The sequence below is a fragment of the Pseudoalteromonas sp. S3785 genome (genome assembly GCF_005887365.1).
GTDB lineage: Bacteria > Pseudomonadota > Gammaproteobacteria > Enterobacterales > Alteromonadaceae > Pseudoalteromonas.
This window is the reverse complement of the sequence record NZ_PNCT01000013.1, coordinates 1-57,671: the sequence shown is the minus strand read 5'-3', so window position 1 is coordinate 57,671 and position 57,671 is coordinate 1. Positions and strand designations below refer to the sequence as shown.

Below are 57,671 nucleotides of genomic sequence, written 5' to 3'. Positions count from 1 at the left end.
AATACAGAATCGATTTCTAAATCGTTTTGATTGGCAAGCCAAATACCAAATACGGTAACCGCCAACAACCCTGACTCGTGGCTTAAATGATTAGAGACCGAAAAACTAATAAGTACTAATGCAAGTATGCCAAACTTATGGAGTTCAAAAGGGAGCCATTCACGGCGCATAAGTTGTGTGGTGATCCACCCAGCAACAATACCTATAGACAGCCCAACGCCGACTGTTTTAACAAGTGCAACAATAGTATGGCTAAGTACTTCTCCTTGGCCTACTAGCATAACTGCTTCAAATACAAGTACAGCAAAAAGGGCACCGATTGGGTCAATCACAATGCCTTCCCATCGTAATATCCGATCAATATCTTGAGTTGGGCGCATCGAATTAAGTAAAGGGGCAATTACTGTGGGGCCTGTCACAACAAGTACGGCCCCTAATACAGCAGCAACTCGCCAGTTGAGTTCGAGTAGCCAATAGGCACTTAAGCTTATCACCACACAAGTGGTGATCATGCCAATAGAGCACAGGTTACGAACGACCTTACTTATGCCTTTTAATTCTCTGAAGTGCAAAGTGAGAGCGCCTTCAAATAAAATCACAGCAACACTCAATGACACCACAGGAAATAACAATTCGCCAAGTAAAGCATCTGGGTCTAATACACCACTAAACGGTCCTAGCAATAAACCGGTAAGCAATAAGAACAAGATAGCGGGTACTTTAAATGCCCACGCTACCCATTGGGCAAGCACTGAACAAAGTGCGATACCGGCTATATAAATTGCTGACATAAATTAAGAATTCCTTATTTATCACAATATGAAAAGTATAACTTTTGTTAAATATTAATACAGGGGTATACACGTGAAATGTTTAATTTGCTAATAAAATATTAGCGCTTAATACAAAAATTGTAGGTTAAACTTATTGATTTATTTATAAAAAATGAATAAAAGCGTGAAAATAAATATAAGCGATTGATTTTAAATGACTAATTTATATTGTGCTAGAGCTGGGTACACATTAGAGTGATTTTTAGCCTTGATTTTGTCTATCGAAATATCGTATTATATTTAGAGTTCAAACAATTAGTCATCTAATTATAATTTTCAAGACCGCGTTAAATATTAATACTAACGTCATATTTGGTCTGTGATAATAGTAATGTATGCTGTTATTAGCGTTAAATTAGTAGCTATTGTATTTTTGAATATCTTGGTATGGTTTTTTCAAGCATGTTTATTTAAGTAATTAAGTAAATAAATGTTTGAGTTGAACTATTACTTTCAATGTTTAGCTCCCATCGTGGCGGCTAAATCTCGGTCCTTGAGTCATCACCCTATCTGTTGGTGTATCTGACTTTAGAGGCTCTATGTATGTTGTTAACAAAAAAGCCACACACAGCTTTTTACAGCGATACATAAACAACACTTTTTATCTTTATATTTAATAGGCCTCCATTCATTTTGGTTGGTGCTGTTTCATGTCTTTACAAACCTAAAAGCAATTTTAGGTCGTGTGTTTGCGTGCGTTTAAAAAGTGTATGAAAACCTATTCGAAATTGCGTGCTATTTACGCAATTACCTAATTTTAGTTCACACAGTGTGAATGTAGATAAAATGGAAAGTTGAGATTTTATGCAAAAGTTAAATTGGCGTCGTATTGTTTTAAAAGTTGGTAGTGCATTAATCGCGCCTGATCAAGATGGGTGCCGCTCACGCTATTTATTAACCATTGCGCAATTTATTGTTCGCTGCCGCGCTCGAGGTATTGAGGTGATTTTAGTATCTTCAGGTTCTGTCGCTGCAGGCTCACACTTATTCCCATCTGACATTCCACGTTCAGTTGTCATGAAAAAAGCGATGGCAGCGGCAGGGCAAACCGAAATGATGGCTATGTGGGATCGCTTTTTTGACTTTCCGTCAGCGCAATTATTATTAACGCACGGTGACTTACGTGACCGTGAACGCTATGAAAGTATTCGTGAAACTATTTTTACCTTGCTAGAGCATGGTGTTCTACCCATTATTAATGAAAATGATGCTGTAACAACCGATGACTTAAAAGTGGGCGACAACGATAACTTATCAGCCATGGTCGCAGCGGCTGCAGATGCCGACGCATTAATGATTTTTTCAGATGTTGACGGGCTATATGACAAAAACCCAAATTTACATGAAGACGCAGTTTTACTGCCTGAAATAAAATCAATTGATGAGTCTATTTACGCTATGGCAGGATGTGCTACTAGCGCAGTGGGCACCGGTGGCATGAAGACCAAAATCGAAGCTGCAGAGAAAGCGACTTCTCACGGTATTGCTACATACATTATCAATGGTTTTAAAGAAGAGACCTTTAATAGGTTGTTGGATGGAGATAACCCCGGTAGTGTCTTTCTTCCTTATGAAAAACCAATGCAAGAAGCTGTGCACTGGATGACGCATACAGCGAATGAGCAAGGTGAAGTAGTTGTAGATGGCTCGTTTGATGAGTCTCTTGAAGGTGAAAACGGTTGCATACGTGGCGACGAAATAATGGAAGTGCATGGTGAGTTTGCCATTGGCGACACCATTTTAGTAAGAAGTGAAGATGGCACACGTTTAGCAAAAGCCACCGCAAATTATAGTAGTTGCTTGTTAAGCTTTATTGCAGATAACGAGCAAAGTGAATTTAGTGAAAAAATGCAGGATTCTATTGGTCCTGTTATTTCAGAAAAAGATATCGCATTATTGGAGAAGTCATGAGTTTGATTACGGATATTTCACGCCAGGCAGCAAAAGCTGCAAACATACTTGCTTTACTCGACACCGAGACCAAAAACCAAGTGTTAACCGAAATGGCGGCAGCACTGCGCGCAGAAAAAGCATTTATAATTAAAGAAAACGAAAGTGATTTGAGCGCAGCGCGCGATAACAACTTAGCCGCTTCAATGATTGACCGCCTAACGCTTAACGAAGAGCGTATTGAAGCCATGGCTGAAGGTATTGAAGTTATCGTAAGTTTAGATGATCCCGTCGGTCAGTTACGCGATATAACAGAGCGCCCAAATGGAATTAAAATTCGTAAAATGCGTGTGCCATTAGGTGTTGTATGCATGATTTACGAAGCGCGCCCTAACGTAACTGCGGATGCAGGGGCATTGTGTTTTAAATCGGGTAACGGTGTTATTTTACGCGGTGGTAAAGAAGCCCTTAAAAGCTCACAAGCCATTGCGAGCGTAATGCATGGAGTACTTGAAAAACATAACTTACCTAAAGCGCTGATCTCAGTTATTCCTGACCCAGACCGTGCTTTGCTTATGGAGCTAATGCAGCAACGTGACACCATAGACTTAATCATTCCACGTGGTGGCGAAGGGTTAATTAATTTTGTAACTGAAAACAGTACTATTCCAGTTATTCAGCACTTTAAAGGTGTGTGTCATTTATACGTAGATAAAGACGCCGACCTAGAGGTGGCGCTTAACTTACTATTAAACGGTAAAACACAGCGTACAGGCGTATGTAATGCGCTTGAAGGGCTTGTGGTTCATCAAGACGTCGCAGACGAATTTTTAAATTTATGTGCCGTTGTATTGCGCCAAGAAGGCGTGAAAATTAATGCAGATGAGCAAGCGGCAAAATATTTCGATAATGCAACAGTTCTCGCCGACAACGAATTTGGTGAAGAATACTTAGATTTAGAAATTGCTATTCGTGTAGTGCCAAGTTTTAGTGCTGCTGTGGATCATATTGCACAGTTTGGTTCAAACCACACTGAGGTTATTTGTACTAAAAACGACACCGCGGCTGAGCTTTTCCAGCGCAGTGTTGATGCATCGGTAGTGATGGTAAATGCTTCATCGCGTTTTTCAGATGGTTCGCAATTGGGTTTAGGTGCCGAAATTGGTATAGCTACAACTAAGCTACATGCTTATGGCCCTATGGGTCTTGAGTCACTTACCACTGAAAAGTATTTAGTTAATGGTGAAGGCCAAGTGCGTGATTAACCACAATTAAAGAAAAAAACGCCGATTGTTAAATCGGCGTTTTTTTATGCATTTTGTACAGTGTGACTTAGTTTCTCTAACCAATCTTTTAATGGTTCAGGTCGATGCAGATGGTACCCTTGTAAGATAACTTCCGGATACTCTTGTAATAAGTCAAAGTGCGATTGATTCTCGACCCCCTCCGCAACGACTTCTAACTGAAATAACCTGCCAAGGCTTACAATCATATCAATAATTAATTTATCGTTGTTATCAGTGGGGGCTTCGAGTACAAATGAGCGATCTATTTTAAGTTCATGAATGGGTAGCTGCTTTAAATACGTTAAACTTGAGTAGCCAGTACCAAAGTCATCTATCGATACGCGTACGCCCAGCCTTTTAAGGCAGTGTACAGCTTCAATGGCGGCTTCCATGTGATTTAGTAGCGTCCCTTCTATAATTTCTATAGTGAGTTGCTGAGGATTAATATCAACACGTTTAATTTGCTCGCTTATAAAGTTTAAAAAACGCGCTTCATGAAAGTGCCGGCCGCTTATATTAACCGAAATATTTAAACTTGGATGGTTATATTTAAGCTTGGTAAGTAAGTTAAGCGCATGGGTAGTAACCCAGCAATCCAGCTCAAAAATAACATCTGATTCTTCGGCTATTGATATAAATTCACAGGGGCTTATAAACCCTTTTTGAGGGTGTTCCCAGCGCAACAGAACTTCAGCGCCTTTTAATGTTTGCTTGCTATCAAATTGTGACTGTAAAAATATAGATAGCTCATTTTGAGGGATGGCTTTTCTTAAATCTTGCTCAATCTCAAAGCGTCGTTTAGCTTGCTCACCAAATGTGGTATCAAAAAATGTAACTCTGTTTCCGCCTTTTTCTTTGGCTTTATAACAGGCAGCTTCACAATTTCTGATAGTTTCAATCGCACTTTCCCAAACATCGTCACGTGGGAAAATATAAGTGCCTATACTAATTGTTAAGCTCACTTCTTGCCCATCAACGTCAAAAGGGCGGTTAACTGCGTGTAAAAGCTCTTGTGCTTTGCTCTCTGCTATTGATTGCGCACGTGTGCGTCCAACACCTTTATCTACACTACATAAGGCTGCAAATTCATCACTGCCTAAGCGTGCAATAATATCTTTTTTATCTAAACTGGCATGAATACGCTGAGCAAGCTCCTTTAAAATATTATCTCCTGCTAAAAGCCCTAAACCATCATTAATGGAGTGAAAGCTGTCGATATCGATAATATAAATATAGGCACACGTTTTATCGTTACTGCAATCTTGTAACTGTTGCTCTAATTGTTTCAAAAAGCCATTACGATTAGGTAGCTTAGTAAGCTCATCGTGCCACGTTAAATAATCTATTCGTTCCTGTGTTACTTTCACGCTGGAGATATCACTAAATACACCGATGTAATGTATATTGGTGTCTTGTTCGCTTTTAACCATACTAAGTGTTAAAAGCTCAGGGTAGAGCTCCCCATTTTTTCGTCGTGTTACAAGCTCGCCGCTCCAGTAACCTGCTTCGTTTGCGTGTTTCCAAACTTCATCAAAGCTAATACTTGGGTGGTTATTTTGCTTAATATCTTTTAAGTCCATTTCCAGTGATTCAGCTTCGCAATAGCCTGTAATTCTACAAAAAGATGGATTAACAGCAATAATCTTCCCTTCGCTATTAGTGATAACAACACCATCGGCCGTACTAGTAAGGGCTTGATAAAATAATTTTTGTTTAGATGATAGTTGCTTAAGCTCTTCTTCACGCTGACTTAACTCTTTTGCAAGGGCCTCTATTTCTAATAATTTATCGTGCAAATCAAAGTTTTTTTCTATAAGTCTGTCTAACATGCCTTGCGCAGTAATGTGTGTGCGTATACGTGCTCTAACCAAAGCTAACTTATAAGGCTTATGGATATAGTCAATAGCTCCCATGGCAAAGCCTTTCTCTTCAGATTCTTCTTCTGTAAGAGCGGTAACAAAAATGATAGGGATGCCTTTGGTATTTTGCTTTGCCTTAAGTATTTTACATACTTCATAACCGTCCATGCCCGGCATCATAATATCGAGTAAAATTAAATCAGGGCGGGTTGACTCTATAAATACAAGCGCTTGCTCACCGCTTGTTGAAATGCGTACATCATAGTCTGCAAGTAGGCCTTCCACTAGTACATGTAGGTTGCTAGGTTCATCATCAACTATGAGAATCAAAGGTTTTCGCTGTTGATTTACTACCGGTTTATTATTGCTAGCAAGAAAGGTTGAATGCACACTAAATCCTTATTCTTTAATTACTCATTAAAGTTAGTTTATAGTTGCCATAATTGTCTAGTTTTTATAGTTATTTCTGTATTTATCAATCAGTTTAATTACTAAAGCGTAGTTAAAGTTATCAATTGCCTCTTTTAGCTTAAATAATGGATGAGAATGCTCGAATTTTTGAAGCTCAACTGCTCTAATTAATTTACTAGGAATAGGACGAGCAGATAACGCTAAAGAATATACCTCATCAATTAATGTATCTGGGCTTTGCTCTAAATTAATTGCGTCGGACTGCTGGTTATACGTATTGGTTACTTGCAACTGTTTAATGGCATAAAGTGCTAAGGTCAGTTGTTCATTAAAAGCGCTAAAATCAGGGTGAGTGTTATTTATCAGCTCTAATTCAATTTTTTTGGCGCTTTGCTCAAGTCGCTCTAAACCTAGTGTACCAGCGAGGCCTTTTAAATTATGCATTTCTCTAACTAATGCTTCATGCTCATTATTTTTTAAATGCTTTAAGGTTGTTTCCATAAAGTGGCTATAGTCACTATCAAATTTAGAAAAGATTGAATTGATGAGTTCATTATTATCTTCGAGGTTATCCTTTGCTACAGCGAGATTTAATGTACTCAGCGTTTGGGCCTTTTTTAAATGCTTTTCTACGGTATTGCAAAGCAGGCCAAATAACAGCGGCTTCACTAAAAAGTCGTCCATGCCTGCTCTTATAGCGGCTTTTTTATCATTAGGTAATACAGCTGCCGTAACTGCAACGATTGGAAGCGTATAGCCTCTTTGGCGTAGTATACGTGTGGCTTCTAAGCCATCCATAACAGGCATTTGAATGTCCATAAATATAATATCAATTGCACTTTCTTCTACTTTTATTAGGGCCTCTTCACCGTTATTTGCAGAGATAACGGTCATATTCATTTTAGTTAACAGTGCTTCAAGAATCTCTTGGTTTACAGGGTTATCATCTACAGTAAGTGCAGTATAACCAGTATATTGTGGGTAAGACTCCCCTTCTTTAAGCTGTGTCGTTTCGGGCAATAATAAACGCAGTAACTGTGACTCAGTATCGGTATTGCCTATTGTTAAAATATCAATATGGTCGCTATCGGGGATTGATTGTGGGTGTTCTTGATCGCTAATAAGTAGAATAAGCAGTAACTTATGTTTATTTTTTTGTTTTTGTAAGTACAGTTGCTGCAAAATAAAATTATCTTTTAGCTCTTTATGCGGCAACGACATAATAACAATATTAAAAGGGTTACTGGGTTGAGACATTTTTGCAATTGCACGCAACGGCTCTTGGGTAATTTCTGCCGTAATATCGGCGTTGCTTAACAACGCGGTGAGTGATTTTATTTGCTCATTATCGGGGCTAATAAGTAGCGCATGTTTTTTAAGTGCTTCTTTATTTGTCATTTTAAATGGGAGTGTAAAGTAAAACTCACTGCCTAGCTGTGGTGTACTGCGTACTTGTATTTCGCCTCCTAGCAACTTAGTAAGCTGCTTACAAATGGTTAAGCCTAGCCCTGTTCCCCCATATTTGCGTGTTGTACTCGAGTCGCCTTGGTAGAACGAGTCAAAAATGGATGCTGTTTGCTCTGGGGTCATGCCTATGCCAGTGTCTTTAATACCAAAGCGCAATTGAATTTGCTGTTCATTTTGTGTGGTGGCTTCAATCGTTACTGTTACTTCACCGCGCTCTGTAAATTTAATTGCATTACCTACACAGTTATTAATAATTTGACTTAAATGCAGCGGATCACCCATCAGCTCTAGCCCTGCATCAACATGCAATACAAAATTAAGGCGCAACCCTTTTTGTTTAGCGTTCACCGAGAATAAATTTTTTACATTAGACACCACGGTATGCAAAGTGAAAGGGATTGATTCAAGTTTGACTTTGTCAGACTCAAGTTTAGAAAAATCGAGCACGTTATTAAGAATTTGTAGTAGGTTTTGGGCACTTGAAAAGGCTTTATCGGCGTAGTGTTTTTGCTTGGGTGGCAGGGCGCTGCTTTGTAAAAGCTGTAGCATGCCTAAAATACCATTCATGGGCGTACGTAGCTCATGGCTCATATTAGCAACAAAGTCGCCTTTCGCTTGGTTGGCATTTTTTGCTTGAGTGATGGCCAGTGTAAGCTCTTTATTCATAGATTCCATTTTTGAATTAAGCGCTTGCGTTTCTGCTAGTAGCTCTTTTGTTTGCTTATTTTTTAAATACAGCGCATTGGCCGCGGTAATAACAGAGTTAATTTCATTTTGATGGTGTGTATTACTATTAAGTGTAACTTGTTTTTCATTACTCATATCTTTTAGCAGCTTGGTTAACTGTGCGATAGGCTTAATGACGGAGTTAAAAATAAAAAAGGTGATTATCGTAATTATGACAGAGATTAAAGCCGCAAATAGGTTTCCCATCTCTGTACTTTTGATTACGTGCTCTCTTAGCTTCTGCTCTGTTTGGGTGAGCTTTTGTTTCTCAATAGCTCTGATTTTTTCGGCTAGGTAAAGGAGCTCGTTTTCTATTCCAGTTAAAACTACATTTATAGAAAACGTATAACTGCGCGTTAATATAACTAATTGGCTATATGCTTGCTCAAGCTCGTCAGTATTATTAAATTGGATAGTATTAGCGGTTTCAATGCGCGCAAGCAGGGTGTTTAAGTGTGCTAGGTTATCTTGCACATTTTGTGCTTCATCATAATTTGGCTTGTGTAAATAGTTGTTTGCTGCCTGTTCTATATTGCTAATAGTTAAAAGGATATTCACTATTATTGTCTGTTTGTTACCAAACGTGCTTTTCTCCAGCTTATTAAGTTGCGCCTTTAGCGTGTCAATAGGCTGCTTGAACTGCGAAAGGTACAACTGCTCTCGCTTAGTTCTGTTAGCGACCACCCGGTTAAACGTATCTTGGTAATTATTTAAGTACTCGTTAAGGCGCTTTATATTGTTTTGATAGTTTTCATCATATTCTTCTATATGTTTACTAAGCCTGCCTAAATCCATTTTTGCAGCATTATAGTGCATATTAAACTTATCAATAGTATTGCTATTAGCATGATCTAAATAAGCTATGGCTTGACTTTGCAAAGAAATCACATCGTTTTCTAAGCGGGTGACAGCTTCACTTTGTAATAATGCTTTGTGCTGCGCGTTTTGTAGCTCAAAAAGCGACTTTTGCGAATAATTGAATAAGTAACTTTGCAAAATTAATAAGGTAATTAAAACGCATAAGGCAATTATTATTTTAGATTTTATTGAGCGGGTTATCATTATCTGCTTATTAACTCATACCATTTTTGTAAGCTGTAATCGTAAGTAGGCATAACGCTATTCCAAACAGCTACATTGCTTAAACGTTTTAAATAGCTACCGCCATTTCGCTGCTCACCGGCCTTTACTGCGACCTGTTTCTGGGTGTTTAGCAAGTTAACCGAAGTGGGCTTTCCTAAGTACCAGTAATCCCATTCGCTTGGTGAAAGCATTGCTTTTGAGCGCTGCGGGTTACTAATGTAATATCCTTGGCGAGCAATAAATGCGCCCGCCCACCCCGAAAGCCACCAGTTCATGTAATCGTATGCGGCATCTTTTTGGTTATTATTAACCTGTGATGATAAACACATGACCCCATGCCAGCCTCGGTAGCCCTCTTTTGGAGCGGCAAATCGTACGTTAATATTTTGACTATTTAGTGAGGCAACAGCAGGAGAAAACATACTTTCAATATGCACGCGTTGGCTTTTCATAAATTCAATAGACTCTGGCACCGAGTTCCAATAACCCGCAAAATGCCCCTGTCGTTTATAGTCAATTAAAATACTAAATAAACGGTCAAGCTCAGAGCGAGTAATCGCACCAATATCTTTAAATGTTATCAATCCTTTGCTTTGTGCTGCCAAAGCCAGGTCAAACAAGCCTATTGTGGGTGCATTTACAATGCCGACTTTGCCTCGGTGCGCATCATCCAGCAGCCAGCCCCAGCTTTCAGTTTCATAACCAATACCAGGCTTAATCATGGCAGTGTTATAGCCAAAAGAGTCAACATTATGTACATAAGGTAAAAAGCTAATATGATCGCTTTCGTTTGCGCTTAGTGTGCCATCCTCTTGTACATTGAGTAGTTTATAAGGGGCGTCGCCTGCGCCCAATTTGGCCTCGGGAGTGAGTTTACCCGTTTTAGTCAGAGAATTTATTTCATTAAAGTAGGTTAGTCGTTTTTTTTCTATGGCTTGAATCGTCCCTGCTCGCCAAAGTACATTAATACTGTTTGACCACTGTTCGTATAAATCAAAGGAGCTAGGGTCCATGGAGGCTTTTTGTAATACGGCAGCGCTACCTGCAGGGGAAAACTCTATATTTATACCCAAATCAAGCATTGCTTGTTTACGAATCGCCTCTTGCAGCGTGACATGCGTTCCTAACACTCTTAAGGTTATTTTTTTTCTGGCAAACACATAAGGTACATGGGTAACCACGCCCGCAGTTAAACCAATGACAGCAAGCTTTTTTAACGTGGTGCGTTTAGGTATATCCATTGTTTAAGCCAAAAGTATGAACGCTACAGATGAGATAATTTATAGACAACAAAGACTAAACAAACAAGGAATGAGCAAATATAAAAATGAGAGTGCAAAAGATAGAAGAATAATAAGATGATAAAAATAGGAAATAATAGAATGGTAGGAAAGTGGTGGAGCTAAGCAGGATCGAACTGCTGACCTCCTGCGTGCAAGGCAGGCGCTCTCCCAGCTGAGCTATAGCCCCACATTCCTAAATTACATAGTTGTAATTACTTGGTTGCTGAGTTCCAAGCGGGGTGAACTTTAAATATTTTTATAAAATTGGTCAAGTATTTTTTAGCAATATTTAACTGTTATCGTTTATTTTTGATAGACTCGAGAAAAATACCTCGCGAAACGACAAAAACAATGAAAAAAAGTATCTGTATACTTGCTTTGCTGCTTGCTGGCTGTGCAAGTAATGAAGCGCCTCCTTATGAAATAAATAACAAACAGTTTTATGAAAACGTGGATGAGCAGGGTAATAGAGTATTTGCTTATGTTGTTTCGGTTAAGGCCAAGCACCGTAGTAACATAAACTTAAATAACGGCGGGCGAGGCGAAAAAAGACCGAGCCGCTCTGATGTAAAACGTTACATAGAACAAGAACACTTCGAAGACTCTAGTGTATTAAAACTTAAGCTGGAGGATGAAGCTGTCAGGTTTTTAAATGAAACCCTAAGTGAAAATAACTACTGTGAAAATAAACACGAAATTACACAAGTATTGTGGCGAGATTTAAGTGTGCAGCTAAGAGGGCGTTGTTTGTAGTATGTTGGCCGATAAAGCAAAGCTTGCGCAGCTGTTAGCGCAATTAGGTATAAATTACGATGTGATAGAACACCCTGCGTTACATACCAGTTTAGATGCTGATGCATTTATGGTAGAACGCCCAGGTACGCGACTTAAAAATTTGTTTTTGCGTGATAATGAAGGAAAAAATCACTTTTTAGTGATCACCGCACACGACAAACAACTCGATTTAAAAACCTTATCTAGGCAACAAGGGCTTTCTCGGTTGGGGTTTGCTTCAAGTGAGCGCCTAGCGCGGTATTTAAAAGTACAACCAGGCTGTGTGTCTATGCTTGCCCTGGCAAACGACAAACAAAGCAAGGTCACTTTGTGGCTTGATCAAGATATTTGGTTTAATGAGCTGTTTCATTGTCACCCGTTTGAAAACACCCAAACTTGGCTGCTTACAAAAAATGATTTAAACACATTTTTTGAGCATACAGGGCATCAGCCTCGGGTAATGTTTTTACCTTCTCGATAGCCTAACGTGACTAAGACTAAACCAATAAAACACACACTCAGTAAGCAAAGCATAAATGCAGTTTGCCCTGAGTGCTGATAAACAATACCTGGTAATAACGAACCCAGCGCTCCGCCGCTGTAATAAAACGATACATACCCGCCATTTGTTACACTTGCAGGTGCCTTGCTAATCTTATTAACAAGCGGGGCTGCACTTGAGTGAATAACAAACATAGCAGCACAAAATATCGTAAACGCGATTAAAAACACACTCAGTTGCTGGCTTATAAGTAACACTATGCTTAAGTTATACACGATAAAAAACGCAGCCAGTAAATGCCAAGGCGAGGGCGCTTTTTTAGCAAGCCAAGGTGTGGCAATAGAGGCTAAAGCACCAATTAAGTAGCCGCTGTACACTAAACCTATATCGCGGGTATTTGTAATTAAAAAGGTGTGTTGCAAAATAAACGGAAGGTAATTTAATAAGGCCGCAAAACAAAAAAACATACAAAAAACGGCACCATACAATTTTAATACTGCTGCATCTTTTAGCTGTTTAATATACGTTAGCGGCGTATGTGCTGGCTTAACAGGTATCACAAAGCCCGTAGGCTTTATATTTATAGCTAGGCCAATAAGTACAAACGAAATAACATAATAAAAACTTTGCCAATGCCACACATCACTAAATAACGCAGCCAATACTCGGCCAAAGTAACCTCCAGCTATGGTACTGCCTATGTATAAGGTCATATTTTTTTGTAAGGCATTTGCGCTGTAACGTATACCAATAAAGCTTGTCATCGCGGTAAGTGCGGCAGGTAAAGTTAAGCCTTGTATAAAACGCACCAGAAGTAATAGCTCAAAACTTGGCGCAGCTGTAAACAGTATGCAGCTCCCCCCTAAAATAAACATAGCAATACGTAAAATAACAAGTGGGTTTTGCTTGGCTAAAAAAAGCCCATAAATAAAAGGAGCTATTGCTAAAGGCAGCATGGTTACGCTCATTAAGCTGCCGGCAAGCGCTGGGGGCACGCTAAATTCGTTAGCAAATAAGTTTAATAAAGGCTGAGGTGCGTACAGCACAAAAAATATAAACACCGAGCAAATAAGTAAGTGAGCAAAGCGCATTGTTAGGCTTAAAATATAAGCTGATAAGTTAGCCAAAGTATATGAAAAATGGCTTATATTTCATAGGTTAAATCATCAACAATTGCGCTAAATCAAAGTGTATATTCAGCCCTTTGCTAGATTAATGCTAATAGCACTGTTATTTGTAGTCGTTGGTGATTAAAATAAACCTAATATAAGTTTTTAGTGGAACAAAGCCATGGGTTCATTACAAGACCAATTGCTGCAAGCAGGGTTAACAACATCGCACAAAGCTAAAGTTGCTAAGTCAGAAAAACGTAAGCAACAAAAAAAGCAAAAAAAGGGGGCTACTAGTAACCCAAGTGATCTGCAAAAGCACATACAGCAAACTAAATTAGAGCAGCAAAAAAAGGCTGAAGAACTTAACCAGTCGCGCCAAGAAGAGCTTAAGCAACGTGAGCAAGTTGCTCGTGTTAAGCAAATACTTGAGCACCATAACCAAGACTCTATCCGCGGTGAGCGTACCTTTAATTTTACTTACGATAACAAAGTAAAAGGGATAGACGTAAACGAGAAAACCCAAAAAGCGTTATCGGGAGGTCGTTTAGCTATTTGTGTACTGGAAGGGCAGTTTTACGTACTCGATGATGAGCCGGCGCGTAAAGTCGCAGAAGTTGATGAAAAGTACATTGTTTTTCATGTTGAACCTGAAAACAAACCAAAAGACGAAGACGACCCCTATGCAGACTTTGAAGTACCAGATGATTTAGTATGGTAAGTGTCTGTTCAGTATTGTTTGCTACAGTTAACAACAATGGCTGAAAACGTAGTCATGTTTGTTTGATCGCCTAACGTAAATTGATACGTATGCTTTTTACTAGATTGTTTACTACAATCAATAGACTATTTTCTAACCGTCAAAAAGAAGAGTGAATATAATGAGCAAGATGAAAGCACTAATAGTAGGCGCGGGTATTAGTTTAGCCGCAAGTTTTTCGTTTAACGCCGCCGCTGCTGATGGCGAAGCCCTTTACACCCAAAAAATGTGTCAAACATGTCATGGCGCAGAAGGTAAAGCACCTATTATGGGCGCATACCCTAAAATTAATGGTCAAAACAAAGACTATTTAGTGGCCCAAATGAAAGATATTAAATCGGGCGCACGTAGTAACGGTATGACCGCGGCAATGAAAGCAATGGTTGCAACAGTAACGGACGAAGAGTTTGAAGCAATTGCAGACTACCTTTCAAAGGTAAAATAAAGCACCGCGTTTAAAAACGTATTATCGTTTTAAATTAAAGCGCAGCGTAAACAGCCACACATTTGTGTGGCTGTTTTGTTTGTGTTTGCTATAAAATTAATACTGCTTTAGACTTCTAAACATCTATTCGTGCTTGTGTTGATGTACGTATTTTAAAAGGCTGATTATGATTGATTTACCCCAACAAAATTTAAAAAATAAAGTATCGGAGCAAGAGTGGCAATTGCGCGTAGATTTAGCAGCGTGCTACCGATTAGTAGAGCATTTTCGTTGGGGGGATTTAATATACACACATCTATCGGCCCGTTTACCAGGGACTGATCATTACCTTGTAAATGCGTTTGGCTTAACGTTTGACGAAGTAACCGCATCAAACCTAGTAAAGGTTGATTTGCACGGCAATATTATTGATGACACTCCGTTTAGTATTAACCCTGCGGGGTTTACTATTCATAGCGCCATTCACGAAGTGCGTGAAGATGCTCACTGTGTTATTCACTTACATACCAAAGAAACCATTGCCGTTGCGACACAAAAAAATGGCCTATTACCACTAAGCCAATATTCTATGTTTTCGCTCCCTTCGCTGTCGTACCATGGCTACGAGGGGCTAGCTGTAAATGATGACGAGCGCAAAGTATTACAAGATGATTTAGGCAGTACCAATCATATGCTATTGGTAAATCATGGTGGCTTAACCGTAGGGCCAACCGTAGGCGATGCCTTTATGCGTTTTTATGACTTGCAACGTGCCTGCGAAATTCAGCTTGCATTACAAGCCAGTTCACAAGAGGTTATTCCGGTGCCACAGCCAATTATCGACAATATTTATAACCAAGCTAATGTGGTACATAGCGGCAGTACAGGCGGGCAATTAGCGTGGCCTGCCATGTTACGAAAAGCGTACCGACTTGATCCCAGTTTTGCACAATAGCCTGTGCGGCTAATAAGGAATTTTAATGAAAGTAAATCGCGTAGAAGTATTTGATATTCATTGCCCAGAGCGTCCAGCTTGGACGCCGGTTTTTGTACGTATTCATACCGATGAAGGTATTAGTGGTGTAGGTGAAGCTGGTTTAGCTTACGATTTAGGCCACAGCGCAGCGGCAGCAATGATAAAAGAAATGGCTGATGCTTTTTTAATTGGGCACGACCCATTTCAAACCGAAAAGTTATGGTCGCGTATGTTACGCGAAAGCTTTTGGGGTTTAGGTGGCGGCCCTGTTGTGTATGCAGCGATGAGCGCCATTGATACAGCACTTTGGGATATAAAAGGTAAAGCACTTGGCTTACCTGTGTATCAACTACTGGGCGGTAAAGTAAACGATAAACTACGTACTTACGCATCGCAGCTACAGTTTGACTGGGACAGCGAGTTTAAAGCGCTAGTACAACCACAAGAATACGCAGAAGCAGCGTTAAAAGCGGTTGGCGAAGGCTATGATGCAGTTAAAGTTGACCCTATCCAATACGATAAAGACGGGAATACATATTACGACCGCACTAAAATTATTTCTCGTGGTGAAATGAAGTTATACCGTGCGCGTATGCAAGCTATACGTGAAGCGGTGGGTGATGAAGTGGATATTATTTTTGAATGCCACAGCTTGCCTGGCGCAACTTCTGCTATTCAAATTGGCGAAATAGCCGAAGAGTTTGATTGTATGTACTACGAGGAACCCGTTAACTACTTAAATCATTCTTTACATGCAAAAGTAGCCGATAAAGTGGCCGTGCCCATTGCTGGTGGCGAGCGTTTATACAACCGCTGGGGTGTGCGCCCTTATTTAGAAGATCAAAGCATTGATGTACTACAGCCTGATATCGGTTTATGTGGTGGTTTTACTGAAACTAAAAAGGTATGTGACTACGCCGATATTTTTGATGTGCGTATTCAGGCGCACGTGTGTGGTGGTCCTGTTGCGACTGCCGCATCATTGCATTTAGAAACCGCTATTCCAAACTTTTTGATTCATGAGCATCATACTTATGCCATTAAAAAGTGGAACCGTGAGCTGTGCTTACAAGATCCACAACCTAAAAATGGCTTTTTTGAAGTATCAGAAGAGCCAGGCTTAGGCATTGAATTAAACGATGAGATTGTTATGCGCTCGCAGCGTGTAGAAATTAAATAATTAAAGCGTTATTTAAATACTATTGTTTAAAAATAAAAGCCGGTAAGTGATAGCTCACTTACCGGCTTTTTTATAGCTGTGTGACCGCACCTAATACCTATGAGCAATAACGCTTGAATATTTTAAGGGATTAATTAGAAGGGTTAATTGAACACGTAACGCTGTTTATTTCAGCGGTGGCTTTACTATCAAGGTGGCGTATATAGCAGCGGTTATTGTTTATCATTAGCTCAAATTGATCGGGAAAGTTGCGCTGCTGATTAGCCGTTATATCGCTACGGTTTGTGTTTTTAAGAGTAAAGGTACTGGAGTGCATAAATACATCGTCAGCAAGTTTTATGTTTTTTATATGCATTAGGCGCTCTATAACACGCGAAACTGCTTGGCTATTTGGCGCGGTAAGTAAGGCATGATGCAGTTTAGGAGTAGGCTGCGTGTTAGACGCGCAACCACTTAAAATAGTTAAGATGCCAAGGGCTGATAATCGCGAATGTAGTGTCATAGTCATTGCCGCATTTAAGTAAGTGGTTAAATTTAATATAGATCAACACGCCCTACATATTATAAAAATACTTAGCATTTGCGTAGCTGAGGTTATGCCATATTTTATTTGTTTTGCATAAGGCTTGATGGCTATGCCAAACATCATTATAGCTTGCGTTAATTTGGCAAACCGGAAAGTTACTCGCAAACATAATACGCTGCTCGCCAAAGTACGAGAACAGAGTGTCAAAACAGTGTTGCTGCTGTTGTAAATTTAACGCTAAAAGCTCAAAACCCGAAAACTTAATCGCTATATTAGTGTAAGCGCTCAGCATGCGAATGCTTTGTTGCCAGTTATTAATATTATTAGGTAAGCCGCCATGGTTTATTATTATTTTTAGTTGAGGCAGCGCCTTAGCGTAACGAGCAAGCTGAGCGGCTACTACAGTATTTTCAAGCTCAAACTGCGCTTCATAATGCAGCCCTTGCTGGCAAAGGGTTTGCAAATTATCAAAGCAAGCGGGGTTTAATAATCGCTGTGCGTCTGCGCCTTCGGTTATATCCCGTATGCCGATTAAATGCGGGTGTGCAAGGTCGTAAATTGCTTTTTCAAATTGCACAGGTGCGCAATCTAACTGTGCGTAACTAATGGCTTTAAAGGGGAGCTTTTTTAAATGCGCCGTTAGCCAATTGAGTTCGTTAATGGGGGCGTTGTTATCAAAACCTGCCTCTATATGTATTATGCCAGCAAGGGTAAAATCACTGCTCTCTATTAGCTTTTTTTCGCTAATAGGCTGCTTTATTAGCTCTAAATTTGGCCATGCTGGTGGGTTTTCGCCTTGCAGCCAGGTATAGTGCCCCTCGGCAAGGTTAAAAAAATGCACGTGGGGGTCAATAATTTTTTGGCTCATCGGCATGTGCTCATTGTGTAGTATAGCCGCCATCTATACTTTGCAGGCTGCCTGTTATAAAGCTTGCATCATCACTTGCTAAAAAGCTAACTAGCGCGGCAACTTCATCAGCTTGGCCTAAGCGGTTTAAGGGTTGAAGGCTTGCCTCTTCTGCCACTATATCTGCCTTATTAGCACCGCTTTTTTTACAATAAGCATCTATGGCGTTATGAAATAGAGGGGTTTCTATTGTCCCTGGGCATACCGCATTTGCGCGGATATTAAATTGCGCGTAATCAAGCGCTGTGGTTTTTGCCATAGAAGCAAGAGCATGCTTTGTCAGGTTGTAGGCAAACGAGTTAGGTTTACCAATTATTGCCTGATCTGAGGCTATTAAAATAATGGCGCCATTGTTTTGCGCTTTCATGCTTGGTAGTACACTTTGTACAGCCGCATAGGCCCCTTTCACGTTCAATGCAAATAACGCATCGAAAGTGTCCTCATCGGTATCCTCTATGCTAGCACTGAGGTGTTTACCGGCGTTAGAAACAAGTACATCTATGCGCGGACTTTGATTACAAATGGCCGTAATACATGCTTTTACAGCACTAACATTACTCACATCGCATTGATGAAAAGTACCCAGCTCGCTGTACTCAATATCTAAATTGTGCACCGTGTAGCCATTTTCAATAAAGCGTTTTACAACTGCTAAACCAATGCCTTTTGTACCGCCTGTAACAATAGCAACCTTAGACATACTTGCTCCTAATTTAAGGGATGGGATTAGTGAGAGTGACCGCAGCCGCCTTCTGCGTGAACATGGCCATGCGAAATTTCTTCACTGGTTGCTTCACGAACCGATACCACTTCTAAATCAAACGTTAGCGTTTTGCCTGCAAATGGGTGGTTTAAATCGCAATCTGCATTAAAGCGGCCTACTTTAACTAATGTTACTTGGTGCTGCCCTTGGTTTGAGTGCACCATCGCAGTCATACCTGGTTTCCACACTTTTACATCGCCTTGTAGGTGCTTAAGTGGAATACGCTGAATTAAGTCGTCAACGCGCTCACCGTATGACTCGCTAGGTTCAAGTGTTACGCTAAACTTATCGCCAGCAGCTTTGCCTTCAAGGGCTTTTTCTAAGCCAGGAAGCATGCCTTCGCTGCCATGAATATAGCTAAGAGGCGCGTGGTTTACACTGCTTTCTAGTTGCTCGCCCGCTTCGCTTAATGTGTAATGAAATTCAACTGCTGAATTTTTGCTAATTTGCATGCTTGTCTCTTTAAGTTTTTGACTAAGTTAAACGTCGATTTTACGCGAAATACCGAGCTTTATAAACTCAGCGTGGTTGAATAAGTGATTTTTGTAGATCTTGCAGTAAATCTTGTTTTTGCTGCGGCTGCTTGGGTTGTTCTGCCTGGGGAATAAATAGCGTTAATTGCGTGCCAGGCTTTAAAATGCTTGAGGCACTTAAGTTGTTCCATTTAGCTAAATCGCTGTGCGGCACTTCGTAAAGCTGGCTAATGCTCCACAAGCTATCGCCTTGTTTTACTTCATAGTCTATTTCTATGGTTGGGATCACGACTTCTTGTGGCTCCAAATAAGGACTAATTTGATAATCAATTGTGAGCGATTTTGGGAGCGTTTTAGGCTGTCCAACTAACAGTTTTTCACCTATCCCTATCATATTATTTTGTTTGCCATTGAGCTGCTTTAACGCGTTTACCGACATGCTAAAGCGCCTTGCAATACTGTATAGCGTATCATTTTTTTTAACGATGTATTCGCCTGCAAAGTTAGACTTAAAAAACTGACTTTTTAACAGTGCCTCTTGGCCAATAGGTAAAAGCAATGAATGAGGACCATTAGGTGAACTCTGATTTTTTAAATAACCTTGGTTAAGCGCGTGCAACTGTTTTGCGCCAACCTCAGAGAGCTTAGCAATGACCGTAAAATCAAACTGTTGGCCCACGTTCATTAAGGTTGTTATTGGTTTATTAGCAAGCTTAGGGCGCTTAAAGCCTTTTTGCGGGTTCTTTACTAAGTAGCTCAGCGCTAACAGTTTCGGCACGTAGTCGGCCGTTTCTTTTGGCAGCTTTAGAGAAAAATAATCGGTACTTTTACCGCGTTTTTTATTTCGTTCAATGGCCCGTTTAACTCGGCCTTCACCACTGTTATATGCCGCTAGCGCGTGAAGCCAGTCGCCATCAAAGCGCTTGTGTAAATAGCTAAGGTATTCAAGTGCGGCATCGGTGGAGGCAAGTACATCTTGTCGTCCGTCATACCACTGATCAGATTTAACCCCAAAATGATGTGCGGTGGCGGCCACCAACTGCCAAACGCCTACCGCTTGCTGCGACGAAGCAATGGTGGGTCTAAAATCACTTTCTACAAAGGGCAATAAAGCCAGTTCCATAGGCAGGCGTTTTTGCTCAATTTTTTTTACTATATGGTACAAATAAGGCGCGGCGCGTTTATTTACAGTGGGTAAATAGTTAGGTTGTTTTAAATACCAATTAATGCGCTTTTTTAAGGCGCGATTTTGATACACCGTAAAATGTAGGTTGTTGGCAATATGCACCCATAGATTTTTAGCTTTAGCGGGGCGTTTTTTTACAACGTTTTTTTTTGCTTTTACCGGCGGGGCAGGCTTTGCTTGTTGTAATTGTTTTGGCTCTGCTGGCTCAAGGTCAATTTGGTTTTCGTAGTTTGGCTCAAAGTGAGTGAAAATCTGTGGTGCTTCAACAGGCTCTGCATTTTCTGTGGTGCTGCAACCAAACATTAAAATACACGCAAAAATTAAACACAATCCGCGAATTATCATCTCTTTTAAAAGTACCTTTATTTGTTAACACTATTCCGTGTGCTGAGTTAATTGAGCGCGCTTGAGCCCTGCTTGTAAAAATAATTGGCTCGATTTTGTATTTAACGCTTCTTGTTTGTACGGCGCTAATACATCCACAGGGAAACTGTTGATTAGCTCATCAAGTGATTGTTTTTTATTGTTTTTAACATGGGTAGTTAAATTTGTTAAAAACAATAGAGGTTGCTTAAGTTGCGTTTTTTTAAGCACCTCGCCGTGGCCGGGAAGTATTGTACGCAAATTAGGCTGATTAATATAGCGTTTGAGTAGGGCTTGCCAATTTTGTAATTGACCGTGACCAGGGTAGGGTAGCCAATCCACAATATCGCCGCCTATTAGCAGCGCGCCATTATTGGTACTGAGCGTTAAATCGCCGTTTGTATGGGCTTTTTCGGGCTTTATTTGTACGGCAAAGTTCCCTAAATCAATACTTTGTGGCTCACTAATTATAGTTGTAGGTGATTCTAAGTTATAGGTTTTCCAACGTAAAAAACGCTGTTTAGCTAAAGAGAGCTTTTCGCGCCACTGTGTTTGCTGTTGTTCGGGCAATGTGGCTAAGCGCTGATAGCTCAGCTCTATACTTTTTTCATAGCCTGCTAACTTATCATCGTACGCCTGCTGGTATGTGGCAAAGTTATCGGCTACTTGCTTATGCACTATTAGCTGTGCTTTTGGAAAGGCGTTTTGTAATACGGCCATGCCTAGCAAGTGGTCGTCATGAAAGTGGGTCGCTACTAAATAACATAACGGGGTTTTAAGGCGTTTTTTTAACTGTTTTGCCAGTGCTTCAACGGCTGCAAAGTTCCCGCTTGCATCAACCATTAGTGCGCATTGTTCGCCCTCTATGAGCACTTGGTTTGAATCGTAAAAGCGTAGCTTATTTTGTTGTTTTAAAAATTGCACATTGTCGTTAATTTGCTGCCAAGTCACCGCTGCCTGAGTAGATTGAGAAAATAGGCTAAGGGTAATAAAAAAAGCGGGGATTACGGTTACTAAAAGGGGTTTTAACGTCATTGTGTGTCTCTGCGCAGCATTTATTTATTATCATAATAAACAAAAAGCGCACGGGGCGCTTTTTATTTTTTTGTTGGGTCACTCGCCAAGCATTGGCTGAGTTTATCAATGAGTTGATCTTGCTGTTGTTGCTCTACACTGGCGTGCGTTTTAGCTTCTAGCAACTCATGACTAAGTGTAAGTGCTGCTAAAAGTATCGCTTGTTGTTCGTTGCGAACTGATGAGCGTTGCTTTGTTTGCTCAACCAAGTCATTTAAATTTTTTGCTGCTGCTATTAATGCATCTTCTTGCCCAACAGGGCATGCAAACTGCTGCTCTTTACCTAGCAACTCAACTGTGACCCGCTGGTTTTGCAGCTCAGACATTAGCTTGCCTGTTGCGCGCTTTGTAGTTTATCAAGTAAGCCTGTTAACGTAGAGCTAGCATCTTTTTGCTTTTCTTCGTTTTCAAGGGCTTCTAGTTGTAAAATTTCGTTTTCATCACTTAGCTTTGCATTTTGCTCTTTTAAGCTAGCAACATCCGTTTGTAATTGGTTGTTGCGCTCGATAAGCGAGTCAATCAGTTGTTCGAGTTGTTGAAGAGTTGTGTTGTTCATAAAGGCGCTCATATAACTGTAATTAATGTCATGCAAATGTAAAGCAAAGTGTGTTGTTTTGCCAGCATTTACGGTGGTTTTAGCACAATTTTATTGTTTATTAAGTGATAATTCAGGGTAGGGGCTTTTTTGTTCATAAATGGTTCACTTAACTGCGCGCTAAGCGGTGAATAGGTTGCCAAAATACGGAGCTTGTGGTTCACTGCCGATATTAAATTGCGTATAGCGAAAATCATCCATGCTTAGTTACAGACACTCTTTTCACGCAGGTAACCCTGCCGATGTGCTTAAACATTTAGTACTTGCACAGGTACTTCAATATCAAACCATTAAAGATAAACCCCTCGATTACATTGATACCCACTCTGGTGCGGGTTTTTTTGAGTTAAGTTCATCAGATGCGCAAAAAACACAAGAATACAAAGAGGGCATTGCTAAGCTTTGGCAGCATAGCAGTGAGCACGAGGCGCTAAACGATTATATTTCATTAATTAAATCGTTTAATGATGGGGGGGAGTTGGCGTTTTACCCCGGTTCGCCAAAAATTGCTGAGCACTACCTGCGCCGTCAAGACAAAGGCTGGTTTTTTGAATTACATCCGCGCGATTTGCAGTTACTTGAGCAAAACATGCAAGGTAAGCGTTCTATTCGCGTACGTGGCGAAAACGGTTTTGTCGGATTAATAGGGTTACTTCCGCCTGCTTCGCGCCGAGCATGTGTACTTATTGACCCGCCTTACGAGATTAAAGACGATTACGATACAGTTGTTACCACGCTGATAAAGGCGCAGCAGCGTTTTGCTACAGGTACTTATATGATTTGGTACCCTGTTGTTGATAGAGAGCGTATCAATAATATGGAGCAAGGTCTGATTGAGTCGGGCATGCGTAATATTCAATTATTTGAACTAGGTACTGAGGCTGACACTGACGTACACGGTATGACTGCCTCAGGCATGATAGTGATTAACCCGCCCTGGAAATTAAAGCAAACAATGGATAACGTGCTACCTGAGCTTGTTAAGCTTTTAAGTAAACCTAGCGGTTTTTACCGAAGCGAGCAGTTAGCAGATGAATAGTGTGTGAGAGTAATTAGATACGCCCACTAAAAAGCCCAGTTTAACTGGGCTTTTACTTAATTAAAATAAACCGCATTAAAGGTGGCAAGCGTGTTGCCACTGCTATCTTTTAATTCTAAAGACTCGCCTTCTATAGCCCATTTTTGTGTGTTATTGAGCATGTTTAACATCGCTGCTTCTTGCTCCATGCTTTGCGAACACATTTTTTTTGTGCTTGCTAATTGGCTAAACGATATTGAATGTTGCTCTGTACTGTAGCTGCCGCTGACGTTATTACATCCTAAAAAGCCGTTAACACGGTTGTCTTTATCAAATTGTATAAACGGCTCTTTTGTTCTTACACTGACTGTTTGTGCATTAATTGTCACTGCCTCCCAGTATGTATTTGCAAGAGTTACATCACTCTTAGGTGAGGCGACTCTTTCAAGCTCAATTTCGTGAAGGATCCCTGATTTTGCATTTTTAAAAGGGTTGTACTGCCTTGTGCTGGTATAAAGAACCTTGTCTTTATTAATGATTCTGGCTGTGAGGCTATAGCGGTGTTTATCAACAATGTTGTTGTCATCATACGCAAGCTCTACGGTATACGGTGGCGCTTTGTTTATATCTAGGATTTGTTGAGTGATTATTTCGGCTTTTACGTCTGCTTTTGATACATCAGATAGCGTTACGATCAGTTGTGACCCTGGGCGTGGCATACTGCGATCTTTATAGCTTACTTGAGCGGTCAAACCCATCACGTTTTTTTCTTGTGCTGTAGATTGTGACTCGTTAGCTGGTTTTTCACAGCCCGCTAATGTGAGTGCACTTAGTGCTAATAAACCTAAGCTTGTAAATGTGCGTTGTTGAAACCTCAATTGATGTTTAGCCATGCTTGCGCTCCTTATTCCTGTATTGCTGGTAAGTGTAGGGGGAGGGAGCTTAATCATTGCTTAATTTTTAAGGCATAAAAAGGCGCTAATGCGCCTTAGCATAAAGCTATTTTTTGACAAACTTAGTTAAAATAACAATGCGTTGACCCTCTACACGCCCTTCAATATGCTCAGGGTTACTTGTTAAGCCTATGTTGCGTACTGCTGTGCCGCGTTTGGCGGTTAAGCTACTGCCTTTCACATCTAAGTCTTTAATTAGCGTAACGGTATCGCCAGCTTGAAGTACTACGCCGTTACTATCTACATGTTTTATATCGTCATCTTCAGCAAGGGCTTTTTTGGCCCACGCAAGTGTGTCTTCTTCAAGGTAAATCATATCTAGCGCATCTTGTGCCCAGCCACTATCAACAGCTAAGCGTGTAAGCATTCTATAGGCTACCACTTGTACGGCAGGCGTTTGGCTCCACATGCTGTCGTTTAAACAGTGCCAATGTGTTGGGGTAAGCTCGCTGTTGTTTTCTATTTGATCTTTACAGGTTTGGCACGTGTAAATGCATTTATCTGAGTGGGTTTCGGTAACAGGAGGTACTTCGTAAACAGATAAGTGTTCGGTTGCGCTGCACAATTCACACTGATTATTGCTGCGCTCGATTAAGGCTTTTTCAATACTCATAAGGCATTCTTATATAGGAGGAGGTTTACATTTGGCCGTATTATACCCCAGTGGCGGCTCAGGGCGATACTAATCCCTTAAGTTTTGTGCGGGTATTGGCTCTATGTACTTATCTTCGATACGTTTTATATAACCATTGCTGTGTAAGTAAGCAATTGCTTGGTTTATTTTAGGCAGTAGGGCTTTATGCTTAGCTAATAACCGTACTCTTAAATATCCGTGCGAATGCTGCGCGCCAACCCCAATTTTAATATTTAACTGCTTAGACCAATACGCTGCGGTGTGAATCCCCATAATGGCAACATCAATACGCGCTTTAGATAATGCAATTAGTAGCTCTTTTTCAGAGGGAAAGTCGACGCGATTATATTTTTCATCATCGTGGTAATCGTAACCAAGTACGGTACCAACCTCTTTCGAATATAAACTTTGTTCAGTTTGATAATGCGCTACTTTATTAGGTAAAGCTATAATCATTTCAGTTGCGGGGAGCAGCGGGTCTGAAAAAACATAGTAAGGATTATCCCGCTCGTTTTGGGCTAACCATTTTAAAGAGAACACATCAAAATCTATAAAACCGTTTTCTAAATACTTGGCAATGCGTTTGGTGGGTAGCTCCACATGATTGACGGTAATATTTGCCTGCGCCATTAAAGTGGTAATAATTTCTGGCAAAATACCAGGGTTTTCTGGGTTACTGGTGTAAAAAGGGTAATGGCTGCCCGATGCACTAACATTATAGTTAAGCTCTGGCTGGCTTTGCTCTGCATTGGCAAATGTAGCAAGGTGGGCAATAAATAAGAATAAAAACAACTTTAAAAAAAACAAATAAATAACCTTTGCTAAACTTTTAAGAGTGAGTGCTATGTAATTTAGCTTTACATGCAAGGATTCTAGAATCTTCATGGTAGTTGAATTACAGTATATAACTTAATTGTAATAAACAACGTTAAATAAGATAGGTTTTTATAAGTGAACCCTACAAATATTTTTGAGAACGGGCAAAAGCTAACGCAGTTTGTTGCAAGGCAACCAATTTTTGATGCACAGCAGAATGTATTTGCGTATGAATTGCTTTATCGCGATTCAGCCCACAATGCTTTTCCTGTGGGGACTTCTGATGAGCAAGCAACTAGCCGCTTATTTTTTAATACATTAATGATGTTAGGGCCAGATAAACTTACAGCACATCACTTAGCGTTTATTAATCTTTCTTCCGCCACTATTTTAGAAAACTTTCCAAAATTGCTAGTGCCCCAAAATTGTGTGTTAGAAATCGTTGAGCGTACAAATAAAATAGCAGAGGTTACTCAACGAGTTAAAGCGCTTAAGCAAGAGGGGTACAGGTTTGCTTTAGATGATTACGATGGTGACGATAAGTGGGCGCCATTACTTGCGCATGTTGATTACATCAAAATTGAAATGGACGATGTAATAATTAAGACCAATATGCGGATAAAAAAAATTAAACGCGCTAACCCGCATGCAAAAGTGATTGTTGAGCGCATAGAAACACATGCGCAATTTCATTCGTTAAAAAAAGCGGGTTGCGATTTATTTCAGGGTTACTTTTTTGCACGTCCTGAAATGATCACCTACAAAGATGTGGAGCCGGGCAAGGTGATTGTGTTTGATTTACTGCGCTTTACGGCAAAAGAATCTTTATGCTTTGATGAAATACAAAAGCAAGTAGCCAGAGATGTAGCCATTACAGCGCGTGTATTAAAGTTAGCTAATGCCCGCTCGAGTAGTACCAAATTAACTATTACCTCTATATCGCAAGCGGTTGTGTATTTAGGAGAGGATAGCATCAGGCAGCTAGTTCGCGTTTTAGCTCTGAGTGAATTAGGCGCTGATAAACCGACAGAACTTACAAAGCTTGCGTTAACCAGAGCCCAGTTTATTGCGCTATTGTTAGGTCAGAGTCATCCAGAATTGGTTGGCCAAGGCTATTTGGTTGGGCTGTTTTCTGTAATGAATGCAATTTTAGATACCGACCTTGAAGCGATTGTTAAAGAATTTTCGTTAGATGAAAGTATTGCCCAGGCATTATTAAACAATGATGGCATTTTAGGGCAAAGCCTTGCGCTTATTAGAGCGTTTGAACTAGATGAAATGGATAAAATAGCGACACTAATGCCAGCAATAAACAGTGACCTGCATATAGGACATATTTTTAATTATGTGCTTGATGCTGTGCTGTATAGTGACGAAATTATTGAGGCTATAGCAGAATAAATATGCGTAATTGGTTATCTATTTTAAGTATTGTGGTTGCATTAGGGCTGTTATTCCCAGGGGTTACTAAGCCCGTATTGACGATTGAGGGTAACATTGATAAATCGCAACTGGCTAAGGTTGGGATAGACATGTTAGCCGAGGAAGGCGATGGCCGGACCCGCAGTATGTTAATGATGTTCTCTAGCATGTTAGGGCTTGATAAATTAGAAGGTGAAATAAACGCGTACAACAAAACCCAAAGTATATGGGGGACTATTAATGAGCTGGCTAGCAATAATAATTTATTTGTAGCGGCGCTAGTTGGGTTGTTCTCTATTGTGATTCCATGTTTAAAGCTACTGATGCAATTGCTGTATTGCTGCTTGCCGGCCAGCGTATTTAAAAATAAGTTAGGTGTAGTTATTTGCGCGCTGAGCAAGTGGAGCATGGTGGATGTGTTTGTTATTGCGTTAATAGTGACTTATTTGGCAGGCAATGCACATGGCCAAAGTAGCGATTTACTCATTATGCATAGCACGTTTGGCGAGGGGTTTTGGTATTTTAGTGCTTATTGTATTTTTGCTATTTTAGCGAGTAGCTTAATTACCCCGCCTAAAAAAGAAAATTAATTATTTGAGTTCGCTCAACAACTCAAATATTATTATTGGGTAATTTACTTAATAGGCTTAGTTTTGCAGCGTTTTTACTCAAATTTGCTCGTTGTTGTGATGTTACTCACGTTTGTGGGGCAAGCCGTTGCGTCTGTAAATCAGCAGTGCGAAATGCCACATATGAGCCTATCAGCAAAGCATGCCACACATGTAATGAGCGAGAGTAAATTGCCTACAGGTATGATGGAAATGGGTTGCTGCAATGATGAAGCCGATATTCAAAATGAGTGTCATTGCCCAATAAATGGCTGTGGAAGCAGCTCTATTTTAACGTCTCCAGCCTTATTTACTGCTTTTTCGTTATCGAGTGAAAAAGTTACCCTGATTAATAGCGGTCTCTCCTCCCCACCCAGTAATACCTTATATCGCCCTCCTATGTTTGCTTAAACGCAGGATAGGTGTGATACCAATCGACCTGATTATTAAGCCATTTAGCGTGCCAAATAAAGCGTTAACAGCGATATAAACCTCTCATGTAGAACACCTACATGGCGATGTTTATGCCTTGTTATCACTGTATTTAACTGTTGCTATAAATACTTAATAACTCATTACCATTGGTATGCGTGAAATTTAGCTATATTGGCTTAAAGCGCCTGTTCTGCTTGTTAATTTAAGATTTTTATTTTTAATTTTAGATGGAGCAGGCAATGACCCGCACTGTAATTTTTAAAGCTGTATTACTGAGCGCCACCTTATTTGGTGTTGTATTTAATAGTGATGCCATAGAAAAAGTACCCACCCTTAATTTAACGGATGCCATAAACATGGCGCTCAATAACGAGCCGTGGCTGAGCGCCAGTGAGCAAAAGCAAGCCGCCGCCACAGCGCAAAGTATTGCTGCAGGTACTTTACCAGACCCAGTACTGAGCATAGGTTTACAAAGCGTACCCGTTGATGGTTTTGCGTTTGATCAAGAAAACATGACGCAATTAAAACTGGGTATAAGCCAAAGCTTTAGTCGTGGTAATAGCCTGGCACTTAGCCAGCAAGCAATAAAAGAAGAAGCACTTGAGCAGCCGTGGCTGAGGGCGCAGCGAAAGGCGCAGGTAAAAGCGAGGGTGATGGAGCTGTGGTTAAATGCCTACAGAGCACAGCAAAGTATTGCATTAATTGAACAAGATAAAGCATTATTTACCCAGCTAATTGAAGTTACCGAAGCCAGTTATTCCAGTAGCTTAGGCAAAACTCGTCAGCAAGATATTATTCGCTCACAGTTGGAGCTCACACGCCTTGAAGATAAACTGATTGTATTAGCACAGCAGCTAGACGCCGCTAAACAAGGGTTAGCTCAGTGGTTACCACACAGCATATTACGTCAACCATTAAGCGACACTTTTACAGTGCCAACCCCGCTTACACAATTTAATAGCTTAGGCTTTAATGAGCTGATTAAGTTACTTATGGCGCACCCCTCTATGGTGGCAATAGATCAGCGTATAGCCGCTAAACGCACACAAGTGAGCCTTGCTAAACAGAGCTATAAGCCACAACTTGGCGTAAATATGGGTTATGGCTACCGCGCTGATAACCAATTTGGTGAATCGCGTGCTGATTTACTTTCGGTTGGCGTGAGTATTGATTTACCTTTATTTACCGACAACAGACAAGATCAGCAAGTTAAAGCCGCTATTGCCACTGCAGAGGCCATTAGAACCGACAAACGCGTGGCGTTACAAAACCTAAAAGGGCAGTACTTTAAAGAGGTTAGCCAGCTTGAGCGAATTAAGCAGCGCCATACGCTTTATCAAAGCACATTATTACCGCAAATGTCGCAACAAGCGCAGGCTACTCTAAACGCGTACACCCGTGATGATGGCGACTTTTCTGATGTTATGCGTGCGCGTATTAGTGAGCTAAATGCCAAAATAGATGCGCTTAATATTCAAATAGACAAACATATTATTATTGCTCGCCTAAATTATTACGCAGCCAGTTTAGACTCGCTAGTAATGGCTGAGTTACGAGGGTAAAAAAATGAAAACGAACTTAAAATACCTTGTAGCACTGCTTATTGGCGCCGCGTTAATGTTTATTGCTAATCGCTGGCTGATTAATGACACTGAACACTTAGCTACAACCGCTGATAGTAAAAAAGCGAAGCCGCTGTATTGGGTTGCGCCAATGGACAGTAATTATAGGCGCGATGAGCCAGGCCTGTCGCCAATGGGCATGGAGCTAGTACCTGTGTATGCAAACACTGAAAATGACAGCCCAGGTACTATAAAAATATTACCTGAAGTGGTTAATAACTTAGGCGTTAAAACCAGTAAAGTGCAAGTTAAAACGCTGCAAAGCAATATTAATACAATCGGTTATGTGCAATACAACCAAGACCAGGTAACCCATATTCATCCCCGAGTCGAAGGGTGGATAGAAACGTTATTTGTAAAAGCGCAAGGGGAGCCCGTTAGTGCTGGTGAGCCTCTTTACACGCTTTATTCTCCTGAGCTTGTGAACGCGCAAGAAGAATTCTTACTTGCAGTAAATAGAAAAAACAGCGTATTGATCCGGGCTGCCAAAGCGCGTTTAGAATCGCTAAATGTGTCTGATGGCTTTATAGAACGCTTAGAAAAAAATAAAAAAGTGATGCAAAACATTACGTTTTACGCGCGTCAAAGTGGCGTGCTTAATGAGCTTAATATACGTGAAGGTTTTTATGTTAAGCCCGGCACCTCAATGATGAGTATCGCTAAATTAGATCAAGTATGGGTAGAAGCAGAAGTATTTGAGCGCCAAGCAGCTTTAGTAACCAAAGGGCTCCCCGTGACGATGACACTTGATTACATCCAAGGTAAACAGTGGCAGGGCGTAGTAGATTACATTTACCCAGCGCTTAATACTCAAAATCGTACTTTACGTGTAAGGCTGCGTTTTGAAAATACGGCCGGGCTTCTTAAACCTAATATGTTTGCTCAAGTAAGCATTCACACACACAGTAACTCAGCGCAACTTGTTATACCCAAGCAAGCGCTTATTCGTACAGGTGCACAAAACCGAGTAGTACTTGCCCTAGGCAATGGACGCTTTAAATCCGTGGCAGTAAAGGTTGGGCAGATTAGTCAACAAGAGGTGGCTATTCTATCAGGCATTACCAAGGAGGATAGTGTTGTGACTGCTGCGCAGTTTTTAATAGACTCTGAGTCGAGTAAGGACTCCGACTCTAAACGTATGAGCGCATCAAGCACTCAAGCCATAAGCAATATGCCTGACATGGAAATGGACAAGGCTGAAGCGGTTCAAACAGCCACAGTAATGGGGACCATAAATAATATAAACCCAGGGCAGCGGGTAATTAACATTAGTAGAGAGGCTATTGCTAAATGGAACAGAGGCCCCGCTACGATGGACTTTATACTTGCTAAAGCGCTTGATATTAGTGCGCTTTCCCCTAATCAGCAGGTTCATTTTACCTTTAGCATTATTGACGGTGAATTTGTAATAAGCAAAATTGCTGAACACTCCACTGACAAAGGCGCAGCTCATCACTCAATGCATGGGGAGTCATTATGATAGCTGCTGTTATTCGCTGGTCGGTCGTTAATCGCTTTCTCGTTTTGTTGCTGAGTATTATTGTATTTGGCGCGGGTATTTACAGTGTTAAACAGACTCCCGTTGATGCGCTTCCAGATTTATCGGACGTACAGGTCATTGTTAAAACCAGCTACCCAGGCCAAGCGCCCCAAGTGGTGCAAGACCAAGTTACCTTCCCGCTTACTACGGCCATGCTGTCTGTGCCTGGCGCTAAAACAGTGCGTGGTTTTTCGTTTTTTGGCGACTCATATGTGTATATTATTTTTGATGAAAATACCGATATTTACTGGGCCCGCAGCCGCGTTCAAGAGTATTTAAGTCAGGTAGAAAGCCGCTTGCCGACTAGCGCAAAAACGCAACTTGGACCCGATGCTACAGGGGTGGGTTGGGTTTATTTATATGCGTTAGTTGATAAAACAAATCAGCTCAATATTAGCCAGCTTCGTAGCTTGCAAGATTGGTTTCTAAAATTTGAACTACAAAGCGTTGAAGGGGTATCTGAAGTGGCCACAGTGGGTGGCATGATAAAGCAGTACCAAGTGGTTGTAGACCCCATTAAGTTACGTGCTCATGGCCTTCCTCTTAGTTTGATACAAACGGCTATTAGCCGAGGTAATCAAGAAACTGGCGCCTCAGTAATCGAAATGGCTGAAGCTGAATACATGGTAACCAGCACAGGTTATATTAAAAGTGTCGCCGACTTAGAAGCCATTCCATTAGGAATTAATGCCCAAGGAAGTGCATTACAATTACGAGATGTAGCAAATGTACGCTTAGGCCCACAAATGCGACGAGGCATTGCAGAGCTTAATGGCGAAGGCGAGGTTGCGGGTGGCATTGTGGTGATGCGTTATGGCGAAAACGCCCAAGAAACGATTTCTCGGGTAAAAGCAAAACTTGAGTCATTAAAACAAGGGTTACCCGAAGGGGTTGAAATAATGCCGGTTTACGACCGCTCCACGTTAATAAAAAGCGCGGTTGATAACCTGAGCAGTAAATTGTTTGAAGAGCTCATTATTGTAGCCTTAGTGTGCGTGGTGTTTTTATTTCATGTGCGCTCATCGCTGGTGGCTATTATAACCTTGCCGATGGGCATTTTAATGGCTTTTATTGTGATGTATTGGCAAGGTGTAAACGCGAATATTATGTCCTTAGGGGGGATAGCGATTGCCATTGGCGCGATGACAGATGGTGCTATCGTAATGATAGAAAACATGCATAAACACATGGAAAAAACGCCACTAACCAAACAAAACCGGTGGGATATAGTGACTAAATCGGCCACCGAGGTCGGCCCTGCGTTATTTTTTAGTTTACTCATTATTACCGTAAGTTTTATGCCTGTATTTATTTTAGAGGCGCAAGAAGGGCGCATGTTCGCCCCGCTTGCTTATACAAAAACGTATGCGATGGCAGCCTCTGCCGGTTTAGCGATAACCTTAGTGCCGGTGTTAATGGGCTACTTTATTCGGGGTAAGGTCATTTCTGAGCATAAAAACCCTGTTAATAGAGCCTTGGTTGCAGGGTATAAACCGCTGTTAGCCACCGTACTTAAATTTCCAAAAAGTACGTTATTTATTGCATTTATAGTGACGGTTATAGGCTTTTATCCGGTAAATAAAATAGGCAGTGAGTTTATTCCTTTGCTAGATGAAGGTGACTTAATGTATATGCCAACAACTTACCCAGGGCTTTCTATTGGTGAAGCACGAAAAATTTTACAGCAAACAGACAAGCTCATAGCCTCAGTGCCAGAAGTAAAAACTGTATTTGGCAAAATAGGGCGAGCTGATACCGCTACCGACCCCGCACCGCTGACAATGATTGAAACCTTTATTCAATTTAAGCCCCAATCACAGTGGAGAGAGGGCATGACGAAGCAAAAAATTAAAGCCGAGCTAGAAAGCTTAGTTGCATTACCGGGCCTTACAAATGCGTGGGTTATGCCAATAAAAACACGGATTGATATGCTTGCCACCGGTATTAAAACGCCCGTAGGTATTAAAATTGCGGGCCCAAGCTTGTTAGAAATTCAAAACATTGGGCAGCAAATTGAGCAGTTGTTAAAAGATGTGCCTGGCACGGCCTCTGTGTATTCAGAGCGTGTGGCCACAGGGCGTTATATTAAAGTGGATATAAACCGCGAAAAAGCAGCACGGTATAATCTAAATATAGCCGACATACAACAGGTTGTAGCCACTGCCATTGGCGGCTCAAACGTGACTGAAACAATTGAAGGGCAACAGCGTTACCCGGTAAATTTACGCTACCCGCAGCGCTTTCGTGCTTCGCCTGAAGATTTAAAATTATTACCTATTATTACACCATCAGGGCAACATATTGCACTTGGTGATGTTGCTAAAGTATTTATTGAAGATGGCCCTACCGGCATTAAAAGCGAAAACGCGCGTTTAAATGGGTGGAGCTTAATTGATATTAAAGGCAGTGATATTGGCAGCTATGTAGCACAAGCGCAGCAAGTACTTAGCGATAACCTGCAATTACCCGCTGGTTATTCAATTACGTGGGCAGGGCAGTACGAATACATGCAACGCGCAAAAGCAAAGCTTACTTATGTGATACCGCTTACACTCGCGATTATTGTAATACTGCTATACCTTAATTTTAAATGCCTAAGCGAAGTACTTATTATAATTGCCACCCTTCCTTTGGCTATGGTGGGCGGCATTTGGCTAATGTACTTTGAAGCGTTTAACTTTTCGGTGGCAGTGGGTGTAGGGTTTATTGCATTGGCTGGTGTTGCCGTAGAAATAGGCGTCATAATGCTTGTATATTTAAACCAAGCTTATACAGCGCAACGCCAGCAGTGCGAGCAAACCGGAACTGCATTTAACTTACAAGCGCTACAACACGCTATTATGCAAGGAGCGGGGCTAAGAGTGCGCCCCGTAATGATGACGGTAGCGACAATTATTGTTGGTTTATTACCTGTTTTATACGGTACGGGCACTGGCAGCGAAGTAATGAGCAGGATAGCTGCGCCTATGGTAGGCGGCATGTTAAGTGCGATTATACTTACATTATTAGTTATCCCCGCCGTGTATTTACTGTGGAAAAAGCGGCATATTTCTCATTAAAGCAAAGGGCAATACGCTTTGTATTGCCCTATAAAAATTACCCGTATTTTGTAACTTGTACCAAACAAACCGCCTAGCTCCTCTTTTTTTCTATTTAATTCATTGTTTTTAATAAAGTTTATGTTGGCACGTTTTACGCAACTCATCTCTTATACAGTCAACTCAGTAAGGAATGCACATGCAAGTTAAAACAATTAAAGAAGTGTACGATTGGACCGTTTTATTTCACACACAAATGGCGGCAAATTTTTACAGCGTTAAGGAGTTGCTTGACGAACGTAATGCAATGCTAGTGGACTATTATTTAGATTATGAAAAAAAGTTAGCTGAAGACCTAGTTGGCTTTAAAGCAATTACTGAGATCAATACTTTAGATACTTACAGCTACGAATACTTTGCAGATAACCCCGAGCTAATTACGTTTAAGGATATAAGCAAAGACCAAGAGTTTGATGAAAAGGTTATTCAAAATTATCTCTCTGAGCAGCATAAAAAAGTAATCGAACTTTACGAGTACTTATTAGAGCGCGCAGAAACAGAAAACGGTAAAGAAAAGCTCGAGCAAATTTTAGAGCTCGAGAAGCAAGGCATTAAGCAAATGATGCAAAGCTCAAACCGCCATATGGATATGTAAGCCCAACATGTAAAGGCTCGCTTTAAGCGAGCTTTTTATTACTAAATGCACTCAAACTCAATCCCCGCTTTTTTTAAATAGAGTTGTTCTTGCTCAAGATCTGCTTGAAGTAGAGTATGCTCTTGCAAGTAGCCATTACTAAATTTAATAAACAATCCTAAGTTGCTTGCGCTTATTACCATATCAGGCTTTAAGCTAACTTGGCGTTTTTGATTAAATAAAATAGCTAAACGTAAAATAACAATAAGCTTAAGTACGTGCTTTTGAGAAATAGTTAAAAACTCTGGCAGCTCAGTCAGTTTAATTTTTTTACGATAAAAGCGTATAAGTGAGCTTAAAATAAGTTGCTCTTGCTGCGTAAAACCGGGTAATTGACTATTTGCCACTATATAAGCGCTGTGTTTGTTAATGCCTGAAGAGTTAATGGATAAACCAATTTCATGTAATTTTGCTGCCCACGTCAGCAACGCAATATCATCGTTGTTATCTAGATACCACACATTTTTTAGCTGTTTATAGAGCCAAATAGCCGTATCAGCAACACGTGCTGCGTGCGTTTTATCAGCGGTATAGCGCTCACTTAAATTATTAATAGTGTTTGAGCGAATATCCTTGTCGGCCAGCTTCTGCTGCATTTCGTGCAGCAACCCTTCTCGTAATGAAAAGTCGCTATAGGTAAGCTCTTTAATGGCAAACTCTGTAAATATTGCGATTAAAATTGCTAAGCCACCACATATACTTTGTTGGCGCTCAGGTGTGAGCCCTGCAATAGTTAAGTTATCAATGTGTTTAGCACTAATACACTGCCCTTTTAAAGTGAGTAAATTGTCAAAGGTGATTTTAGGCTGTTGCGTATTGGCAGTGTTTATTATCGCTAATATTGATTTTATAGTGCCTGAGGTACCAATTACTGATTGCCAATTTACATTTACATAAGTAGAAAAAATAGCCTCGAGCTCTTGCTCGGCTTTTATTTGCGCTTTGTTAAAGCGTTTGGCCGTTATTTTACCATCGCTAAAAAACTGTTTAGTAAAGCTTACGCAACCCATATTGCGACTAGATAAAAGTTTATGCTTAAAATGATTACCTATAATAAGCTCGGTACTGCCGCCGCCAATATCGATCACTAAACGGTTTTCTTCATTATGAATATAATGTGCTACACCTTGATAAATAAGGCGCGCCTCTTCTTGGCCAGCGATTACATCGATATGGAAAGGAAACACATTACTTGCTTGTGCTAAAAAGGCATTAATATTTTTAGCTCGCCTAAAGGTGTATGTAGCCGCCACTTTTACGTTACTGGCAGGAAAATCGTGCAACGTTTTAGCAAATTGCTTTAGCACCACTAAAGCACGATCGATGGCTGCTTGGCTTAAGCGAAACTGGTCATCTAATCCATCAGCTAAATAAACGCGTTGTTTTTCTTTATGTAGAATTTGCAAAGTGCCGTTCACTTCCCGAGCAACCACTAAATGAAAGCTATTGGAACCTAAATCAACGGCAGCAATGGAAGGATGATCATTCATTATAATAAGTGTGTTCCCATTTTTTTAGATAATCGTAAATGGCTATTTGAGAGCGAATTTTTTTACGGTTACCCCGTCTTACATAAGCGTTTTTTTGTTCGCTATCAATAATACGTGCTTTGGTACGGTCTTTAAATTGTAGCTCTAATATATCAATTATGAGGCGTTTTAACTTAACATCTAATATAGGCACGCCTACCTCAACACGGTGATCTAGGTTACGTGTCATCCAATCAGCAGAGGATATAAATACTTTTTCATCGCCATTATTTCCAAATACCATTACCCGAGGGTGCTCTAAAAAACGGTCAACAATACTAATTATCTTAATATTATCGCTAAGTTGAGGCATACCAGGAATAAGTGAGCACATGCCACGTACAATAATTCTAATTTTAACCCCTATTTTGCCTGCAAGGTACAGCCTATCTACCAGCTCTTTATCAGCGAGGTTGTTTACTTTTACAGTAATTTTGCCCGGTTTGTTGTTATTAACATGGTCAATTTCGTTATTGATTAAATTAAGCAGCGTTTCACGGGCATTTATTGGCGAAAGCATCAGGTGGTCAAATTTAAAGGGTTTATAACTGCTCTCTATAAATCTAAATACGCTGTCGCTTTCTTCACAAATACCAGTGTGGCGAGTAAATAAGCTAAAGTCAGTGTAAATTTTGGCTGTTTTTTCATGAAAATTGCCTGTGCCAATATGAGCGTATTTTACTATTTGGCCTTTTTCTTTACGGTGCACCATACATAATTTGCTGTGTACTTTTAATGCGGGTATACCAAAAATCACTTTAATACCTGCACTGCTTAGCACCTTTGCCCATTCAATATTATTTTGCTCGTCAAAACGTGCTTTTAACTCGACCATAACGGTCACTAATTTTCCGTTTTTAGCGGCATTAATTAATGAAGAAATTAACCTAGACTTACTCGCTACACGATAGATATTTACCTTTATTTGTGTAACTTTGGGGTCAAATGCCGCTTGGCGCACATATTCAAGCACATGGTTAAAGGTATGATAGGGGTAATAAAGTAAAATATCTTGCTCACTAATGGCATCAAATACACTGGCGTGCTTTTTAAATGCACTACTTTGCAATGCGGGAAGGGGTTTGTTTTCTAAATATTGGCGCCCTACATTAGGGAACGTTATAAAGTCTCTAAAATTACGATAACGCCCCCCAGGAATTAACGCATCATGATGCGTGACACCGAGGCGCTTTTTCATCACTTTGAGCATGCTTTCAGGCATGGCTTGATCGTAAACTAACCTTACCGGCTCGGCATAAATACGTTGTTTTAATCCTTTGGACATTTTATCAAGCAAGCCAGCTTCTAGTTCATCATCTAGGTTGTACTCGGCATCGCGGGTTAATTTTATTGCATAACCGGCAATGCTTTTATAGGAAAAAAAACTACTAAATACATCATTTAAAAAGTAAGTGATTACATCGTCAAGCATCACAATAGTTTTATGGCGGCGGGTTTTTTCTGGAGGCAGGTTTATAAAGCGATCAACCCTGTCGGTGGGTACCTCAAGCATGGCGTAATAACTTTTTTCATCACTCATTTCTACAAATAGGTAGGTCATGGTGTCGTTTATATAGTCGGAGTAATCTTTGTTTTCGTTAAGTAAAATAGGAGAGGTGTGCTGTAGAACGTGCTCATGAAAATAATTTTTTAGCCAGTTTAAATGAAACACACTTAGCTCATCAGGGCGGCTTACGTGAATATTATGATGGTTTAGGTCGATTAATACTTGCTGATGAATGTGGTTAAACTTTTTACCTAACTGACGCACTTTTTTTTGTATCTCGCTAAGTAGTATTTCGTCTTCTTCAAAGTTAGCATCGGGGAGTTTATTTAGTAAAATTCGGCGTTTTACCTTTGCAACACGTACTCTAAAAAACTCATCTAAGTTATTAGAAAAAATACCTAAAAAACGCATGCGCTCGATAATTGGGTTATTTTTATCTTTAGCTTCTTGCAGCACACGCTCGTTGAATGACAGCCAGCTTAGCTCTTTTGCAAAATATTCAGTTGTTTGAGAGGGAGTTATGTGGGCATTCATCTCTATTCCATTATTAGGATATGCTTTAAGTTTAATTTGGGCTGTGTATACGCTTAGGGGGGATTGCAATGTAAAAAGCGATAATACGAGTAATAATCAGCCCTTTTTATTTAAATTTACGCCAGTTAGATGACATAAAAATGACTGCCGTGTCATTTTTATGTCAAGGGCGTGCTAGTTTAGGCCTCTTCAATATCTACAATTAAGTCACTGGTAATCGATTCAAGCGCATCAATCACTTCTTCTTTATTCATACCGCTGGGTAATGTAACCGTGGCGACAGCACTAAAAATAGGCACTCCCCAATTTGGCGCGCTCTGCTGTCTTGAGTTTAAATGAGTGATACTTGCGCCTTTATGGCGTATTACACTTGCCAACTCTTGTACAATACCAGGTCGGTCGTTGCCGGTAATAACAAAGTTTATTTGTTCTTTGCTGCTTGGCTCTACCTCTGTGTTGCCGGTTTCAATACGTACATCGAGTTTAGGTAAGGCATTTAATGCATTTTGTAATGCTTCAAAGTGTTCCTGGGCTACTTCAACCTGAATAATACCTGCAAAGTGACCAAGTAAGTGGCTTAAATTACTGCTTAGCCAGTTTCCCTTATTTTGCAAAATAACAGATGAAATGCTTTCTACTAATCCGGGCCGGTCTTGCCCTAAAATGGTGATCACCAACTGCTTCATAAATAGCTCTCTCTAAGCCTGAAAATGTAAATGCGTAGGCATTAATTATGTGTAATGTTTCTATCAATGTAGGGGGTAAAATAAACGCATAGAAAACTACTCGTTTATTACTACTTATTTGTATATTTATCGTTGTATTTTTTTAGCTTAAGCGCTGTTGTCTTCATTTGTTATACATAGTTTTAGTATTGTCTGCGTTAAATTGTTTGTCCAATAAAAGCACAAATTAGTTCCTACAAAAACATAAATCCACACTGAATCAATTAACAATTTTATAGCACTTTTGATAATAAGTGTCATCGTATTGTGCTTTCTGCTCAGGAGCGTCTAGTTTTCACTCGCTTTGAGCAGTACGTATTTCGTTAACCATAAAAGTGTAAATAGGTAATGCGTAATAAACGTATAAATATAGATGAGCTAAATACTGCAAAGCGCGCTATTGAGTACCTAATAAAGGGGCCGTTTTAAAGCCTTGCAGTGGGTATTTATTACATCTGTAACATTACTGTCATCTTGATGAAATATAATTCGCGCAACAACAGAATTAAAGGGTGTGTTGATGACTTCCAATCCGAATAAGCCGACTTTAAATACGGATCGAAGCCGTCTATTTAAAGACCGGTTTGCAAAGTGGGGTATTTCCGCAGGTGGAGTAATGGTATTAATAGCATTGTTATTAATATTCTTTTACCTCCTTTATGTGGTACAACCAATTTTTGAGTCAGCAAAAGTAGAAAAGCGTAACAGCTTTAACGTTACTAATGCTGATCAAATCGTGGGCTTAGGTGTTGAGGAGCAAACAGAGGTTGCCTTTTTGCTATCCCAGCAAGGCGAAGTCACTTTTTATAGTGTGCAAGATGGCAGCTTTGGCCAAAAGCTTAAAACATTAAGCGCTAAGCTACCAAGTGATGCATCAAGCTTTGCAAACAGTGCGCCGTTTCAGGGGCATTATGCGTTTGGCTTAGAAAATGGCTCAGTGATGCTTGTCGCACCTAAGTTTTTAGTCACTTTTCCAAATAATCAAAGAAAGCTAACACCGCGCCTAGATTACCCTCTTGGCGAAATGGCATTAGAAGTTGACGATCAAGGTGCAGCCATCAAGCGCTTTGCATTTAGCCATTATGAAGATAAAACAGCTGTTGTAGCTTTAACCGAAGACAAGCGCGTGTTGTTTAGCAGCTTTGTGGCTGAGGAAAACATGTTCACTGGTGAAGTTGAATGGGTAGTTGAGCGCACCGAACTTGATGTAAATGGGCGCATAGACGAGCTATTAATTTCGCCGGATACCACCCGAACTTTTGTGCGTTCAGCTAATCAAATTTATGTTTACGATACCCGCTATCCAGATGATGTAGAACAGATCCAGTTACTGTCAGCTAATGAAGAAAACGCTAATATAGTATCAGCCCAGCTGCTTGCTGGTGCTAACTCGCTAATGTTGGCAAACGACAATGGTGAAGTCTCGCAGTGGTTTGAGGTGAACACGGATAGCGGTCGTGAGTATCAAAAAATTCGCTCGTTTGAAACAACGAAGCAAAGCAAGCTGAATATTTTCACTGAGTTTTATCGTCGTACTTTCTTTACAACAAGTAGTAACGGTGAGTTAGGTGTTTATTACACCACAAGTGAGGCAAAACTTTGGCAGGGTAAAGTAAGTGAAGGTGAAATTAAAAACTTTGCTATAGCCCCACGTTCAAATGCAGCGCTAATTTTAGCCGATAACCAACTAACCGTACTAGAGATTCATAATGAGCACCCAGAGGTTACATGGTCTGCCCTGTGGCAAGAAGTATGGTACGAAGGTTACCCAGAGCCAGGCTACATTTGGCAATCTACCTCAGCAAGCGATGACTTTGAGTCTAAATTTTCTTTAGTTCCTATTTCGTTTGGTACCTTAAAAGCTGCGCTGTATGCCATGCTGTTTGCAGTGCCTATTGCGCTCTCTGCTGCTATCTATACCGCATACTTTATGTCGAGTGAGCTACGTAGAGTGGTAAAGCCAACCGTCGAAATTATGGAAGCTCTGCCTACTGTAATACTCGGGTTTTTAGCTGGCCTGTGGTTAGCGCCACTTATAGAAGCGCACTTACCTGCTATTGTTGGTTTACTTATTTTATTGCCATTAGGTGTATTAGCCACCGCACTAGGCTGGACTAAGTTACCAGCGAGTATTCGCCATAAAATCCCTGAAGGGTCACATTCTATTCTGCTAATTCCGGTCGTGTTATTTATTGGCTGGCTGTCGTTCGCGATGAGCGAAACAGTCGAGCTTTGGATGTTTGATGGAAATGTACGTCAATACTTAACCAATGAACTTGGTATGACGTTTGACCAACGTAACTCGTTAGTTGTGGGTATTGCGATGGGCTTTGCGGTTATTCCTACTATTTTTTCGATTGCGGAAGATGCCGTATTTAGTGTGCCTAAACACTTATCAAACGGTTCACTTGCACTTGGTGCTACACAATGGCAAACGCTAGTGCGCGTTGTACTACTTACAGCAAGCCCAGGCATTTTCTCTGCTGTGATGATGGGCCTTGGCCGTGCAGTAGGAGAAACCATGATTGTATTAATGGCAACCGGTAATACGCCGATTATGGATTGGAGTATTTTCCAAGGTATGCGTACTTTAGCTGCAAACATTGCGGTAGAAATGCCTGAATCAGAAGTAGGCAGCTCGCACTATAGAATATTATTCTTAGCAGCATTTGTACTATTCATATTCACCTTTGTTTTCAACACAGTGGCTGAGTTTGTTCGTCAGCAGCTGCGTGAAAAATACAGCTCAATGTAAGTGGAGAGACACGACATGGTAAAGCAGTGGTTTAAGTCTGGTTCTCCTTGGATTTGGATGACAGGCGGTGCAGTAAGTATCAGCTTAATCTCAGTTCTTGGTTTATTAGCAATGATAGCTTGGAAAGGGTTAAGCTTTTTCTGGCCATCGGAGGTGGTTCAATTCGAGCTAGAAGGGTCTATTTCAAAACAAACCATAATTGGTGAAGTTTACGACCGAGAGCTCGTACCTACGGCACGTTTAGCGGCAACCGGTATTGATGTTTCAGACTTTAATAAAGATGAAGTTGAGCGTTTACTTATAAAAACAGGTAACCGCGAATTTGTAGATTTAGATTTTCGCTGGATATTAGAAACTGATATTACTGAGCAAAGTACACCGGCTACGCTTGCTGTATTTGAGCGTAGTAAAAACGGTAACTTTTATGGTTACATCGAAGGTGTAATTAAAGATGGAAAGCCGGTTACTGGCGATAAAATCGAAACCTTACATGAGTTAGTAGAACGTGCGGTTGATTTAAACGATGAAGCGCTTGATTTGCAAAATGGCGAAATTGGTCATATTAACTACGAGCTTGAGCGTTTACGCCTACAAGAAAAAGCCTACCTACTTGATGACGAGCTGACCGATGAGCGTGTTGCTGAGCTTGCCCAGGCACGTGCCGAGTTACGTAATGAATACGCAGTACTTGAAAAAGAGCTATTTTCACTACGTAAAAAAGCCAAGCGTGACCAAGTATTAGTTAAAGATATGCGCGGTGAAGTGGTCACCATTCCACTGTATCAAGTACTTGATGTTTGGTTGCCGAACGACATGGGCTTTTTCTCAAAACTAGGCCATTACTTTGTACAATTGGGTAAGTTTGTATCAGACGACCCACGTGAAGCTAACACCGAAGGCGGCGTATTCCCTGCAATATTTGGTACTGTATTTATGGTAATGCTGATGGCTGTTATTGTGACTCCATTTGGCGTAGTTGCAGCAATTTACTTGCATGAATACGCAGCTAAAAATGCAGTAACTAAGATGATTCGTATTGCGGTAATAAACCTTGCCGGTGTGCCGTCTATTGTTTATGGCGTATTCGGACTGGGCTTTTTTGTATACATGCTTGGGGGGAGTCTTGATCAATTATTCTACCCCGAAGCCGCACCAACACCAGTATTTGGTACACCCGGTGTAATGTGGTCGGCACTTACATTAGCTATTCTTACATTACCGGTTGTTATTGTATCAACTGAGGAAGGCTTATCGCGTATTCCAAGTACAGTACGCGATGGTTCATTAGCGCTTGGTGCCACAAAGGTTGAAACCTTATGGCGAATTATTATTCCTATGGCAAGCCCAGCAATCATGACAGGTTTAATACTTGCTGTTGCGAGAGCGGCCGGTGAAGTTGCACCATTAATGTTGGTAGGTGTTGTAAAAATGGCCCCTACGTTACCCCTTGACGGTAACTTCCCATATTTTCACTTAGATAGAAAGTTCATGCACTTAGGCTTTCATATTTATGATGTAGGCTTTCAAAGCCCTAATGTTGAAGCGGCGCGCCCGCTGGTATACGCAACGGCCTTCTTATTGGTGTCGGTGATTATTACCCTCAACATAACAGCGATAGGCATACGTAATCATTTACGTGAAAAATTCAGATCGCTTGAACACTAATTAGTAAAGAATTATAGGTAACAAACATGATTACAGTCGCTCCACAAGTAAACCAAGCTAATACAGGCTTGAAGTTAGACTTAGAAAACTTAACTGATGACCAAAAAGCGTTAGAGATTAAGGACCTTGATCTTTACTATGGTGAAAAGCAAGCGCTTAGCAAAGTGAATATGAATATTCCTAAAGGTCAGGTAACCGCGTTTATCGGCCCATCGGGTTGTGGTAAATCAACCCTATTGCGATGCATTAACCGCATGAACGATTTAGTCGATGTGTGTCGTATTGAAGGTGAAATATTACTTCATGGTCAAAACATTTACGATAAAAAGGTCGATGTAGCCGCGCTTCGTCGTAACGTAGGTATGGTGTTTCAACGTCCTAACCCATTTCCTAAATCGATTTATGAAAATGTGGTTTATGGCCTACGCTTACAGGGTATTAAAGAAAAGCGTAAGCTAGATGAAGTAGTAGAGCAATCACTTCGTGGTGCGGCACTATGGGATGAAGTAAAAGACAGATTACATGATAGCGCATTTGGGCTATCGGGTGGTCAGCAACAGCGTTTAGTTATTGCCCGTTCAATTGCAATTGAGCCTGAAGTACTATTACTTGATGAACCAACGTCGGCACTTGACCCAATTTCTACTTTGGTTATTGAAGAGCTAATTAACGATTTAAAAAATAAATTTACCGTAGTCATTGTTACGCACAACATGCAACAAGCTGCACGTGTATCTGATCAAACGGCCTTTATGTACATGGGCGAATTAATCGAATACTCAGATACTAATACCTTATTTACAACGCCTAGCAAAAAGAAAACAGAAGACTACATTACAGGCCGTTACGGCTAGTTTTTGCTTGGTTATTGTGAACGAATTTAAGAGAAGGTAATTATGGAACATAATATAAACAAACATATATCTGGTCGCTTTAATCAAGAACTAGAAAATGTTCGTAACCATGTACTAAACATGGGGGGCTTAGTTGAGCAACAGCTAAGCAGTGCACTTGACGCAGTAAGTCGTAACGATGCTGAACTAGCACAAAAAGTACGCCAAAACGATTACAAAGTGAATGCAATGGAAGTAAGCATTGACGATGAGTGTACACGCATTATTGCGCGTCGCCAGCCTGCAGCAAGCGATTTGCGCTTGGTTGTTGCTATTGCTAAAACGATTGCTGATTTAGAGCGTATTGGTGATGAAGCTGAGCGTATTGCTAAAGTAGCTTTGGACTCATTTACTAAAGATCAGCAAGATTTATTAGTGAATATTGAAAATATGGGACGCCAAGTATTAAAAATGCTACATGATGTGCTTGATGCATTTGCGCGTATGGATGTACAACGTGCCTTTGAAGTACATAAAGAAGATTCAAAAGTTGACCGTGAATATGAAGCAATTACGCGCCAAATTATGACTTATATGATGGAAGATCCACGCTCAATCCCAAAAATTATGGATTTAGTATGGTCTGTACGTTCATTAGAGCGTATTGGGGACCGTTGCCAAAATATTGCGGAATACATTATATATTTTGTTAACGGAAAAGATATTCGTCATACATCTCAAGAGGATATAGAAAAATCGTTGTAATGTTTTTTCTATCATTCTTTTTTATTAAAGCGGCTTAATGCCGCTTCATGCATTGTTAGCTGCGGTGAAATAATAAAAAGCGTTCACAATCGCGGCTAATACTGTAAAATTCATGCTGCAAAGCATATCAATTTGATTAAAGGGTCAGTTATGCCTACAAACGCGTTTTTAGGAGTATTTGCAAAATCTCCTATCAAACCAATGGAAGAACACATCAAGAAAGTTCATCAAGCAAGCAAAGCTTTGATACCTTTCTTTAATCACGTATTTAAAGAAGAATGGCAGCAAGCAGAAGAGCTTCGTTTAACTATTCGTAATTTAGAGCGTGAAGCTGATGATATGAAAAGAGATATACGCTTACAATTACCGCGTGGTTTATTTATGCCGGTAGAGCGTACAGATCTGCTCGAACTCGTAACTCAACAAGATAAAATAGCAAATAAAGCAAAAGATATTGCAGGGCGCGTAATTGGTCGTGAAATGACTATTCCTAGCGCTATGCAGGCAGACTTTTTAGCTTATCTAACACGTTGTGTTGATGCGACTAAACAAGCATCAAAAGCAATTAATGAGTTAGAAGAGTTATTAGAAACGGGTTTTAAAGGTCGCGAGGTTACCTTAGTTGAAAAAATGCTCGTAGAATTGGATGCCATAGAACAAGACACGGATGAAATGCAAATTAAAGTACGCCGCCAACTGCGTGATGTAGAAAGCGAGCTAAACCCAATTGATGTTATGTTTTTATACAAAATAATTGAATGGGTTGGCGAGCTTGCAGATATTGCAGAGCGCGTAGGATCACGTCTTGAGCTGATGTTAGCTCGTTAATTTATACAAATCAGTTCAAACGAAAGATTAAGGTTACACAATGGATATCATTGCATCTTACGGCACGGTATTAGTTTTAATTGCCGCAGCAGTCGGCTTTTTTATGGCTTATGGTATTGGCGCGAACGACGTCGCTAATGCGATGGGTACTTCGGTAGGTTCTAAAGCGTTAACAATAAAACAAGCAATTATTATTGCGATGGTTTTTGAATTTGCTGGTGCTTATTTAGCGGGGGGTGAGGTTACATCAACAATTCGTAAAGGCATTATTGATGCAGCTCCTTTTGCAGCGCTGCCAGATTTAATGGTTTTAGGTATGATCTCTGCGCTTTTTGCAGCGGGTACTTGGCTATTAATCGCCTCATTTTTAGGTTGGCCTGTTTCAACTACTCACTCAATTATTGGTGCAATCATAGGTTTTGCATTAGTTGCAGTGGGTACAGAGGCTATTCAGTGGAATAAAGTTGGGGGTATTGTAGGTAGTTGGATTATAACACCGGCAATTTCAGGCTTTATTGCTTACTTAATATTTATGAGTGCGCAAAAGCTAATTTTTGATACCGATGCACCGCTTAAAAACGCGAAGCGCTTTGTACCTCTGTACATGGGTTTAGCGGGTTTTATTATGGCGCTAGTAACAATTAAGAAAGGCTTAAAGCATATAGGTATTAATCTAGGTGCTACAGAGGGCTACTTAATTGCTATCGCAATTGCTGTGATTGTAGCTATTATTGGTAAAATTGCGATTTCACGTTTAAATATTGACCCTAAAGCTGATAAACAAATGCAATTTAATAACGTAGAAAAAGTATTTGCGGTATTAATGGTATTAACAGCGTGTTGTATGGCGTTTGCGCATGGCTCAAACGACGTAGCGAATGCAATTGGCCCACTAGCTGCGGTTGTGAACATTGTTGAAAGCAACGGTGAAATCGCTAAAAAAGCGGCTATCGCATGGTGGATTTTACCACTCGGTGGTTTTGGTATTGTTGCGGGTCTTGCTATTTTAGGTAAAAAAGTAATTAAAACGATAGGTGAAGGTATTACACATTTAACGCCTAGCCGTGGTTTTGCTGCAGAACTGGCGGCTGCATCAACCGTTGTTATTGCATCAGGTACTGGTATGCCAATCTCTACTACACAAACCTTAGTTGGTGCGGTATTAGGTGTAGGTATGGCACGTGGTATTGCTGCTCTTAACATGGGTGTTATCAGAAACATTGTAGTTTCTTGGGTAATTACATTGCCAGTTGGCGCTGCCCTTGCTATTGTTATTTTCTACGTACTAAGAACCGCGTTTGGGGTTTAACAAAAAAGTACTCAAAGACTTTTAGCTTGAAAAGATCTCAACGCCTTTGGTGTTGGGGTCTTTTTATTTGTGGAAAGAAAAAATGACCAACCTACCAAGTATTAAACAGCTACAGTATTTATTAGCTGTACATCAGCACCAGCATTTTGGCCGTGCAGCAAGTGCGTGCTTTATTGGGCAATCTACTTTAAGCAGTGCAATTCAAAACCTTGAAGAAACACTCGGTTGTCAGCTAATAGAGCGAGAGAATCGTAGCCTCATGTTTACCAGTATTGGTGAAGAAGTTGTTGAACGCTCTCGTAAAATTATTAACGATACAATTAGTTTAAAAGAGCTAACCAAAAGCTTTTTAACGCCACTCAGTGGCAAGTTAGTGGTAGGGGTTATACCTACTATTGCAAGTTTCATAGCGGCGCCTTTGTATCATTTTTGTAAGCAAACCTTTTGTGATTTAGAGTTGGTACTTGTTGAAGATACTAGCGATAAGTTATTAGATAAGCTTGAACACGGCCATATTGATTTAGCGTTGTTAGCTCTGCCTTATCAAACAGGGAAGTTTCATACCCAAGTATTGGCTAAAGATCACTTTAGTTTAGTGCACCACAAAGATTACAGCCCAGCTAAAGGCGTTGAAGACTTTAATTTACTACCTGAGGCGAGTGTATTTTTATTAGAGCGAGAGCACTGTATGACAGGGCATGCCTTGAGTGCGTGTCACTTAAATCGTTCAAGCTGTATTAATCCGTTTGAAGCTGCAAGTCTACATACTTTACTCAGTATGGTAGAGCATCAGCTAGGGGTTACATTTTTACCGCAAATGGCGATTAATGCGGGCATTCTTAAAGATAAAAATATGATAGCAACTCCCTCGCAAGGTGATGCTTACAGAGATATAGGCATATTGTGGCGAAAAACCACGGGAAGAATTCGCGACTTTAAATTATTCAGCCAGCAGCTGGAAGTGTTTTTAGCTCGCCAATGCAGCCTGGACTTTGAGGGTTAATCCTAATTACTTTCAAGAGTAAATTAAAGCAATAACAAAACAGCAGCCTATAACGGCTGCTGTTTGCTATGTGTTTGGCTTTCAAAGGGTTCTAGCTCGGGTAGAAAAAGTAAATAAATCCACACAACTACATTAAAATACGGGAGTAGGCCTAAAGTAGCAAATACGCCTACTGGGTAGCCCTTTAGCTGCGCGTATCGATAGCACTGATACGCAATTACACAATGTATTACGAGAAGTAAAATAATCAACTGCGCCATACCTTCCTCCTTAAACCTGACAAGCTTTAACCTCTATGTAATTGCTAGTCATGTATGCTTATAGGTAATGTCATGTTTTTGTTGTTAAATCATCAAAACAACAAGACATTTACTAAGTGGTACGTAAAGTATAGGCAATAAGTGCAATAATGATAGTAATAAAATGCTTAAAACTGTTTAAAAATGTTTAGCTGACGCTAGGCTGTTGTTGGGTAAAAGGTTTCTTCTGGTAAATAATTTTAAGCGTCGATTGTACTTTTTCTACAGGCACGGGTCGGGCAATAAAATAGCCTTGTCCGTAGTCAACACCAATCTTTTTTAGGGCAAAAAATATCTCTTCGCTCTCTACGTATTCAGCTACTGAGCGCTTATCAAGAGAGCGGCTTATATCGTTAATAGCCTTAACGAGTGCTAAGTCGATGGGGTCGTTAATCATGTCACGTACAAACGAGCCATCTATTTTAACATGCTGCGCAGGTAACTGTTTTAAATAGTTAAATGTGCTAAAGCCTGTACCAAAGTCATCAATAGAAAAATGACAGCCTAAACTGTTCAGCTTTTCTATCATTTTACGGGTAGCTTTTAAGTTGTTGACTGAGGCCGACTCGGTAATTTCAAAAATAATACGCGAAGGCGGTACGTGGTATTTTTCTAGGCTCGATTCTATATGTGGCAATAAGCGCTCATCTAAAAACGATTGAGCAGAAAGATTAATAGCCACTTGATTTAAATCTGGGTGTTCAGCAACGCTCGCAATAGCATTACGAATAACACATTGGTCCATCAAAAAAGTATCGTTAAGTAGCTCAAGGGAGGGAATAAATTGATTAGGAAAAATAAGCTTATCGTCTATTTTAAGACGCAGCAACGCTTCAAAATAAGCCACTTTATTGGCCTTAAAGTCCCATATCGGCTGATAGTGTAGTTCCACGTTGTCCTGTTGAAGCGCCTGTCGGATCTCATGCCCCCACTCAAGTCCTGTTTGCAGAGTGTTATTCTGCGCATCTTCTTTTGAGTAGCAATGCACTAGGTTACGGCCTAAACTTTTAGCAATATATAGGGCAATGTCGGCTTGCTTAAGGCATTCACTCGGATCACAATTTTGAGCCGTTATTTGCGTTAAGCCAATAGAGCAACTAATTGAGTAAACTTGCTCTTCTGATTTAAACTCGTGTTGTTCAATCGCGCTACAAATACTCTCTGCAATTAGGTGAGCATCTAGCAGTTGCGTATTTTTTAAAATAACTGCAAATTCGTCACCGCCTATTCTACAAACTAGATGTTTAGCGCTAATGTTCGCTTCAAATAATTGGGCAACATCTTTTAGTACTATATCGCCTTGTTGATGGCCTTTACTATCGTTAATTATTTTAAAATGATCTAAATCGATATAAATAAGTGCGTGCTCTACACCATCATAGGTATGCTTGGTTTGGCATATTTTATTAAGTTGTTGATCAAAATAATAACGATTATGTAAGCCTGTGAGCGTATCATGCAGTGCTAAGTGGCGCAGTTTTAACTCGGCTTGTTTTCGCTCATGTATGTTGTCGATTGTGGCAGTAATAGTGGCATTATTACTGCTGTTTTTTATTAGCTGTAACCGGCATTCAACCCAAATCTGATTGCCATTTTTATGATTAAGTTGAATTTCAACTTGCTGCTGGTGTGTGCCGCCATTAAGAATATCGTTAATGGTCGTATTTAGTTTTACTTGGCATTCATCTGAGCAATAGTCGATTAAAGACTTTTGCAAAGACGATTTAACCCCAAAGCCACTTAGTGTTTCCCAAGCGGGGTTTATAAAGCGAATTTTACCTCGTTGGTCGAGCTCTAAAACCACCGTGTTTAAATGCAGTAAAATACGTTGGTGCGCCGAAAACAGCTCCTTGTAGCGAACTTCGCTAATACTTAGCTGCTCAACCTTTTGTGCAAACTCAGCATAACTCACCATAAAGTCTTCACGACGCGCAGCATGGTCACACACCTTATTTAAAAACGACGGGTCGTACGGCGCTCTTATAAAGTCAGTCACACCTGACAACAGTAATTGCTCTGCATAGTCTGCATCGTTATTGTCAATAATAGTGACAATGGCTTGTTTAGGATTATGTTGCAGTATTTCTTCGACTAAAAGACTTGAAGTATCAGCGCGTGACGCGGTTGCATCAAGCAATACAATAGCAAATTGTTGTTGATTGTAAGCATTTAAAGCACTTTGGCTTGATGTAACATGGGTAATAGCAAAATTGAGCTTAAGTTGCTGCGCTATTTCATCGGCTTTTTGCGCTATTGGTTCTAGTAAGAGTAAATTAAGACGGCTACTTTTTTCTAAATGTGTAGACAATACATTTGCCAACACCTGCGGCAACATGTCTTGGTGCTCAAAGGGCAGTACAGCGTCTATGCCGTAACTCCGTGCGGTGGTTTCTGCTATACGCTCACAGTAGATTGGCGGAATAAGTAAAATAGGGGTATTTTTAGGTGTTTTAAGTAAGCCTGAGCGGATCATGCGAGAAAAGCGCCAGCCATCTATTTTCCCTACGCTTAAACCAGTGATAATCATGTTTACGGGCTGTTTTTTTAATAGGGTGAGCGCGTCTTGGCTATCTGCGGCTTCTATGAATTCAAATACGTTTAAGTATTCTAAAGTGGCGCGTATAGTTCGGCGTTCTTCGCTACTTGCGTTTAGAATGAGCAACTTCAGCTTATCTGCCACTTTTTTATAACCCCAAAACTAAACCATTATTATCAAAGGCAGTAAGAATAATGATATTTACTAATAAGAACAAGATTATTTAAAGTAGTTACTCAAATGTATCTAAAATAGGGTGAATCCTCTCAACTGTTGTAGATATCTTGAGCTTAGCCCAGGATAGATATACACTTGGCGCGATTTTAATGATGTGGAATACCGACTATGCGCGTGGCTGACTTTAGCTTTGACTTACCTGATGAATTAATTGCTCGTTTTCCTAAACAAGACAGAACCAGCAGCCGTTTACTAACCCTAGATGGCCCAACTGGCAACGTTGAACACAAAGTGTTTAGCGACCTACTTGATTTAGTTAACGAAGGTGACTTATTAGTATTTAACAATACCCGCGTTATTCCTGCCCGTATGTTTGGTCAAAAAGCCTCTGGCGGAAAAGTTGAAGTGCTTGTAGAGCGTGTAGTTGATGAACACCGCGTACTTGCCCATGTAAGAGCCAGTAAGTCGTTAAAGCCGGGTAACGAAGTTATTTTAGAAGGCAAAGCAAAAGCGACCATGATTGCGCGTCACGATACGTTATTTGAGCTTGAATTCGATCGTAGTCAAAATGTACTCGATATTCTAAACGATATTGGTCACATGCCTTTACCTCCTTATATTGACCGCCCTGACACCGAGGCTGACCGAGAGCGTTATCAAACCGTTTATGGTGAAAAACCTGGAGCCGTAGCAGCGCCTACGGCAGGGCTGCATTTTGACGATAAGTTAATGGCGGCACTAAAACAAAAAGGCGTAAACATGGCGTTTGTTACGCTACATGTAGGCGCGGGTACGTTTCAGCCGGTGCGTGTAGAAAGTGTAGATGAGCATGTAATGCACTCAGAATACATTGAGGTGCCTGACAACGTGGTACAGGCTGTTGCACAAACTAAGGCAAATGGCGGGCGTGTAATTGCAGTGGGAACAACTTCAGTGCGTTCGCTAGAGTCGGCAGCAAAAATACACGGCGGTAAATTAGATAGCTATTTTGGCGACACCGATATTTTTATTTTTCCGGGTTATCAGTTTAATGTAGTTGATGCCATGGTGACTAATTTTCACTTGCCTGAATCAACCCTCATTATGCTAGTAAGTGCCTTTAGCGGCCAAGATAACATTATGGGTGCGTACAACACCGCTATTGAACAAAAGTATCGATTTTTTAGCTATGGTGATGCGATGTTTTTAACGCGTAAATAAACACCTTTATAATCGGTACACTTATTAAAAACCCAGCGCACACGCTGGGTTTTTATTTGCCTGTGCTAATACGTAGTGAATTTAGCGCAGCTAATAGTAATAGCGGGGCAAAAAGGGTAGAATCGAGCGGTTAAATTATAGCTTGTTGGACTGTTTTTCCGACATTGAGGATGATATGAAATTTGAATTAGACCGCACCGACGGAAAAGCGCGCCGCGGCCGCTTGATTTTTGACCGTGGTGTAATAGAAACACCTGCATTTATGCCAGTAGGTACTTACGGTACTGTTAAGGGCATGACCCCAGATGAAGTTAAAGACACAGGGGCACAAATTTGTTTGGGTAACACCTTTCATTTAATGTTACGCCCAGGTACTGAAATCATTAAGCAACACGGTGATTTACACGACTTTATGAATTGGGACTTTCCAATTTTAACTGACTCGGGTGGTTTCCAAGTATTTAGCCTTGGCGCTATGCGTAAAATTACCGAAGAAGGCGTGTTGTTCCAATCGCCGGTAAATGGTGACCAAATTATGATGTCGCCTGAAAAATCAATGGAAGTACAGCGTGATTTAGGCTCAGACATCGTGATGATTTTTGACGAATGTACGCCATACCCAGCCACTGAAAAAGAAGCTAAAGAGTCTATGGAGCTATCGCTTCGTTGGGCTAAGCGCTCTAAAGAAGGCCACGGCGACAACCCATCAGCTTTATTTGGTATTATTCAAGGTGGTATGTACCCTGAGTTACGTGCACAATCACAAAAAGGCCTAGAAGAAATTGGCTTTGATGGTTACGCATTAGGTGGCCTATCGGTGGGTGAGCCTAAAAACGAAATGATGAATATTCTTGATCATTGTGCGTACAAAATGCCAGAGGATAAACCACGCTACTTAATGGGTGTAGGTAAACCTGAGGATTTAGTTGAGTCTGTACGCCGTGGTATTGATATGTTTGACTGTGTAATGCCTACGCGTAATGCACGTAATGGTCATTTATTTATTACTACAGGCACAATTAAAATTCGTAACGCAGTGCATAAAACAGACACTGGTCCGCTTGATCCTGAGTGTGATTGCCATACCTGTAAAAATTACTCGCGTGCTTATTTACATCACCTTGATAAATGTAATGAAATTTTAGGCGCACGACTAAACACAATCCATAACTTACGATACTATCAGCGTGTTATGGAAGGCCTACGCAATGCAATTAGTGAAGGTAAACTAGAAGAATTTGTTAGTGATTTTTATGCTCGCCGTGGCCAAGAAGTGCCTGAGCTTGCAGATATAAATTAAAATTTAAAAATATAGAGGAAGTATTATGAGTTTATTTATTTCAAACGCACACGCCGCTGCTGGTCAACCTGCTGCAGGTGGTGGTTGGGAAATGCTAATTATGTTAGCTATTTTCGGTTTGGTTTTTTACTTTTTAATTTACCGCCCACAAGCTAAGCGCGTTAAAGAACATAAAAGCTTAATGAGTGCGATGGCTAAAGGTGATGAAGTACTTACCCAAGGCGGTTTAGTTGGCAAAATCGTAAAAATTGCTGAAGATAAAGATTTCATCGTGATTTCTTTAAATGAGCAAGCTGAAGTTACAGTACAAAAATCGGCAGTATCTGCTGTATTGCCTAAAGGCACAATGAAGTCACTATAAAAATAAAAAGGACATGCCTGTGTTAAACAAGTTTCCAATTTGGAAGTATTTACTTGTTTTAGCTGTGGTAGCCATTGGCCTTTTATATGCTTCTCCAAACTTGTATGGCCGCGATCCGGCTATACAAGTTTCGGGGGCAAAAGGTGCAGATGTCGATCTCAGTGTAGTAGACAAAGTAAACGCAACCCTCAAACAACATAATGTAACAGCTAAGTCTACCGTGCTTGAAGGCGGCCAAGTATTAGTACGTTTTAAAAATGTTGAAGAACAGCTAAAAGCGCAAGACTTACTGCGTAATTCTCTTAGCGACGATTATATTTCTGCTATTAATATGGCACCCGCTCAACCAGCATGGTTAAAATCATTGGGTGGTAACCCGATGAAGCTAGGTCTTGATTTAAGTGGTGGTGTTCACTTCACCATGGAAATAGACATGGCAACCGCGGTAGATAATCAGCTAGAGCAAATGGAACAAGATTTTCGTAGCGACCTACGCGAAGAAAAACTTCGTTACCGTAGTGTTCGCCGTGTAGCAGGGTCTGAGCGTATGCGTGTAGAAATGCGTACCGAAGAAGACAAAGAGGCCGCTGAGCGCTTTTTAGCATCACGTTACCCACTAAACGTATACATTGATGATAGCAGCAACGATCGCGCATTTTTTGCCACTATGAGCGAGCAAAAGCTTAAAGAAATACGTGACTACGCTATTAAGCAAAACGAAACCATTATTCGTAATCGTATTAACCAAATTGGTGTTGCAGAGCCTAACGTACAGCGCCAAGGTGCTGAGCGTATTATTGTGCAACTACCAGGTGTACAAGATACAGCACGCGCTAAAGAAATTTTAGGTGCAACGGCCACGCTTGAATTTCGTGAAGTAGACGAAAATGCTGACCCAAGTGCGGCTGCTCAAGGGCGTATTCCCGCAGGCACAGAAATGATCATGAGTCGCGATGGTTACCCTGTGGTACTTAAAAAACGTGTCATTCTTGAAGGGAGCCACATCACAGGTGCGCAATCAGGCAACGATGAATACCAGCGCCCACAAGTGAGCATTACCTTAGATAGCAAAGGCGGGGCAAAAATGAATGCCTTTACCAAACGCGCTATTGGTAAGCGCATGGCCACGGTATTTATAGAGTACAAGCCATCGGGCAAAAAAGACGCTGACGGTAAAGCACTTCCACCTATTAAGGTAGAAGAGGTTATTAACGTTGCGACTATTCAAGCTCGTCTTGACCGCTCATTCCGTATTACAGGTATTGATAACCCAGCCGAAGCCCACAACTTAAGCTTGCTATTACGCGCCGGTGCACTAGTTGCGCCAATTCAAATTGTTGAAGAGCGCACAGTAGGCCCAAGCCTAGGCCAAGAAAACATAGAAGCGGGTATGACAGCTGTAGCTCTTGGTTTTGCGTTTGTGCTTGCCTTTATGCTTATTTACTACAAAGGGTTTGGTTTAGTTGCCAACATAGCACTTGCCGCTAACTTAGTACTTATTGTAGGTGTAATGTCGTTAATTCCAGGTGCTACATTAACTCTGCCAGGTATTGCCGGTATTGTATTAACTGTAGGTATGGCGGTAGATGCTAACGTACTTATTTTTGAGCGTATTCGTGAAGAGCTGGCCGATGGTCGTAGTCCGCAACAAGCCGTTCATTTTGGTTACGATAGTGCCTTTAGCACTATATTTGATGCCAATATCACCACACTAATTGCGGCCATTATATTATTTGCAGTGGGCACCGGCCCAATTGCAGGTTTTGCGGTTACATTAGCAATTGGTATTTTAACTTCAATGTTTACAGCCATAGTTGGTACCCGTGCGGTAATTAACTTATTTATTGGTGGTAAGCGCATTGATAAACTTTCAATTTAAGGAGCGGACATGCAAATTTTAAGTTTGGGTGGTAAAACCCTACGTTTCATGTCACTTCGTAAAGTGGCAATGGGTTTTTCTACGCTATTGATTTTAGCGTCGTTTGCCTCAATTTTTATCAAAGGTTTAAACTTTGGTTTAGATTTTACTGGCGGTACTGCTGTAGAGGTTGGTTTTTCGCAACCTGCAGATTTGAAAAAAGTACGCTCAGTATTAGCTGAAAACGGTTTTGCCGATGCCTCAGTGCAGCTGTTTGGTTCTAGCCAAGATATTTTGGTGCGTTTAGCGCCGCGCGGCAGTGAAGTAAAAGCCGAAGTTATTGGTAACCAAGTTATTACTGCCTTAAAGCAAGCTGATGAAAGCGTAGTAATGCGCCGTATTGAGTTTGTAGGTCCAAGCGTAGGGGAAGACTTAAAAGAGCAGGGTGGCCTTGCCATGTTAACTGCGCTTATTTGTATTTTGATTTACGTGGCATTTCGCTTTGAGTGGCGTTTTGCTGTGGGCGCAGTGGGGGCATTACTACACGATGTAATTATTACTGTTGGCTTGTTTTCTGTATTAGGGTTAGAGTTTGATTTAACTATTTTAGCGGCCATATTGGCGGTAATTGGTTACTCACTTAACGATACTATTGTGGTATCTGACCGTATTCGTGAAAACTTCCGTAAAGTACGCATCGACGACACGATTGAAATTATCGACATGTCGTTAACGCAAACACTTAACCGTACACTTGTAACGTCAATCACCACTATTTTGGTATTGATTGCGCTATTTGTGTGGGGCGGTCAAACCATTCACGGTTTTGCTACTGCCTTGTTATTTGGTGTATTTATTGGTACTTATTCTTCAGTTTACGTTGCAAGTTCAGTAGCGATTACCATGGGCGTAAGTAAAGAAGACTTAATACCAGAAGTGGTAGAAAAAGAAGGCGCCGACCTAGACGCATTGCCTTAATAGAGTCAAGGCTTAAAAAAAACCGCTCAATTGAGCGGTTTTTTATTGCATGTGTATTAAGTACCACGCAATAAAATTGTCATACAGGCTTGCTACTTTAATGCCCCAATTAAACAACAATCAGGTTTTGCAGTGGCAATGCAGCGCAAAGTTTAGGGCGTGCTGATCTTTGGTGGTTGAATTTGCAGCAGTATGTTTGGTTTTTAGGCAAGGCAGAGCCTATGAAGTGTGGTTGTTCCCCATAAATAGGCGATAACGCTGCATAAATGCCAAACATGC

Annotated in this window: 49 protein-coding genes and 1 tRNA gene (1 of these 50 running past the window's edge); 28 read left to right on the top strand and 22 right to left on the bottom strand. The window is 40.6% G+C overall.

Annotation, left to right across the window (positions count from 1 at the left end; all coding sequences use genetic code 11):
- A protein-coding gene (locus CWC17_RS04350; RefSeq protein WP_138612172.1) for a cation:proton antiporter crosses the window boundary here: on the bottom strand, window positions 1-791 show its beginning. It extends 1,060 nt beyond the left edge of the window; the window shows 791 of its 1,851 coding nt (coding positions 1-791); it begins with the start codon at window positions 789-791; the stop codon falls past the left edge of the window.
- Window positions 792-1,637: 846 nt separating this feature from the next.
- Between CWC17_RS04350 and proB the strand changes: the two genes are divergently transcribed.
- Together proB and CWC17_RS04340 are read left to right on the top strand one after the other, a co-directional pair.
- Window positions 1,638-2,744: a glutamate 5-kinase gene (gene proB / locus CWC17_RS04345; protein ID WP_055014666.1), complete on the top strand. Its 1,107-nt coding sequence runs from the start codon at window positions 1,638-1,640 to the stop codon at window positions 2,742-2,744.
- Window positions 2,741-3,988, top strand: a complete 1,248-nt coding sequence (locus tag CWC17_RS04340; RefSeq protein ID WP_138612171.1) for a glutamate-5-semialdehyde dehydrogenase — start codon at window positions 2,741-2,743, stop codon at window positions 3,986-3,988. Before proB ends, CWC17_RS04340 begins: the two co-directional genes overlap by 4 nt.
- Window positions 3,989-4,032: 44 nt before the next feature.
- On the opposite strand, the gene CWC17_RS04335 is transcribed toward CWC17_RS04340, so the two are convergent.
- The 4 genes from CWC17_RS04335 to CWC17_RS04320 all read right to left on the bottom strand — a co-directional run bounded on the left by CWC17_RS04335 (window position 4,033) and on the right by CWC17_RS04320 (window position 11,025).
- Window positions 4,033-6,258 carry a two-component system response regulator gene (locus CWC17_RS04335; protein ID WP_138612170.1) on the bottom strand — a complete coding sequence of 742 codons (2,226 nt, stop codon included), beginning with the start codon at window positions 6,256-6,258 and terminating at the stop codon, window positions 4,033-4,035.
- A gap of 57 nt (window positions 6,259-6,315) precedes the next feature.
- Window positions 6,316-9,534 carry a hybrid sensor histidine kinase/response regulator gene (locus CWC17_RS04330; protein WP_138612169.1) on the bottom strand — a complete coding sequence of 1,073 codons (3,219 nt, stop codon included), beginning with the start codon at window positions 9,532-9,534 and terminating at the stop codon, window positions 6,316-6,318.
- On the bottom strand, window positions 9,534-10,796 hold the full coding sequence (locus tag CWC17_RS04325; RefSeq protein WP_138612168.1) for an ABC transporter substrate-binding protein: 1,263 nt from the start codon (window positions 10,794-10,796) through the stop codon (window positions 9,534-9,536). The genes CWC17_RS04330 and CWC17_RS04325 overlap by 1 nt, the downstream gene beginning before the upstream one ends.
- A gap of 153 nt (window positions 10,797-10,949) precedes the next feature.
- A tRNA-Ala gene (locus CWC17_RS04320) sits at window positions 10,950-11,025 on the bottom strand.
- A gap of 164 nt (window positions 11,026-11,189) precedes the next feature.
- On the opposite strand from CWC17_RS04320, the gene CWC17_RS04315 reads away from it, so the two are divergent.
- Complete coding sequence (locus tag CWC17_RS04315) at window positions 11,190-11,591, top strand: putative periplasmic lipoprotein (RefSeq protein ID WP_138540435.1); 402 nt, start codon at window positions 11,190-11,192, stop codon at window positions 11,589-11,591.
- A 1-nt stretch (window position 11,592) separates the two neighbouring features.
- Window positions 11,593-12,093 (top strand): prolyl-tRNA synthetase associated domain-containing protein, encoded by a 501-nt coding sequence (locus CWC17_RS04310; protein ID WP_138540434.1) that lies wholly within the window; start codon window positions 11,593-11,595, stop codon window positions 12,091-12,093.
- Here the strand turns inward: CWC17_RS04310 and CWC17_RS04305 are convergent.
- Window positions 12,060-13,205 carry an MFS transporter gene (locus CWC17_RS04305; protein ID WP_138540433.1) on the bottom strand — a complete coding sequence of 382 codons (1,146 nt, stop codon included), beginning with the start codon at window positions 13,203-13,205 and terminating at the stop codon, window positions 12,060-12,062. The genes CWC17_RS04310 and CWC17_RS04305 overlap by 34 nt on opposite strands.
- Before the next feature lie 199 nt (window positions 13,206-13,404).
- On the opposite strand from CWC17_RS04305, the gene CWC17_RS04300 reads away from it, so the two are divergent.
- The 4 genes from CWC17_RS04300 (at window position 13,405) to CWC17_RS04285 (ending at window position 16,563) form a co-directional block, all read left to right on the top strand.
- Window positions 13,405-13,944: a DUF2058 domain-containing protein gene (locus CWC17_RS04300; RefSeq protein ID WP_004587650.1), complete on the top strand. Its 540-nt coding sequence runs from the start codon at window positions 13,405-13,407 to the stop codon at window positions 13,942-13,944.
- Between the two features lie 160 nt (window positions 13,945-14,104).
- Window positions 14,105-14,428, top strand: a complete 324-nt coding sequence (locus CWC17_RS04295; RefSeq protein WP_004587649.1) for a c-type cytochrome — start codon at window positions 14,105-14,107, stop codon at window positions 14,426-14,428.
- 166 nt (window positions 14,429-14,594) lie between these two features.
- A complete protein-coding gene (locus CWC17_RS04290; protein WP_138540431.1) occupies window positions 14,595-15,362 on the top strand; it encodes a class II aldolase/adducin family protein in 768 nt (255 codons plus the stop codon).
- Between the two features lie 25 nt (window positions 15,363-15,387).
- A complete protein-coding gene (locus tag CWC17_RS04285) occupies window positions 15,388-16,563 on the top strand; it encodes a mandelate racemase/muconate lactonizing enzyme family protein (RefSeq protein ID WP_055014675.1) in 1,176 nt (391 codons plus the stop codon).
- Window positions 16,564-16,693: 130 nt separating this feature from the next.
- Here the strand turns inward: CWC17_RS04285 and CWC17_RS04280 are convergent, their stop codons facing one another.
- The 8 genes from CWC17_RS04280 to CWC17_RS04245 all read right to left on the bottom strand — a co-directional run bounded on the left by CWC17_RS04280 (window position 16,694) and on the right by CWC17_RS04245 (window position 22,411).
- Window positions 16,694-17,065: a hypothetical protein gene (locus CWC17_RS04280; protein WP_138612167.1), complete on the bottom strand. Its 372-nt coding sequence runs from the start codon at window positions 17,063-17,065 to the stop codon at window positions 16,694-16,696.
- Between the two features lie 52 nt (window positions 17,066-17,117).
- Window positions 17,118-17,957, bottom strand: coding sequence for an amidohydrolase family protein (locus CWC17_RS04275; RefSeq protein WP_138612166.1), 840 nt, complete (start codon window positions 17,955-17,957; stop codon window positions 17,118-17,120).
- Window positions 17,958-17,967: 10 nt separating this feature from the next.
- On the bottom strand, window positions 17,968-18,696 hold the full coding sequence (locus CWC17_RS04270; RefSeq protein WP_138612165.1) for an SDR family NAD(P)-dependent oxidoreductase: 729 nt from the start codon (window positions 18,694-18,696) through the stop codon (window positions 17,968-17,970).
- A 26-nt stretch (window positions 18,697-18,722) separates the two neighbouring features.
- Complete coding sequence (locus CWC17_RS04265; protein WP_024031457.1) at window positions 18,723-19,211, bottom strand: FKBP-type peptidyl-prolyl cis-trans isomerase; 489 nt, start codon at window positions 19,209-19,211, stop codon at window positions 18,723-18,725.
- A 67-nt stretch (window positions 19,212-19,278) separates the two neighbouring features.
- Window positions 19,279-20,757 carry a LysM peptidoglycan-binding domain-containing protein gene (locus CWC17_RS04260; protein ID WP_138612183.1) on the bottom strand — a complete coding sequence of 493 codons (1,479 nt, stop codon included), beginning with the start codon at window positions 20,755-20,757 and terminating at the stop codon, window positions 19,279-19,281.
- Window positions 20,758-20,793: 36 nt separating this feature from the next.
- Window positions 20,794-21,816 (bottom strand): MBL fold metallo-hydrolase, encoded by a 1,023-nt coding sequence (locus CWC17_RS04255; RefSeq protein ID WP_138612164.1) that lies wholly within the window; start codon window positions 21,814-21,816, stop codon window positions 20,794-20,796.
- Between the two features lie 62 nt (window positions 21,817-21,878).
- Window positions 21,879-22,181 carry a cell division protein ZapA gene (locus CWC17_RS04250; RefSeq protein ID WP_055014680.1) on the bottom strand — a complete coding sequence of 101 codons (303 nt, stop codon included), beginning with the start codon at window positions 22,179-22,181 and terminating at the stop codon, window positions 21,879-21,881.
- Entirely contained in the window at window positions 22,181-22,411 is a 231-nt protein-coding gene (locus tag CWC17_RS04245; protein WP_024031454.1) for a cell division protein ZapB, read from the bottom strand. Before CWC17_RS04245 ends, CWC17_RS04250 begins: the two co-directional genes overlap by 1 nt.
- Window positions 22,412-22,649: 238 nt before the next feature.
- On the opposite strand from CWC17_RS04245, the gene CWC17_RS04240 reads away from it, so the two are divergent.
- On the top strand, window positions 22,650-23,489 hold the full coding sequence (locus tag CWC17_RS04240; protein ID WP_138612163.1) for a 23S rRNA (adenine(2030)-N(6))-methyltransferase RlmJ: 840 nt from the start codon (window positions 22,650-22,652) through the stop codon (window positions 23,487-23,489).
- Window positions 23,490-23,545: 56 nt separating this feature from the next.
- Here the strand turns inward: CWC17_RS04240 and CWC17_RS04235 are convergent, their stop codons facing one another.
- The 3 genes from CWC17_RS04235 to CWC17_RS04225 all read right to left on the bottom strand — a co-directional run bounded on the left by CWC17_RS04235 (window position 23,546) and on the right by CWC17_RS04225 (window position 25,862).
- Window positions 23,546-24,361, bottom strand: coding sequence for an META domain-containing protein (locus CWC17_RS04235; protein ID WP_138612162.1), 816 nt, complete (start codon window positions 24,359-24,361; stop codon window positions 23,546-23,548).
- Between the two features lie 106 nt (window positions 24,362-24,467).
- Window positions 24,468-25,034 carry a PhnA domain-containing protein gene (locus CWC17_RS04230; RefSeq protein ID WP_055014683.1) on the bottom strand — a complete coding sequence of 189 codons (567 nt, stop codon included), beginning with the start codon at window positions 25,032-25,034 and terminating at the stop codon, window positions 24,468-24,470.
- A gap of 69 nt (window positions 25,035-25,103) precedes the next feature.
- The gene (locus tag CWC17_RS04225; protein WP_249935887.1) at window positions 25,104-25,862 is read right to left on the bottom strand and encodes a substrate-binding periplasmic protein; all 759 of its coding nucleotides are present in this window, start codon (window positions 25,860-25,862) and stop codon (window positions 25,104-25,106) included.
- Between the two features lie 144 nt (window positions 25,863-26,006).
- Here CWC17_RS04225 and CWC17_RS04220 point away from each other — a divergent pair, with 144 nt between their 5' ends.
- The 7 genes from CWC17_RS04220 (at window position 26,007) to CWC17_RS04190 (ending at window position 35,191) form a co-directional block, all read left to right on the top strand.
- A complete protein-coding gene (locus tag CWC17_RS04220; RefSeq protein WP_138612161.1) occupies window positions 26,007-27,272 on the top strand; it encodes an EAL and HDOD domain-containing protein in 1,266 nt (421 codons plus the stop codon).
- A 2-nt stretch (window positions 27,273-27,274) separates the two neighbouring features.
- Window positions 27,275-27,883: a paraquat-inducible protein A gene (locus tag CWC17_RS04215; protein WP_138612160.1), complete on the top strand. Its 609-nt coding sequence runs from the start codon at window positions 27,275-27,277 to the stop codon at window positions 27,881-27,883.
- 63 nt (window positions 27,884-27,946) lie between these two features.
- On the top strand, window positions 27,947-28,312 hold the full coding sequence (locus tag CWC17_RS04210; RefSeq protein WP_249935886.1) for a hypothetical protein: 366 nt from the start codon (window positions 27,947-27,949) through the stop codon (window positions 28,310-28,312).
- Between the two features lie 263 nt (window positions 28,313-28,575).
- Window positions 28,576-29,898: a TolC family protein gene (locus tag CWC17_RS04205; protein ID WP_138612159.1), complete on the top strand. Its 1,323-nt coding sequence runs from the start codon at window positions 28,576-28,578 to the stop codon at window positions 29,896-29,898.
- 4 nt (window positions 29,899-29,902) lie between these two features.
- Window positions 29,903-31,438: an efflux RND transporter periplasmic adaptor subunit gene (locus CWC17_RS04200; protein ID WP_138612158.1), complete on the top strand. Its 1,536-nt coding sequence runs from the start codon at window positions 29,903-29,905 to the stop codon at window positions 31,436-31,438.
- Window positions 31,435-34,557: an efflux RND transporter permease subunit gene (locus CWC17_RS04195; RefSeq protein WP_138612157.1), complete on the top strand. Its 3,123-nt coding sequence runs from the start codon at window positions 31,435-31,437 to the stop codon at window positions 34,555-34,557. Before CWC17_RS04200 ends, CWC17_RS04195 begins: the two co-directional genes overlap by 4 nt.
- Window positions 34,558-34,735: 178 nt before the next feature.
- On the top strand, window positions 34,736-35,191 hold the full coding sequence (locus CWC17_RS04190; protein ID WP_055014691.1) for a hypothetical protein: 456 nt from the start codon (window positions 34,736-34,738) through the stop codon (window positions 35,189-35,191).
- A gap of 41 nt (window positions 35,192-35,232) precedes the next feature.
- Here the strand turns inward: CWC17_RS04190 and CWC17_RS04185 are convergent, their stop codons facing one another.
- The 3 genes from CWC17_RS04185 to CWC17_RS04175 all read right to left on the bottom strand — a co-directional run bounded on the left by CWC17_RS04185 (window position 35,233) and on the right by CWC17_RS04175 (window position 39,486).
- Window positions 35,233-36,720: a Ppx/GppA phosphatase family protein gene (locus tag CWC17_RS04185; RefSeq protein WP_138612156.1), complete on the bottom strand. Its 1,488-nt coding sequence runs from the start codon at window positions 36,718-36,720 to the stop codon at window positions 35,233-35,235.
- Window positions 36,713-38,800: a polyphosphate kinase 1 gene (gene ppk1 / locus CWC17_RS04180; protein WP_138612155.1), complete on the bottom strand. Its 2,088-nt coding sequence runs from the start codon at window positions 38,798-38,800 to the stop codon at window positions 36,713-36,715. The genes CWC17_RS04185 and ppk1 overlap by 8 nt, the downstream gene beginning before the upstream one ends.
- A gap of 179 nt (window positions 38,801-38,979) precedes the next feature.
- Window positions 38,980-39,486 (bottom strand): glycine cleavage system transcriptional repressor, encoded by a 507-nt coding sequence (locus CWC17_RS04175; protein WP_024031441.1) that lies wholly within the window; start codon window positions 39,484-39,486, stop codon window positions 38,980-38,982.
- Between the two features lie 559 nt (window positions 39,487-40,045).
- On the opposite strand from CWC17_RS04175, the gene CWC17_RS04170 reads away from it, so the two are divergent.
- The 7 genes from CWC17_RS04170 (at window position 40,046) to CWC17_RS04140 (ending at window position 48,683) form a co-directional block, all read left to right on the top strand.
- Window positions 40,046-42,280: an ABC transporter permease subunit gene (locus CWC17_RS04170; RefSeq protein WP_138540417.1), complete on the top strand. Its 2,235-nt coding sequence runs from the start codon at window positions 40,046-40,048 to the stop codon at window positions 42,278-42,280.
- Window positions 42,281-42,295: 15 nt separating this feature from the next.
- Window positions 42,296-43,945 (top strand): phosphate ABC transporter permease PstA, encoded by a 1,650-nt coding sequence (gene pstA / locus CWC17_RS04165; protein ID WP_138540416.1) that lies wholly within the window; start codon window positions 42,296-42,298, stop codon window positions 43,943-43,945.
- Window positions 43,946-43,971: 26 nt separating this feature from the next.
- Window positions 43,972-44,799, top strand: a complete 828-nt coding sequence (gene pstB, locus CWC17_RS04160; protein WP_055014696.1) for a phosphate ABC transporter ATP-binding protein PstB — start codon at window positions 43,972-43,974, stop codon at window positions 44,797-44,799.
- A 42-nt stretch (window positions 44,800-44,841) separates the two neighbouring features.
- Entirely contained in the window at window positions 44,842-45,543 is a 702-nt protein-coding gene (phoU, locus tag CWC17_RS04155; protein ID WP_055014697.1) for a phosphate signaling complex protein PhoU, read from the top strand.
- Window positions 45,544-45,693: 150 nt separating this feature from the next.
- On the top strand, window positions 45,694-46,371 hold the full coding sequence (locus CWC17_RS04150) for a TIGR00153 family protein (protein WP_004587620.1): 678 nt from the start codon (window positions 45,694-45,696) through the stop codon (window positions 46,369-46,371).
- Between the two features lie 40 nt (window positions 46,372-46,411).
- Window positions 46,412-47,680 carry an inorganic phosphate transporter gene (locus CWC17_RS04145; RefSeq protein ID WP_055014698.1) on the top strand — a complete coding sequence of 423 codons (1,269 nt, stop codon included), beginning with the start codon at window positions 46,412-46,414 and terminating at the stop codon, window positions 47,678-47,680.
- Window positions 47,681-47,762: 82 nt separating this feature from the next.
- Window positions 47,763-48,683, top strand: a complete 921-nt coding sequence (locus CWC17_RS04140; protein ID WP_138612154.1) for a hydrogen peroxide-inducible genes activator — start codon at window positions 47,763-47,765, stop codon at window positions 48,681-48,683.
- Window positions 48,684-48,730: 47 nt separating this feature from the next.
- Here the strand turns inward: CWC17_RS04140 and CWC17_RS04135 are convergent, their stop codons facing one another.
- On the bottom strand, window positions 48,731-48,943 hold the full coding sequence (locus CWC17_RS04135; RefSeq protein ID WP_024031438.1) for a hypothetical protein: 213 nt from the start codon (window positions 48,941-48,943) through the stop codon (window positions 48,731-48,733).
- 187 nt (window positions 48,944-49,130) lie between these two features.
- Window positions 49,131-51,662 (bottom strand): EAL domain-containing protein, encoded by a 2,532-nt coding sequence (locus CWC17_RS04130; RefSeq protein WP_138612153.1) that lies wholly within the window; start codon window positions 51,660-51,662, stop codon window positions 49,131-49,133.
- A gap of 201 nt (window positions 51,663-51,863) precedes the next feature.
- On the opposite strand from CWC17_RS04130, the gene queA reads away from it, so the two are divergent.
- From queA to secF, 5 genes are all read left to right on the top strand, one after another.
- The gene (gene queA / locus CWC17_RS04125; protein ID WP_138612152.1) at window positions 51,864-52,895 is read left to right on the top strand and encodes a tRNA preQ1(34) S-adenosylmethionine ribosyltransferase-isomerase QueA; all 1,032 of its coding nucleotides are present in this window, start codon (window positions 51,864-51,866) and stop codon (window positions 52,893-52,895) included.
- Between the two features lie 175 nt (window positions 52,896-53,070).
- Window positions 53,071-54,195: a tRNA guanosine(34) transglycosylase Tgt gene (gene tgt, locus CWC17_RS04120; RefSeq protein ID WP_138612151.1), complete on the top strand. Its 1,125-nt coding sequence runs from the start codon at window positions 53,071-53,073 to the stop codon at window positions 54,193-54,195.
- Window positions 54,196-54,220: 25 nt separating this feature from the next.
- Window positions 54,221-54,556, top strand: coding sequence for a preprotein translocase subunit YajC (gene yajC, locus CWC17_RS04115; RefSeq protein ID WP_055014703.1), 336 nt, complete (start codon window positions 54,221-54,223; stop codon window positions 54,554-54,556).
- 19 nt (window positions 54,557-54,575) lie between these two features.
- Window positions 54,576-56,435 carry a protein translocase subunit SecD gene (gene secD, locus CWC17_RS04110; protein ID WP_055014759.1) on the top strand — a complete coding sequence of 620 codons (1,860 nt, stop codon included), beginning with the start codon at window positions 54,576-54,578 and terminating at the stop codon, window positions 56,433-56,435.
- Between the two features lie 9 nt (window positions 56,436-56,444).
- Window positions 56,445-57,392, top strand: a complete 948-nt coding sequence (secF, locus tag CWC17_RS04105) for a protein translocase subunit SecF (RefSeq protein WP_055014704.1) — start codon at window positions 56,445-56,447, stop codon at window positions 57,390-57,392.
- Window positions 57,393-57,671 lie beyond the last annotated feature (279 nt).

Bases quoted from the DNA above. Each gene is read 5' to 3' on its own strand.
- CWC17_RS04270 (WP_138612165.1), bottom strand. From the start codon at position 18,696: ATGTCTAAGGTTGCTATTGTTACAGGCGGTACAAAAGGCATTGGTTTA.
- CWC17_RS04275 (WP_138612166.1), bottom strand. From the start codon at position 17,957: ATGAGCCAAAAAATTATTGACCCCCACGTGCATTTTTTTAACCTTGCC.
- CWC17_RS04200 (WP_138612158.1), top strand. From the start codon at position 29,903: ATGAAAACGAACTTAAAATACCTTGTAGCACTGCTTATTGGCGCCGCG.
- CWC17_RS04280 (WP_138612167.1), bottom strand. From the start codon at position 17,065: ATGACACTACATTCGCGATTATCAGCCCTTGGCATCTTAACTATTTTA.
- CWC17_RS04315 (WP_138540435.1), top strand. From the start codon at position 11,190: ATGAAAAAAAGTATCTGTATACTTGCTTTGCTGCTTGCTGGCTGTGCA.
- CWC17_RS04250 (WP_055014680.1), bottom strand. From the start codon at position 22,181: ATGTCTGAGCTGCAAAACCAGCGGGTCACAGTTGAGTTGCTAGGTAAA.
- ppk1 (WP_138612155.1), bottom strand. From the start codon at position 38,800: ATGAATGCCCACATAACTCCCTCTCAAACAACTGAATATTTTGCAAAA.
- CWC17_RS04310 (WP_138540434.1), top strand. From the start codon at position 11,593: ATGTTGGCCGATAAAGCAAAGCTTGCGCAGCTGTTAGCGCAATTAGGT.
- phoU (WP_055014697.1), top strand. From the start codon at position 44,842: ATGGAACATAATATAAACAAACATATATCTGGTCGCTTTAATCAAGAA.
- CWC17_RS04195 (WP_138612157.1), top strand. From the start codon at position 31,435: ATGATAGCTGCTGTTATTCGCTGGTCGGTCGTTAATCGCTTTCTCGTT.
- CWC17_RS04230 (WP_055014683.1), bottom strand. From the start codon at position 25,034: ATGAGTATTGAAAAAGCCTTAATCGAGCGCAGCAATAATCAGTGTGAA.
- CWC17_RS04175 (WP_024031441.1), bottom strand. From the start codon at position 39,486: ATGAAGCAGTTGGTGATCACCATTTTAGGGCAAGACCGGCCCGGATTA.
- yajC (WP_055014703.1), top strand. From the start codon at position 54,221: ATGAGTTTATTTATTTCAAACGCACACGCCGCTGCTGGTCAACCTGCT.
- pstB (WP_055014696.1), top strand. From the start codon at position 43,972: ATGATTACAGTCGCTCCACAAGTAAACCAAGCTAATACAGGCTTGAAG.
- CWC17_RS04215 (WP_138612160.1), top strand. From the start codon at position 27,275: ATGCGTAATTGGTTATCTATTTTAAGTATTGTGGTTGCATTAGGGCTG.
- CWC17_RS04285 (WP_055014675.1), top strand. From the start codon at position 15,388: ATGAAAGTAAATCGCGTAGAAGTATTTGATATTCATTGCCCAGAGCGT.
- CWC17_RS04330 (WP_138612169.1), bottom strand. From the start codon at position 9,534: ATGATAACCCGCTCAATAAAATCTAAAATAATAATTGCCTTATGCGTT.
- CWC17_RS04235 (WP_138612162.1), bottom strand. From the start codon at position 24,361: ATGGCTAAACATCAATTGAGGTTTCAACAACGCACATTTACAAGCTTA.
- CWC17_RS04135 (WP_024031438.1), bottom strand. From the start codon at position 48,943: ATGGCGCAGTTGATTATTTTACTTCTCGTAATACATTGTGTAATTGCG.
- CWC17_RS04265 (WP_024031457.1), bottom strand. From the start codon at position 19,211: ATGCAAATTAGCAAAAATTCAGCAGTTGAATTTCATTACACATTAAGC.
- CWC17_RS04325 (WP_138612168.1), bottom strand. From the start codon at position 10,796: ATGGATATACCTAAACGCACCACGTTAAAAAAGCTTGCTGTCATTGGT.
- CWC17_RS04140 (WP_138612154.1), top strand. From the start codon at position 47,763: ATGACCAACCTACCAAGTATTAAACAGCTACAGTATTTATTAGCTGTA.
- CWC17_RS04190 (WP_055014691.1), top strand. From the start codon at position 34,736: ATGCAAGTTAAAACAATTAAAGAAGTGTACGATTGGACCGTTTTATTT.
- CWC17_RS04240 (WP_138612163.1), top strand. From the start codon at position 22,650: ATGCTTAGTTACAGACACTCTTTTCACGCAGGTAACCCTGCCGATGTG.
- CWC17_RS04295 (WP_004587649.1), top strand. From the start codon at position 14,105: ATGAGCAAGATGAAAGCACTAATAGTAGGCGCGGGTATTAGTTTAGCC.
- CWC17_RS04340 (WP_138612171.1), top strand. From the start codon at position 2,741: ATGAGTTTGATTACGGATATTTCACGCCAGGCAGCAAAAGCTGCAAAC.
- CWC17_RS04185 (WP_138612156.1), bottom strand. From the start codon at position 36,720: ATGAATGATCATCCTTCCATTGCTGCCGTTGATTTAGGTTCCAATAGC.
- tgt (WP_138612151.1), top strand. From the start codon at position 53,071: ATGAAATTTGAATTAGACCGCACCGACGGAAAAGCGCGCCGCGGCCGC.
- CWC17_RS04245 (WP_024031454.1), bottom strand. From the start codon at position 22,411: ATGAACAACACAACTCTTCAACAACTCGAACAACTGATTGACTCGCTT.
- CWC17_RS04290 (WP_138540431.1), top strand. From the start codon at position 14,595: ATGATTGATTTACCCCAACAAAATTTAAAAAATAAAGTATCGGAGCAA.
- CWC17_RS04150 (WP_004587620.1), top strand. From the start codon at position 45,694: ATGCCTACAAACGCGTTTTTAGGAGTATTTGCAAAATCTCCTATCAAA.
- proB (WP_055014666.1), top strand. From the start codon at position 1,638: ATGCAAAAGTTAAATTGGCGTCGTATTGTTTTAAAAGTTGGTAGTGCA.
- CWC17_RS04205 (WP_138612159.1), top strand. From the start codon at position 28,576: ATGACCCGCACTGTAATTTTTAAAGCTGTATTACTGAGCGCCACCTTA.
- secF (WP_055014704.1), top strand. From the start codon at position 56,445: ATGCAAATTTTAAGTTTGGGTGGTAAAACCCTACGTTTCATGTCACTT.
- CWC17_RS04300 (WP_004587650.1), top strand. From the start codon at position 13,405: ATGGGTTCATTACAAGACCAATTGCTGCAAGCAGGGTTAACAACATCG.
- CWC17_RS04170 (WP_138540417.1), top strand. From the start codon at position 40,046: ATGACTTCCAATCCGAATAAGCCGACTTTAAATACGGATCGAAGCCGT.
- pstA (WP_138540416.1), top strand. From the start codon at position 42,296: ATGGTAAAGCAGTGGTTTAAGTCTGGTTCTCCTTGGATTTGGATGACA.
- queA (WP_138612152.1), top strand. From the start codon at position 51,864: ATGCGCGTGGCTGACTTTAGCTTTGACTTACCTGATGAATTAATTGCT.
- CWC17_RS04145 (WP_055014698.1), top strand. From the start codon at position 46,412: ATGGATATCATTGCATCTTACGGCACGGTATTAGTTTTAATTGCCGCA.
- CWC17_RS04255 (WP_138612164.1), bottom strand. From the start codon at position 21,816: ATGACGTTAAAACCCCTTTTAGTAACCGTAATCCCCGCTTTTTTTATT.
- CWC17_RS04305 (WP_138540433.1), bottom strand. From the start codon at position 13,205: ATGCGCTTTGCTCACTTACTTATTTGCTCGGTGTTTATATTTTTTGTG.